The organism is Dehalobacter sp. (assembly GCF_030063005.1).
In the GTDB taxonomy this organism is placed as follows: Bacteria; Bacillota; Desulfitobacteriia; order Desulfitobacteriales; family Syntrophobotulaceae; genus Dehalobacter; species Dehalobacter restrictus.
The window spans coordinates 1-57671 of record NZ_JAPDHR010000028.1 but is presented as its reverse complement, the minus strand read 5'-3'; the positions used below and the strand labels follow the sequence as shown (position 1 = coordinate 57671).

Below are 57671 nucleotides of genomic sequence, written 5' to 3'. Positions count from 1 at the left end.
TCAGGAATTTGCATACCGACATCATTCTGTAAGGCATCTATAAAACCTTATCTGGGGTAGGTCTGGGGGCCACAGTTCCGCTGTGAGCGGAGCACGATGCGGAGCGCGGCTTTTTGCGCCATGGAGGGCGCAATAGCCGAAAAGTGGTATTGTGGCCCCCAGACCTACCTAAGAGTGGTATAGCCGTCCGCCATAATCTTGTCGCTCCTGGCTTCTATGGCTCATTCGCCATTAGCTCATCCTGGCCGTCGCTTTTCCGGCTTTGTAGCCGGTTGAGAAAGCTGCCTGAAGGTTGTAGCCGCCTGTTACGCCGTCGATATCGATCACTTCCCCAGAAAAATACAACCCTTTAACCAGACGGGATTCCATTGTGGTTGGATTAATTTGCTTGGCGTCAACGCCCCCGGAGGTAACAATTGCTGTCGCCATACCGAGCGTCGCCGTTATATGAAGTACCAGCTCCTGAAATAACCGGCAGAGTCTTTTCCTTTCTTCTTTAGTAACTTTATTAACAACCTTCTCTGGGTCAATCTCCGATAAAGCGACCATCACAGGAATCATACTCTGCGGGAGAAGATCGTCCAGGGTGTTCTTAAACTGCTTGTTGCCATACTTCAGAAAATCCCTCTGCAGCCTTAAATCTATCTGCTCAGAAGTAAGGGCGGGCTTTAGGTTTATTTTCAACTCAACCTTCTGTTTTTGGTCCAAAGCCTTGGAAGCAATCCTGCTTAAGGTTAGAATAATCGGACCGGATAAACCAAAATGCGTAAACAGCATCTCCCCAAATTCTTCTCCCTTCTTTTTCCCGTCGATCCAGATTGAGGCAGCCGTGTTCTTCAGCGTCAATCCTTGAAGCTCTTTCGGCCATTTTTCAAGGGTTTTGAGCGGAACAAGCGCAGGCAACGGCTTAATGATCCGATGTCCTGCTTTTTCAGCCAGCGTATATCCGTCCCCGGTAGATCCTGTTCCAGGGTAGGATGCTCCTCCCGTGGCAACGATCACAGCATCTGCCGGAAGCACTTCATCGGAGACAGCCAGCTGAACACCGGTTACTTTCCCATCTTCGATCATGACTTTTTTGACAGCCTGGTTAAGCCTGATTTTTACGCATGTTCGTTCCAGATACTTCTTTAATGCCTTAACGATTACCTCCGAATCGTCGGCTGTCGGAAACACTCTTCCACCTCTTTCTACTTTTGTTTCGACACCATAGTCTTGAAAAAAATGAATCAACGCCTCATTGCCGAACTCTTTTAAGGAAGCGTATAGAAATTTTCCGTTTCCGGGATAAAAACTTACAAAATTACTGATATCCCCCGCATTGGTAAGATTGCACCGACCTTTACCGGAGATCGCAATCTTACTGCCGAGTCTCGTCATTTTTTCAAGGAGTACCACCTCGGCTCCAACAAAAGCAGCCTGGCCCGCTGCCATCATGCCTGCAGCCCCACCGCCTATTACAACAACCTTTTTAACCATAATCCATCCTCCCTGCTTTCCAATATGTTGATCGAAAACCAACAAAACTTTCTAAAATAACTTTAGAGATTAGTCTCCGTAATATTTAGACAACTTCAAATGGAGTAGGATGCATAGCGTGGCTGTTTACCTACCTTCAATATTCGTGGAATGCGCTGCACAAGCAGCACATAAGCCTGAATCCGTATCAATGAAGATCTGTTTGCCGCACTCCCGGCAATAATAGGAATTCGCCTCTCCGACAATAACCTTACCGGCCAGAAACTTGAACGGAAACATCAGGTATGCAAAGCTCAGAGCCCGGGAACCGCAGATGTCCACACAGCGACCGCATTGAACGCACTGGAGCGGTTCATAAATCAAAAGCATTTTATTCTCTTTCTGTTTCAGTGTGAGCGCCTGCTGCGGACATATTTTGGTACAAACGCCGCAGCCGTTGCACTGGTCGGTATATCTGATTGCCTGAAAAGGCACCTTTTTATTTGGTTTCTGTTTCAGTGTCTCTGCCAGCCATTGACGGGTCCTCGGAATGGTATAGGATTCTTCTGCTTCGATAGCCGGAAACGCTGCCTTGATTCTATCTTTACCAAATTCACGCAACCTGTTTTTCAACCCTTTTTTCGATCGGCCACGAGCAAAACGTCCGGGACCGTAATCCGATTCTGCTGCGCCTTCTTCAGCAGGGAGAATCTCCAGCTTTAAGCCGGGATGATCCATCCATTGCTGGCTGACCTCCAGATAGAAGCGCTGGCTGACCGCTGCAGCCTGTTTATCCTGGCAATTGGAACAGTCCCCTGTAAGGATTCTGACCTGTTTAGATTCAGCCAAAAGCATTAAAACTGTCCAGGCATCCCTGTCCAGCATCCCGAGGCAGGCAATTTCATAACCGGCAGGCGCAGCCATTGGACAATTTAATACGCAATTTCCGTTTTCCAAAAGGTACTCTCCGAGGTTTTTCATGTCTCTGTCCACAAAACCGTCAGAGGGGCAAACGGCCATACAGACACCACATTCCGTACAGCTTTCTATCGAAATCTCTTTCTTATCACCGATGGACTTATGCGGACAGGCTTCAATACAAAGCCTGCATTCCCGGAGATAGGGCTTCTTCTTGTTCAGACAGTTGTCGGGATGATAAAGCATTTGATTGTATCTCTTCATGATTATTCGTATCCTTTGCGAAATTCATTTTCAATTCTTTCGAGATGACGAAGCATTCCGGCATGCGCTTCTTCAGGTAATTTTGCTTCGATTGCCTGATATATTTCCTCATGTTCCTGATAAAGAAGTTCCGACATGCCCTCTTTTTCAAAAGTATCTGCCCAATTCGTCTTCAATGTCTGGTGCATGATATCTGAAATCACATGGAGCATGCGGATCAGCATCTTATTCTTCGTTCCTTTAGCTATAGCATCGTGAAAATCCCGGTCACAGGGATAGCCCTGCCGGCCCGTATTCTGACCCTTTCTGATCTCAATAAGAGAACCCCTCATTGCGGAAAGATTCTGATATTCAGCCCTTTCCGCCGCCAGTGCGGCAGCCTGGGTCTCCAGGATTTTTCTTATCTCCATCAGTTCAAAAATGGTATCTTTCTCCAGAGAAAGTACCCATGGCAAAGGAGCAATAACAGACTCTATATTAACATGTTTGATATAGGTTCCTTCTCCACTTCGGATTTCCAGCAAACCTATAATTTCCAAAGCACTGAGCGCTTCCCGGACAGACGCCCTGCTGACCTGCAGCCTCTCCGCAAGATCCCGTTCGGAAGGAAGCTTATCACCTGCTTTGATTTGTCCTTCAGCAACCAGCGTACTGATTTGATCAACTATTTCTTCGTAGATTCTTTTCGTTTTTGCTGGTTTCAGATTCATGCTTTCTCCCCGCAATTATCAATATTTATTTCGCATTGATTACCTATTACTTACAAATGATATAAAATAATCACCGTATACTTACTGCTTCCTTCAAAGCATTGACTTCAGAAGTCGTTAACAGTCGGTATTCTCCTGCCGTCATTTTTGGATCCAGCTGGAGCGGGCCAAAACAGATTCTGCGCAAGCGAAAAACGGGGTATCCGACCTGCTCAAGCATTCTCCTGACCTGCCTGTTCTTTCCTTCGTGAATGGCAAGCTCAATTTCGGTCTGGTTGCCGCTTTTATCACGGGAAAGCTTCTTAATTTTCGCAGGAGAAGTCATACCATCCTCGAGGTGTACACCCGACTCAAGCGTCCTGATTGCCTGATCAGAAATATTACCGGCGACTGAGGCCCGGTATACTTTTTCCACGCCAAAACTTGGATGCGTCAGCCGAAATGTAAGTTCCCCGTCATTGGTCAGAAGCAGAAGTCCTGAAGTGTCATAATCCAGTCTGCCGACTGGATAGACTCTTTCTTTAATATTCTGGCCAAGTAAATCAATGACCGTTTTCCTTTGATGGGGATCCGTAACACTTGTAATAACACCCGCAGGTTTATAAAGCATGACGTAGACCAGGTCTTCGCTTGGTCCTGAAGAATACGTCTTAGCGTTGACTTCGATGACATCCTCAGGCGTTACCTTAAAACCCGGCTGCGTTACGGTCTGTCCATTCACTTTTACAAGTCCCTGACTGATTAGAATTTCGGCATGACGCCGAGAAGCGACGCCCAAACGAGCCATCGCTTTTTGCAAACGTTCAGATTGATCTCCGGAACAATCCATCAAAAAACCACCATTAACGAAACATCTCTCAATTGATTTTAGCAAAAAAACTGCAGAAAGCAAACCCTTAGCCAAAGACCCTGCTGACGATCCAGATTGAAGCAATCAGTCCGACTGCATCAGCGAGCAGTCCGACTTTTAAAGCATATCTGTGTTTTTTGATGCCGACTGAGCCAAAATAGACGGCAAGCACAAAAAAGGTGGTATCTGTGCTTCCTTGGAGCGTGGAAGCAAGCCGGCCGATAAACGAATCAGGTCCGTATTGATGGATCAGTTCAGTTGCAACCCCAAGGGCCCCTGAACCGCTCAGTGGCCGCATAACGGCCAAAGGAATAATGCCTAACAGGTCTGGATTCCAGTCCATAGCTAAAAAAAGAGGTCGAAGAAGGTTTATTAACAGATCCAGGGCGCCAGAATCCACAAACACTTTAATGGACACCAGCATTCCAATTAAAAACGGAATAATTTTTACGGCAGTTTTAAAGCCATTCTCCGCCCCCTCAACAAATGTCTCATATACAGGAACTTTATGGAGGTAACCATAAATCGGCACAAAAAATAAAATAAACGGAATAGCCCATCTGGCAAGCTCAGAGATGATGCTCATAATCCGTTCCTCTTTCTAAAAAGAACATCTGCAATGATGGCTGAGGCCATGGCACACCCTGTGGCAAAAACTGTCGTCCCAATAATCTCGACTGGATTGGCCGATCCGGCCTTCATTCTGACAGCAATGATTGTGGCCGGAATAATCGTAATACAGGACGTATTCAGCGCCAGAAACGTAATCATCGCGGGACTGGCTGTTTCCTGATCCGGGTTTTCTTTCTGTAACTCCTGCATGGCCTTCAGGCCAAACGGCGTAGCGGCATTACCCAGACCGAGGATATTCGCACAGAGATTCATGACAATTGGGCCGAAGGCAGGACTATCCGCCCTGAGCGACGGAAAAAGTTTTCTGACCACCGGGGCGCTTATTCTGGCCAGGTGCCGGATGAGTCCTGCTTTTTCAGCAATATGCATGATACCCAGCCACAGGCTCATGACACCCATTAACTGGATTGCCACTTCTACCCCGAGTTCAGAAGCCTGAAGGGCCGACGCAGTGACCTGATCGATATTTCCATTCAGGGCAGCGACAATAATGCCGCAGATCAGCATAACCAGCCAGATCAAATTGACCATAACAGAAACCCCCTGCTTAAAATGTATGTTTTCAGCAGGGGGAATAGAAGAATAGACAATTTCAAAAATATCTCGACGATATCAGGGACATGCTGTTTGCCGGCATATATACTTTATTAGCATCTTTCTTCATACCCGTCTTCACGGTGGAATCTCTTTCTATTGACCATATGGGACAATTTATCCATTAGATTAGGCATTTCGTCAATGATGCGTTCTGCAATCATATTTCCTTCGACCGGAAGCAGTCGGACCTGATTTTGGTTTACAACCAGAAAACCTACAGGTTTTACCGATACCCCACCGCCGCTTCCTCCACCAAAAGGCATCTTGGAAGCGTTTTCATTTTTTTTCTCCTCCTCTTTTTCTCCCTCAGCGGAAGAAAATTCGCTGCCGCCGGCTGCAAAACCGCAGGATACCCTGGAAACAGGTATAATCACAGAGCCACTTGGTGTTTCGACCGGGTCTCCAATCACTGTGTTTACATTTATCATTTTTTGGATACTATCCATCGCTGTCTGCATCAGATTTTCAATTGGATGTTCATCCATAATTCCTAGTCCTCCTGTTTTTTAAGATCATTAATAGGAATTTATAGCCTGTAAAAATAATATGGCTGCTTTTTAGATTTAATATGCAGCAAAGTCTAAATAAAAATATATTTTCGGTAAAATTCGGAATTACCCGGTATCTAAAGTCATCTTGCTTTAGCGAGATATACCTGTGCAGTCTTGCCGAGATAAACCCAAAGGCTGTCCAGCAGGCTCCCGTCAAGTAACCCGTCTCGGCAGCATCCCTGCCGCCAAGTTCAAGATCGGCCTGGAGGGAATGAACTGTCATTTTACGATAAAAAGAGCGGATTATTTTGGAAAAACTTTGTTGCAGCCGTCTGATACTTGCGGAGGAATAGCCATAATGACGAACAGCCTCCCGCAGAAAATGCTTTATCAACCGGTAACGTTTTCTGGTCGAGTCAGCATTATTTTTTGATTTTCTGTCCGGGCAGTCATTTTGCTGTATATTTTCTATGCTGTTCAACAGAAAATAAAGAAAGCCGGTCGAGACCATCTCTGCCGGAATGTTTATCTCCAGATTGGACCGGAACAATGCAGCTTGATAATGGATCTTCAACACACTGCTAAAATTTTTGAAAGTATAATCGATGAGCAGATTGATTTTTAACAGCGCTAAAACCAGCAGCCAAATCAAGCAGGCTGTGAGCAGCGCAAGAATCGTCATGACTTGCCTCCACTTAGAAATATTTCGTCCTCTCTATGGTATTCCCATTATTGTGCCGTTCTATGAAAATTTGCCATTTTACAAAATAATTGCCAGCTTGACATCTTTCTGATATAAAAGAATAAACAGATGTTTTTGAGAGGAACGATATAATGACACTATCCTTTACAGAACTCAGTTCCCACGTTGTTACCGTTTTATATATTATCAATATTTTACTGGCCTGTACCGTTATTTTTTTAGAAAGAAGAAATCCAACCTCCACCTTGGCCTGGATTCTTGTTTTATTTTTGTTCCCCGCCGGTGGAGCGATTCTATATTTTATGTTTTCTCAGAATCTGACGCGCAAAAAAATGTTCCAACTCGGAGCGGAGGAACATTTGAAATATGCTGCGCTTTTAAACAAAGAAATTGAAGATCTTCAGTCTGGAAGATTGACCTTTAATGACCCAGCAATGGAAAACTACAAAGATATGATTCTGCTACATCAGATTCAGAGCCAGGCACTCTTTTCCCAGGACAATAGCGTAGAAATATTTATAAACGGCAGAAAGAAATTCGAAGACCTTTTTCGCACGATCCTCGAAGCCAAAGACCATATTCACGTTCTGTATTTTATTATTAAAAGAGATTCGTTGGGGCTGCAATTAATCAAAATTCTGACCGAAAAAGCCAAAGAAGGCCTTGAAGTCAGGCTACTGGTTGATTCCTTCGGTAACAAACTGCGGAAGGATGATTTTCAGCCTCTGATTGATGCCGGCGGAAGTGTCGAAAAATTTTCCCCTTCATTTCTGAGTTATATTAACCTGAGGCTCAATTACAGAAACCACCGTAAACTAGTGATCATTGACGGTCAGATAGGTTATATCGGCGGCTTCAATGTCGGCAATGAATACATCAACCTGAAGAAAAAGATGGGTTATTGGCGTGATACTCACCTCAAAATAACAGGAACCGCTGTTCTCAGTATGCAGACAAGATTCCTGCTCGACTGGAAAGTTGCTTCAGGTGAAAAAATCAAGCATTCGGCAAAGTATTACCCTGAACCAGCAGTTGTCGGAACGAGCGGTATTCAGATCGTCTCCTCCGGCCCGGATTCTCCCCATGAAGAAATCAAGCAGGGTTATATCAAAATGATCAACTCTGCCAAGAAATCTATCTATATCCACACGCCTTATTTTGTGCCTGACTCCAGTATCCTCGAAGTTCTGAAAATTGCCGCGCTGTCCGGTGTCGATGTGAAAATAATGATCCCGAACAAACCGGATCATATTTTTGTCTACTGGGCAACGTATTCCTTTGTCGGGGAACTGATCAAAGCCGGGGCCAAGATCTATATCTACAATAACGGTTTTCTGCACTCGAAAACCATCGTGGTCGATAAAAAAATAGCTTCTGTCGGTACGGCGAATTTTGACATCAGAAGCTTCCGACTGAATTTTGAAGTCAATGCATTTATTTATGATGTCGGCATTTCGGAAAATCTCTGCAAAATTTATAATGAAGATCTGCTTTTATGTACCGAACTGACGCCCGAAAAATATGCGAAGCGTTCCAGTCTGATTAAGTTTAAAGAGTCCATTTCGCGACTTCTGGCACCGGTACTATAGCGAAGTATAAAGATTTGTTCTTACCAGGATGCTCTTACAGATAATTCTCAATTGAGAAGTTCTAACCGGTTCTAGAAAGTAGAAAGCCGACTGAACTATACAAGGTCAGCCAGTTTGGCATCCGTCAGTTTGACGAGTTCCGCCGTATCAAGTTTCACTTGCATCCCGATTTTTCCCGCACTGATAATGATGTAATCATATTCCGAGGCCATCTCCTCAAGATAGGTCGGAAAATCCTTCTTCATCCCGATAGGGGAACAGCCGCCGTGAATATAGCCCGTGAGCGGCAAAAGTTCTTTAGATTTAAGCATCTCAATATTTTTGTCCCCGGCTGCCTCGGCAGCTTTTTTTAAATTCAGCTCGCAATTTCCAGGGATAATGAAAACATTGGTCCCTGTTGTTTTTCCGGTTGTAACAAGCGTTTTAAATACCCGTTCCGGGTCAAATCCCATCTTCCGGGCTACGGATACAGCGTCTATCAGTCCGTCTTCCACTTCATATTCATAGACTTCATGCCGGATCTCTTTTGATTGAAGGATCCTTACGACGTTTGTTTTTTGATTTACTGCCATTATTCCTCATCCATGCCTTATGACATCATAATTTCTTTACGTTAATGATCATTGATCATGTTCGATCTTTGCCAGACATTTTTCGCAATAACCATAAAACTTAACACGGTGGTTAATCACTTTGAATTTATTCTTCTTCATAATGTTTTCTTCAATTGTTCCCAGCAAATCTTCCTCGACTTCTTTAATGGCTCCGCACTCCAGACAAATCAAATGGTGGTGCCGGTGTTCCTCGTCATCTTTCACGATATCGTACCTGCGGAATCCATCTTCAAAATCAACACCGTAAATCAGCCCCATCGCTTCCAACAGCGATAGCGTCCTGTAGACGGTAGCAACACCAATTTCGGGAAATCTATTACGGACAAGCTCGAAAATCTCCTGACTGTTCAGGTGCTTTCCCTGGTTTTCCGTTACTACCTCAAAAACATACTGTCTTTGGCTGGTAAATTTATAGCCTTTTTCCTTTAAGAGCTGATTTAACTCTTTGACTGTCATAAGAAAACACCCCGTTCTCTTTGTTCTATTCAGATTTTACCATATCTTTCATCAAAAACAACCGTACCGTCGGGCTTTTGTTCAGCAGGGCTTATTTCTGTCCCAAAAACAGAAAAACCGGTCAAACCGGTTAGTTAACATTCTGAATCTGGTGGGTTGATTTCATTCTTCGTCGATTATGGTGATTATTATTAGTGATTATTATTAGATTCTTATATATTTTATTAATTCGATTCTATTTAATTCGATTTTATTGAATACTTTATAGTTATAAGTATAAATTTTTTTAATGTATTCGCGTTAAGCAGATTTTTGAACCAGATGCAGATACAGCTTCAGATAGGCAAAGCAATATACTCTCGTGGTGTATTCGGTCAGCGCCAGGCTTTTATCTGCGATTGTGGTTACCCAGGCTTCATAACTTCTTGGTAGTCCGACTGGGAACATATGATTGGAAATGATATCCCGTTCTTTTTTGTTCAGTTCAAAGTATTTCTGCGCATTTTTCACCGCGATCTTCGGATGATTGCGTGAATGCCGGTAGCTTTCTGCGAGCAGGTTCTTGTCTTCTCTTTTTTTAAACTTGTATAAGTAGAAGTCGTGAAGAAGTGCCCCTCTGATCGTCGAAATGACATCGAGTCTGAACTTCATGGCAATCTTATAAGACAGGTAAGCAACGTCCAGAGAATGCTCAAAGACTGAGCCATGGTGATGCGGGATCACTTTCATTTTCTGGTATTCATTGTGCTCGATAATAGGTCTGGCTACTGCAAGAAAATAATCATCATACTTTAATAATAATTTTTCCATGATTGCTCCTAACTTTATTAACTAGAACTTATTATATTAGAAACAAACCATGATTTCAATGGTCTTTTGTTACAATTTAATAGTACTTTCGTTACATTTTCGTAAACGTTTTGTCAAAATTGTAATTTCTTTATTATTATTTGGCATAACGCAATACTATTTTTAAGTAATTACGATTAAACAGCTAAATAGCACCATAATTTTGGGTGTTCTATTTTCTGATATAAATCACACCGATTGTCTTCTGGCCGCAGTGACTGGAAATCACGCAGCCTGCATTGGTAATCAGAATTTCTTTATACGGATAAATATCCTGCAACGCGCACTTCAAGTAGACGGCTTCCTCTTCACTTCCCAGGGAGTGGGTGATGAAGATTTGTTTTGAATCTACAGAATCCCGCCTGGCATTCTCAATCAATTTATCCAAGGCCTTTTTCTTTTCTCCGCGCACTTTATCAACGACAAGCATTTTCCCATTTTCTACACCGATGGTCGGCCGGATTTTCAAGACGCTACCCATTAGGTTCTGCAGAATATTGCACCTGCCACCTTTATAAAGATATTCCAGCGTATCGATCACAAAGCTCACATGGACCTTGGCAACCGAATCCCGGATCTTTGCTGAAATTTCTTCCGCCTGGAGCCCCTGTCGGGCATATTCGGCAGATGTAATCACCAAAGCTCCTATGCCTGTAGACAGGTTTTGGGAATCGATTACCCAGATTCTTCCCTGTGGAAATTCCGAGGCAGCAAGGGCGGCATTTTGGTAAGATGAGGACATCTGAGAAGAAATGGTGATCACAATAATGTCCTGCCCTTGATCAAAATATTCCCGAAAGCATTCTGCATACGCATACGGTGAAGGAGCTGCCGTCTTCGGAAGCAACTTTTTTTCTTCCACAAGCTGAAAAAGCCTTGCCGGAATTAAGTCTATGCCATCCCGGTAGGTTTCTTCTCCAAAATCAACATGCAGCGGAACAACATCAATATCATATTTTTGAAGCAATTCTGCTGAAAGGTCATTGGTACTGTCGGTTATAATCTTAACCTTCCGCATTCACACCACTCCTAAACATTAATAACCCGGCTTTTTATACAACAGACTTTCTTTGGCCAGGATGTCGGTATTATAAACCTCTTCGGTCCACTTTTCCTTGGCTACTTCTTCAAAAGAAACCGAAATATTCTTATCGGGAATTCCCATTATTTCCGTCATCGCCTCGGCCATTTTATCGGCTAAGGCTATTTTTTGTTCTTCACTTCGTCCGGGCCATAATTTAACGATGATATGCGGCATGATAAACTCCCCCTTTGAAATAAATTGAATGATGATTATCTATCACACTCTAAGTTATAACACAAATCTTAAAACTCGCATAGAATATTTGTTATTCCTGGTCATCTTGCGTATTCATTGAATTCAGAAGGCCTTCCGCCTTTTCCTTCAGATTTCCCGGGATATAGATTTCCACACCGAAATTGGTCATCCCCATATAGATTCGAAGATAATCCCCAGCTTCATTGTACCTTTTATAGCAGGGAATCTCTTCAGAATCAAGGATCGATTCAATAATATCCGCCTCAATTTCATTCGCGGCTTCAGTGATTAATATCCATTCTTCAAGTTCAGCGTTACGATCTTGTTCAGTGGGTTCCTTCATTCGTATCCTCCTTTTCCGCGCCAAATTCATATCGGTATATTTTCCGTTATGATTTAATCTATAACATAATCGAATTGAATCATCGGGTTTTGTAATCAGATCATAGTATCCATCTTATCTTTTAATAATCTCAAACGGTAGCCATTCATAGCCGTATCGCCTAGTTCCCCAAGCAACCGGTAATTCGCTACTGCACCGACAAAAGCTCCGATGACAGGTACCAGCTGCAAAAGTTTGGCGAGATCAATATAATCTCTGTATTCCTGCTGAAAAGTGCGCCAATCAACTGTTTCCATTGAAATCGGATGCCTGTAAATGTATTCATCCCAGTCCAAAATTCTTTGAAAGACCTGCATCCGTTTCTCTCTGCTGGAAAAAGCCAGCTGAAACAGGTGAAGGATATATAGTCTTTCCCTTAAATCTTTGATATCAAATCCATAAATGCTTGCCATCTCAAATAAGAACTTAATCTTGATGCTTAAGAGCAGAGGAAAATCTGCAAATCCAAGCAAGATGCCGCCTGCTCCTGTACCCGCCCCTTCCAGACTGGCCGTTTTTTTGTAGACGCTGATTTTAGCCAAAGCAAGTCTGTCCCGTTCCTTCAGGTCAATATTTTTAAGCGGTTCCCTTGTCGTAAATTCGGATCCTGTCAAAACAGCCCCCACCATATTTTTGATCGCAGCTGTTATGATTTCATGAGCTTTATCCGGAATCAGCCTGTTCGTTCTGTTCTGAATATTTTTTGCTACCCTGTCGGTCAGCGATGCGTTCCTGGTCATTTTTCTCTGCCATTTTTTCAGTTCTGCGAGCGCCTTCACATCATATGCTTCCACCGATGTATCTCCTTCGTCGCTTATCATAAGACTATTTTACACGATTGCCGGGTCATTGGATATTTTTATTTCAACTGCTAAAGATAATACCGTAAGATTCAAAGATTATTCACTTTCAGGAGGATAAACCGATGGAAAATTATCCGACAGATTTCCGAAGAGTGCCTCAGTCTTACTGGATGGCTTCGACACCCCGGACCGAGTATCCGGCTCTAATTGAGGATGTTGAAGCAGATATTGCAGTCATTGGCGGCGGAATCGTAGGGATTACTTCTGCTTTTCTTTTAAAAAAGGAAGGCTATAAGGTGGTTGTCCTTGAGGCCGACCGCATTCTTCAGGGGACTACAGGTCATACGACCGCCAAGATTACTTCACAGCATTCCTTAATCTATGCTAAGCTGCAGAAAAAGTTTGGGGAAGAAAAAACCCGGCAGTATGCGCAAGCCAATGAAATTGCCCTACAGTTGATTGCCGAACTGATTCAGGATAACAACATAGACTGCGATTTTATGCGGCAAAGCGCCTATGTCTTTACGCAGCAGGATCGGTATGTTCCGGAAATTATGGAAGAAGCGAAAATTGCTGATCTTTTCGGCATCAAGGCTTCTTTCCTGTCAGAGATCCCTCTTCCGCTCCCGATTAAAGGCGCTGTATGTTTTGATGACCAGGCTCAGTTTAATCCGCGAAAATATTTGCTCGCACTCGCTAAGGAAATACCCGGAAACGGCAGTCATATTTTCGAACAAACCAAAGCTGTTGACATTCAGCAAGGCACACCTTGTTTGGTGCTTACCGATAACGGGGCAAGAATCGCTGCATCAAAGGTGATTATTGCGTCTCACTACCCTTTTTATGAAGCTATGGGTTTATTTTTCACGAGACTCTATCCCGAACGTTCTTATGCTTTAGGTGTCAGAATCAAAGGAGATTATCCCGGAGGCATGTATATTTCTGCTGAAGACCCGACCCGTTCCCTACGTTCTCAACACGACAAGGAAAACAATTTGGTAATTGTTGGCGGTGAACATCACAAGACGGGGCAGGGAGAAGATACCCGCAATCATTACCTAAAACTCAGAGATTTTGCCAGGCAGCTTTTTGAGGTTGAGCATATCCCTTACCGGTGGTCCACACAGGATTATACGACGATGGATGAAGTCCCTTATATCGGTAATCTCACGACCGATACGCCTGATGTCTACGTCGCTACAGGGTTTGGCAAATGGGGAATGACCACAGGTACGGCCGCCGCTCTTATTTTCCGGGACCTGATCCTGAACGGCTACAGCCCCTGGATGAATGTGTATTCCCCTTCCCGCTTTACGCCGGTCGCCTCAGCCAAAAACTTTGTCCAGGAAAACCTGAACGTCGCCAAACACCTGATTTCCGGCAAACTGTCATCCGTCCCGGGCATAGCGGAAATTCCCAGAGGCGGAGGCAAAATCATCGAACATGACGGCCAACGAGCAGGTGCTTATCGCGACCAGCAAGGGGCCCTGCATATTGTCGACACGACCTGCACCCATCTGGGATGTGAATTGCAGTGGAATTCAGCTGAAGCATCCTGGGACTGCCCCTGCCATGGATCCCGTTTTACCTACGAGGGTGAGATCATTGACAGTCCTGCGCAAAATAAATTAGAACACATTCAGGAGTGAGGGCAGCAATCCTCTACTCAAGGGTTTTGAATGGTTCAAAGTCATCAACTGATATCTTGCTGGTCAACCGAAGACATTCCTTGAAATATCTGGCCAACAATATTTTCATTCCCTGCAATCAGGGATATCCCTCTCTTTTTCTCAAGAAGCGCGACTTTCCCGCCTGCTTCCTCAACAAGCAGAATGCCCGCGGCAACATCCCAGGGACTTAGATTCAGTTCCCAATAGCCGTCAATGATTCCTGCGGCCACATTGGCAAGGTCATAGGCTGCGGAGCCGATTCTGCGCATCCCCCTCGATCTAGGCACAAAGTATGCAAAATAGTTCGTATTGTTGTCCGGATTTTCAGACTGGTCATATGGGAAACCAGTAGACAGCAGGCATTCCTTTAACCTGGATTTAGCGGCAACGCTTATTCTTTTGCCGTTCAGGCTGGCTCCCTGACCGACCACCGCTTCAAAAAGCAGATCCAGCATCGGCAAATAAACAACGCCCAGAACCGTTTTTTTCTTATATTGAAGTGCCACCGATACCGCAAAGACCGGCAGACCCTGCGCGTAATTCGTCGTTCCATCCAGCGGATCAATAATCCATAGATAATTCGAATCCTTGTTCTGATGCACCCCGGATTCCTCAGACAGAATACTGTGGCTGGGATATTTATCCTGAATCGCTTTCAGAAAATAATCTTCCGAAAGCTTGTCGACCTCCGTTACCAAATCTACTTCTGTCGACTTCGTTTCGATATAAAGATTCTCCTTGCGGAAGTTTTTTTTCTGAAGATTACCGACTTCTCTTACCCAGGTTTTAACATTACCCAAAATATTTTCAAAGTCTGACATATCTTTCCTCCTATGATGGTCGAATGACCGTGTTCATTCAGTGAGCAATGTTGGCTTGTTTAAATGGACATCGTCACTTTGTACATTGTTTTTACCCATCTCCTTGGCATTCAACAATAGCGTGTCAACACGCTGCACAAAACTGTCCCGTTCTTCTTCCTTGCGCCAAGAATCTACTCCGAAACTGCAGGTTAGATGGCCGGAAGTGAAATCATAGTCTGATATCCTCTTTCTTATTCTTTCTGTTATTTCCACAGCCTCACTCTTATGGGTATTCGGTAGCAGAATAACGAATTCCTCGCCTCCCCAGCGGGCGAAGATATCTGTTTCTCTTATCATTCCTCTGACCAGATCCGTGACCTCCGTCAGAACCTTATCCCCAGTTAAATGTCCAAAGCAATCGTTAATTTTCTTAAAATAGTCAATGTCGAAAATCATAAGTGAAACATCACAAGGATATCTTTTCGCATAGGAGATCCATTTATCAAGCTCATCATCAAATTTCAGCCTGTTATAGATCCCGGTTAACGGATCTCTAATGGACAGTTGGATCAGATCTCTGCCGTTTAGGAAATGGATTCTTTTAAAAAGGTGGGTCCTAAATGAAGCGCTACTGCTCAGGGCCGTCACTAATAAGATATAAAAAATTACCGCGGAAAAATCCGAAGCATCCATTTGCTCCAAGAAATAGATCGAAGCAGCAAAAAAAGTGACCGCAGTAAATACGGAGATCATGATCATATTGATCCAACGGTTCGGGACTAAACAAACCGCTAAAATAATCGCGATAATACCAAAGGCTTGAATAAAAAAACTCGGTGATTCATATTGGTAAAAGACAAAAATAAATACAACGGACGCCATTATTTCATAGAGCGTAACCCAAAAACACAACGTTGAATACTTTTTTATGGATTTCATCCTGAAAAAAAATATACCTATCAGGATCAAATAGACGGCTCTTACCAGAAATATCAATTGAAATGCTTTCGGGTTCCTTACAAAAAAGAAGTCCGGAATAACAAAGAGGAAATATAAGATTCCCAGAAGAAGCACGATTGGCCGGAGATATTTAAATAAAACAGTAAACTCGGACTGTTCGTACTCCTTCTCTAATTTTTTATCTTTAAATTCACCGAAACGGTTTATCATGTTCGTTTGGTTTACCTTCATTGTTTTCCCTCTTTTGTTCTCTACTGTCCGTAATTTTCCGAGATCCACTGCTGAAGCAAATTGGCCTGCCCGGGAGAAATCACTTTTTGTTTTCCAATACTGACTGCATAGCAGGCAATCTTGGCAGCCTCTTCGACAAGCTGCGCATTGGCCAGGGCTTTGTCGAGCGTCGGACCTACCGTCAACTGGCCGTGATTGCTCATCAGTACAGCATTTTGTATGCCAAGGGTCTGGATCGTAGCCTTAGCCAGCTCCTCGGAACCCATCGGGAAAAAAGGGGCCGTTTCAAGTTTTCCACCCAGCACAGCAGCCATTTCGGCCAAGACCAGCGGAAAAGGTTCCTCCACACAGGCCCAGGCTGTCGCAAAGCAGGAATGGGTATGACAAACACCGAGCACATCCGGTCTTTCCTGGTAGGCAAGACAATGCATCCCGCTTTCGATCGAAGGTTTTCGGCTGCCATCGATCACAATCTGCTGCGTATCCATCACAACTATATCTTCCGGTCTGACCACAGAGTAATCCATCCCGCTCGGGGTTATACATACATAGCCTGTTTTCGAGTCCCGCATGCTGAAATTTCCCATCGTCCGCATAATTAACCCGGACTGAAGGGTCTGTCTGGCAATATCAATGACCTGTTTCCTTTGTTCTTCCAAAAGCATGGTTCTTAATCCCCCAAGCTCAAACATTTTCAGCTATTTTATAAATTAATTCTTCCGTTTTCTCCCATCCCAGACAGGCGTCGGTAATGGATTTTCCATAGATATTCGTTCCGATCTCCTGCCTGCCTTCCACCAGATAGCTCTCAATCATCAGTCCTTTAATCATTTTATTCAACAGCGGGTCATACGTTCTGCTTGTCAGAACTTCCCGCGCGATCCGAGGCTGTTCATAGAAGCGTTTCATCGAATTGGCATGGTTGGTATCCACAATGATTGTTGGATTAGCCAGCTGGAGCCTTTCATATTCGTAGGCGGCATAGATTAAATCCTCATAGTGATAATTCGGGATATTTCTCCCGGAGGAATCCACAGCCCCTCTTAGGATAGCATGTGCAAGCGGATTACCGGATGTCTCTATTTCCCAGCCGTTATAGATAAAATGATGCCCTTGCTGAGCGGCATAAATCGAATTCAGCATAACCGTTATGTCCCCGCTCGTCGGGTTTTTCATGCCGACCGGTGTACATACGCCGCTGACGGTTAAGCGGTGCTGCTGATTCTCCACAGAGCGGGCACCAACTGCAATGTAACCCAGCACATCGAGAAGATACGTGTAGTTCTCCGGATAAAGCATTTCATCAGCTGCCGGCATATGGAATTCCGACAGGGCTCGGATATGGAGCTTACGGATGGCTATAATCCCCTCGCATAAATCGGGTTCTTTGCTCGGGTCGGGCTGATGGACCATCCCCTTATAGCCTTCCCCCGTAGTACGGGGCTTGTTGGTATAGATCCGCGGGATTATCAATATCTTATCCTTGACTTTTTCCTGCATGACAGCGAGCTTTCCAATATATTCACATACCGAGTCCTCATTATCCGCCGAACAGGGTCCGATGATCAGAATAAAGCGGTTATCTTTGTTTTCTAGAATATGGCTAATCTGCTCGTCCCTGTCCCGTTTTATTTTTTTTATATGTTCAGGTAAAGGTATCTGTTCAATAATCTCCTCGGCCGTTGGTATTTTTTTAATATATTTCATGTTCATAACTGCATTCTCCTTTTGTATCACTCTTCACTAATAAAGGCCGGTAAAATGGATATGCCAAAATCGTGTGCTTCCATGCCATGATAATATTGACTATATTAGGAATTATAGTACATTCTGATCCTTTTTAACATCCATTAATTTGCATGGAAATCTTCAAGGCCCTTTTGAATATGCTGGAATGTCCCTAGTCCTTGAGATTAAAGGATTGCTTTAATGCCCATTCCGCTACAATCTTTGCCTGAACTTCTACTTCAATCTCCGCTTCCCGGAAGGCCTTCCGCCAGTCAGTCTCGACTTCTTTCCAGGCTGACGGCTCATGACGGTGCAATTGCTGCATTAAACCCAAAAAATCCGAGTCATACAACCTGGCTTTTGAAATGCTCTTTAACGCCACCTCTTTGATGCTTTCTGCAGCGGCTGCTTCCATTTGCTTGACATTTTTCGTGGAGATTTGGATATTAGCGTTTTCAGGAATTGTCCCGGAAGTTTGGATTAATATATGAAAGACTGGTTTTCCATCAACCATTTTTGCTTTGACTTTATGCTTGGAGGCCCCCATTTGGTAACTGATCATCTGGGAGCCATATTCAAACTTAAACGTCATTAGGCTGTCTTTAGAATCATGCGTCAGAAGCAAGTATCCTGTAGACTCCTCCCTGTCCAACCAGCCAACAAGTTTGTCGCTTCGAAATACACCCAAGCCTTCAATCATAATACTATCGCTTTTTACATCATTCCATTTAATCTGCGGCAGCACCGGATCTCGGTCTGGGCTAAGAAGCCATTGACAAAATTCCAGAAAGGTAACCCCTCTTGAAACTCCCGTGCGAAGCGCAATCTCCTGCTGTTTTTTTATCTGCTTAAAAAGATTCGAAACAAGTGCCGGCTTGGCCTGAAGAAAAGGCCCAGCATTTCCTTTGGTCACAAATAAAAATTGATTGGGTCTACCTTCAGGAAAACGCAGAAAGTTTTCCACCACCTTGGCCGTCACTGTCTTAGCCAAATTTTCCCCAAAAATGGTAAATATTACATGGCTACTGGTCTGCAAACGCGGAAGCTGTTTATTTATAGCCGCTATGCTTTCCATAAGTGTTTCAGCTTCCCCTTTATACACCAGATCCGTAGATTTGCTGGAAGACGCACCACCGTCTGAATTACTGGAGCTTGGCGGACTAATGATTACCCATTGACCCTCATACTTTTCCTGACCTTTTTCAGACAAGTAATCGATCGCCCCGCCAGTCATCATAGCCAAATCCTCAACCTCATTTCTACTCCAACAGCCTGTAAGGAAAAGCAAACTCAGCATCAAAAGAATCATCCGGGCATATCTTTTTGCTTTTGATGTCACTGCATACAGCCCCCTTTTTTCTTTCTGATTAATGTAATAGCAAGCAACAGTAACGGCAGTACAACTTCAAATAACAAAGATATGGACGGCCAGCATTTTGTCAGGAATTCCAGTAGCGCCATGGTGTTTGGTACAAGAAACGTTGCCCCTGAGAATACGATGATCATCACTGAAGCGGCAATAATTTTCGGATGCTTTCTACCGACTGACTGTCTGGCTGCAAGAATCGTTACATAAAAAAGCAGAGAGGATTTGACCATGATCCCGGTCAGCCATAACGGCAATACCAATAATTCTATACGTTGAATGTAATTCCCGTATTCAATTGTTTTCACAGTAGACCATATCGGGAAAATCATTTGACCGGTCACATCTGCCCCTAAGACAGTAAGTACAACCAGCGATCCGAAAGTCAACAAAAGCATTGTGCTGATAACCGCGTAGGATGCCTTCTTCAGCACTTCCTGAGGTTTGTTTATCAGAGGGATTAACATCAGCAATACGGCAATTTCGCCATACCATTGAACCGGTATCCATATATTCTGCATCACCGGACTGATCCCGTCTTCCAAAATAGGAAGCAGACTGCTTGGATCTGCTTTCGGAATCGCCAAGATACAGGCCATTAGATAAGCAAATACAAATAGAGGCAGGATGAATTGGTTCATCCGCGCAATCACTTCAATCCCTTTTTGCGCAGAATACCAGCAAATAAGTACAAATACCAAATTGATAGGAATGCCCGGCGTTCCAAATAAAGCGGATACGGTTAAAAATTCCGAAGTTTCCCTAACGACGAGGATATTTAAGACAATAAAAAATAGGATATAGGAAACAGCCAGCGCCTTGCCTCCGATTTTTCCTACAATGAGCGGCAGATATTCTGCTATTGTGAGTCCCGGGAATCGCTGTGCCAGCTTGGCCGAAATGAACAATACGCCAAAAGCAAATATCCCTGCTCCCAGGCTCGCGAACCAGGCATCTTGTTTGGCTGTCAGTGCGGTTAATCCCGGAATAAATAGGATCGCGGTTGAGGTCATCATAATAAACAGCAACATTGCTATTTGCGTTCCGGACATCCGTTCCTTGCTTATTTGTTATCCCCCCTCTTTTTAGGTTTATGCTTTATGTGACCAACATTGCCCCGCAGAGATTTCTTGCCTCCGAAGAACCTGGGTCTCGTAGACATCGCCCACCAAGGGGCCCGGATTAAGGTATCTTTCAGATCACGCAGTGTCAGCGGAGCGATGGGTGACAGATAAGGTACCCCGAAAGAACGCAGACTGCAAAGATGGGTAAGCAAAATCATCAGCCCAAAGATAATTCCCACAATTCCAAAAACACTGGCCATGATAATTAAGCCAAAACGAATGATCCGGATGCTTGTCCCGACATTGTAATCCGGGAATGTAAACGAAGCAACCGCTGTCAAACCGACAACCACCACTGAAGTCGGACTGACAATCCCGGCATCGACTGCGGCCTGCCCGATCACCAAACCGCCTACTGTACTGATCGCCTGCCCAACTGTCCTAGGCAAACGTACCCCGGCTTCCCGTAGAAGCTCAAAAACAAGTTCCATCAAAAATATTTCCAAAGAAATTGGCAGAGGCAGATTTTCTCTTGCTCCGGCTACCGTATTCAAAAGAGATATTGGAATAAGCGACTGATTGACTGAAAATACCGCAACTGTAACTGCCGGAACCAGTAGTGTAATATTGATGGCCATAAAACGGCCTAATCGCGCAAAAGAGGCAAACAAAGCGCTATAATAGTAATCTTCTGAGGCCTGTATCAAGGTCACAAAAGTGCATGGAATAATTAAAGCAGAAGGTGAATTGTCAACCATAATGGCAATTCTGCCTTCAAACAGCGAAGCGGCGGTCCTGTCCGGCCGTTCCGTATACTGTACAAGTGGGAACAGACTGATTGGTTCATCAGAGATAAATTCTTCAAGATAACTGCTGTCTAAAATATTATCGATCGTGATCCTCTCAATACGCGATTTGACTTCAGCTACAATCTTTTCGTTTGCTACCCCCTGAATATAGCAAATATTAACCTTCGTTTTGGATAACGTTCCGACCGTTATACTCTCAGCCTTCAGTAGGCTGGTCCGGATGCGGCGTCGGAGAAGGCTTATGTTTGTTCCCAGATTTTCCACGAAACCGTCCCTCGGTCCGTGAATGTTCGGTTCAGTCGTCGGCTCATTAATCTGTCTGATGTTATAGCCCTGGACAGAAGCTTTAATGCCAATCGGATACCCGTCTATAATCAGAACGAGATTGTCCTCCAGTACTGCGTCAGCTGCTTCGGAGATCAGAGACAACGTATCGGCTTTGTAATTGGTTAGCAGATGTTGAAGTATGATACCGGGCATATCACCGACATTTGTTTTGAGATTCGTGTCCGTATAAACGGCTGTGTTCGTATTAAGATCTGCTTTTGTGTGAAGATTTTCTGTCCTTGCAGAAACCTCCAGCATGATCGGCTTTAAAATTGCATCATTAATAATTTCGGGCTTACACAGGCTGTCTGAGTAGACAATAAACGCTTTGATTTTTTTGGTAGAGTGCAGCTGAAATTCTCTGAAAGAAATATCCGAACATTTTTCAAAAATCTGCTGCATGGCTTGCAGGTTATGCTCAATTACGCTTGACAGAGGCTTCCCGGCTTGGGACCGTTCATCAAGCAAAGGTTTTTCTTTTCCTATGTTCTTACTGCGTATTTTAGTGATAAGCTGGTCAAGCATCTCGGCATTACCATCCAAATTTATTCTATCATGCTTATTTTGTGTATTAATTCAGTTTTTACTCTAATCTGAAGAAAGATACCAGCAGACAATCACCGGAACAGATAAATCAATAAAGCATAAGGAACAAGGGCGTAACAGAACTTAAGTCCCGTTACGCCCTTGCCAAAAATGCGTTATTTTACTCTTCTTCCCTGAAATATTCCATGCTTGTCTTTTTCAATTCAGCATGACTGAATAGCATCTCATACTGTCGTATGTCTGTAACCTTAGAAATTCTCTCCATTGTTTTCCTGCACTCCGACGGCGAATGCCCATGAATCATGGTAAATAGATTATACGGCCAATCCGGAAGTTCAGGGCGTTGGTAGCAATGGCTTACTTCCTTAAAGGCGGCCATGATGTGACCGGTTTCTTCAACCTGCGCTTCTGGAACAACCCATACCCCCATCGCATTTGAAGTAAATCCAGCTTTCCGGTGATACAGGATGGCACCAAAACGTCGCAGCACCCCGTCATGCTTATAGTCCTGGATTCTTGCTCGGACACTTTCTTCTGACCATCCCAGTCTGGAAGCTGCCTCAGAGAAAGGACAAAGCGACAAAGTCAAATCACCCTGCAAAATGCGGATTAAGGCCTTATCCCCCTCCCCTGCCTGAAAAGCAGGCTGCCCTTCCGGAGACGAATAGCCGGCATTCGCAATGGGCAGCTTATTATTTGTACGCTTTTCCAGGTCAAACAGCACGCCAATCTTGAACAACCTGATAGCGGGAAGGCTGTAAACTTCAGGACTTCCCAAAATATTCTTTGCCTGTTCTAAAATCTGCATCAGCCCGGCCTGCGACCGGGAGATGACCGTAAACCACATATTGTAACGATGATCCCGCAAATAATTATGCGTAACTCCGGGGATTTCCATTAAAAAATCCGCAAGAACGGATATTTTTTCTTCCGGAACCTTAGCCGCGCAAAGCGTGCTGAAATACCCAAGACGACGAGAATCAAAGACTCCGCCTATCCGCCGGATCATTCCTTTCTGCCGGAACTGGTTAACCCGCTGCCATGTTTCTTCTTCATTTAGCCCCAGCATTTCTCCCAAAACCTGATAAGGACGTTCCTCAACCGGGAAGGCCGCCTGGATTCTGGTCAGCAAAATCCGGTCCTTTGTCTCCATTTAGCAACTGACCCCCTTGCGTCCGTGGTATAAACACCAGGGCTCTTCAGCCATGTAGTCACCGTTTTCATAAAAAGCAGCACGAGCCCGGCAGCCTCCGCAAACTTTTTTATACCCGCAGCTGCCACACCCACCTTTATACGCCAGCGTGCGCAGTTCTTGCAAAACCGGATTGCTGCGCCATATTTCATCAAAAGGTGTGTCCCGGACATCACCGAGAGGCAGATTCAAATATGCACAGGGCTGTACCTGACCCTTCGGACTGATAATGCAATATGCTGTTCCAGCCAAACAGCCGCGGCTGAACCGGGTGTTTACCCCCATCTGTTTGGCAATTCGCATAAACTGCGGTGCACAGGTTGGTTTCAGTTCAATATCAACGGTTTGCTGCTTCTTCATGATCCTGGTCAGCACTTCTTCGTAAGCTTCCGCCCTTAAAGACTCTTCTTCTATAGACACTGCCCGGCCTGTCGGCACCAGAAAGAAAAAATGGTGCGCCACTGCTCCCTCCCGGACCGCAAAATCCGTAAGTGTTTCCAGTTCATGTGCATTCCAGTCCATCACTGTTGTATGCACCTGGAAAGGAAGCCCCACTGCCTTGCAATTGCGCATACCTTGCACAGCCTGGTTCCAGGCTCCGTCATAGCGACGGAAATCATCCTGCTTTTTTCGATCCATTGAATCAAGGGAAATTCCCATCCCCATGGCGCCGGCTTTTTTAAGCTTTGCGGCAAGATCTTCCGTCAACAAAGAACCATTGGTTCCGAAGACAGGCCGTAAACCAAGGTCTTTGGCATAGGCGACTAGTTCAACAATATCTGGGCGCATGAGTGGTTCACCGCCGCTAAAAATCATTATCTTAAACCCTGCTTTGGCGATTTGTTCCAGCAGCGTCCTGGCCTCAGCCGTGTTGAGTTCCTCCTCGGCCCTGCATCCGGCATCGCGGTAACAGTGATCACAATACATGTTGCAGGCATTTGTCGTATTCCAAGAGACAATCATATCTTTCTTCCTTTCCTAGTACAGAGATTAACAAAGCTAAACCTCAACCATTAATCGTTTTTATTCCGATCTCTTCATCCGTTAAGTAACAGGCCGGATCAGATTCCCAAAAATCGCCTGTCACAGCCTCTGCCCTGGTGCGGAAATTGCCGTTGCAGAAATCTAAATACCGGCACTCGGCACATCGCCCTTTGAGAAGTGGTTTACGGTCTTTCAAACCTGCCAGCACTGGTTGGCTCAAGTCAGTCCAGATATCTCCGAACTTTCTCTCTCGGACATTGCCAAACGAGATATGCTGCGTAAACTGATCCGGATGTACATTCCCTGAAGGATCAACCTCTCCAAACGCAATCCCAGAACGATTTCCGCCATTGCAGCCGATGAGTGTCTTTATTTTCTCCGCTCTGGCCGGATCTTCACATAAAGCCCGCAAATAGAGATAAACACCGTCGGCGTGATTATCAACTGTCAGGATTTCCTTGTGCAATCCGCGTTTTTCAAAGTCTCTTGTTCTGCGGATAATGGTATCGAGCGCCTGTCTCGACTCTTCGGGTGTAATATCATCAGCGACCATTTGCTTGCCCCGTCCGGAGTATACCAAATGATAAAAACAAACACGGTCAATTTTTTCTGCTTCAATAAAATCAAAGATACGATCCAGTTCCTCATAATTATGACGGTTAATCGTAAAGCGCAGACCAACGCGCTGACCCGCCTCCACACAGTTCCGGATTCCTCCCATAGCAGCCGCAAAAGCTCCTTCTCTGCCCCTAAACTTGTCATTCACCGCTCTCAGACCGTCAAGCGATACCCCAACATAACCTACACCGATTTCTTTGATGCGCCGGGCAGCTTCCGGTGTTATCAACGTACCGTTCGTAGATAAAGTTGGTCTGATTCCTTTCTGAGCAGTATAGGCGGCAAGTTCAAAAAAGTCGGGCCGCATCAAAGGCTCCCCGCCTGAAAAAAGCAGGACAGGAACGTGAAACTCCGCTAAATCATCAATGAAACTCCTCGCTTCTTCCGTCGTCAGTTCTCCGTTATATTTCTGCGAATCTGAGTCCATATAACAATGGACGCACTGCAAATTGCAGGTTCGCGTCGAATTCCAAACAACCACCGGTCCTGAACTACCTGTTGCTCCGTTTTTAGCCCCATGAGCATGCCTGCTATAACGCAGGGAATCCCCGAAATATTCCGTATCAAATAGCAGCCTCGTAACACTAATCATCATTATGCCCCCAATTATCTTCAATTAAATTTACCTTTACGTATAAATGCTGCCTGAATCTCCCCAATTGGAAATCCCCTCATAGTCAATGTTTTGGAACAATGAGGATGCTTGGCTCTTCGTACAATTATACAGTATAAAATCAAAAATGAATAGTGTAAGCTCTACATTAATATAATTCTAAGAATTAATGTCTATATTACCAGTAGGAACCTTTTTAAAATAAATAAAGGTCTGCAAAACAATTAACGCCGTGGTAGGCAAAAGGAGAAATATCTTTTATGAAACAACAAAAGAAATCCCAGTCAAGAAAAAAACTCCCCGGAAGTTCGATTTTCATGTATATCGCATCTGCTTTTATTGCTCTTATCGCTGTTGCACTTTTAGTCAATAATATTTTGTATTTCAACAACACCATTTCGCAGTATACCACGCAAGGCTATCCATATGAAATGGTCGCCAAGGAATTGATTCCCGGTCAACTGCTCCCTGGAATCTTCCAGCCGCTTAGCATCCTTGGCATTGCCGTAGTCCTGTACGCTGCAGCTCTCATCAATCAAAAAATCACCGGATACTTCTGTTCATGTTCCAACAGTGAAACCGTGGTCCATGCTGAACCCGCAGTGGTAAATACAAACACCGTTAATACCGCAGCTGAAGATACCGTATCTGAGGACCAGGCTGAATCCCCTGCTGCAGTGCCCGAGCAAATTGAATCTCAAACTGTAGAAGTACAAGACGCCCAAGACAGCACTAACAACAAGGACAGCACGGATAAATAGAATCTCATACAAATAAAGAATCGTAATAGAACAAGTCTTAAGCCTATGGCGTTGTGCCATAGGCTTTATGCGTATATTTTTCAGTAAAATACGTACCCTTCTGATCATCAGTATAACTAAGATCATCAAGACAAAGGTCAGCACTGCAAACAGAAAAAATTTCTGGGACGTGGTTAAAATAAAAAACTCCAGACTCCAGTTAGATAATAATGCAGATTTTTTTGACCAAATTTCAACGGTAAAAAATACCATTCTAAAATTTCAAAAATAAGTGCACTCTATATAAAAAAGGAGTACTTTAATGCTGAAAATTGGCAGGAGCGAAGATACAATCATCATTGGCCTTCTAGGAGGTTTAATTGGGACGATTGCTATGGATGTATCTAATTTATTAATTTTTAAGGCAGGGAAAACTGAAACACTATATGGTCATATAGCAGGTGGATTATTTGTAGCTCCATATAGAACAAAACGACGCGAGAATTTCATATTAGGTCAATTGGCTCATTTAGGTATAGGCTCATTGTGGGGAATTCCCTTAGTTTATACGCTTAAGAAAACGGGTAATGATCATTACTTGATAAAAGGAGCAGCCATTTCTATGCTTTCTCTAGGCACGCTTATAGGTGGACAGAAAGTTGGTTTCTTAAAAAAATTTCGCTTAACGAAAACGTATTATTCAGCAATCTGGAATCATCTTCTTCATGGTTTAGTTTCTTCTCAGGCCATTGTAATGTTAGCCAACCCAACTATGATTAAAAAAACTAATGCCCGTGAGAGGGATACATCCTTCTCACGGGTCAAAGATTCCAATATACATCATTCCTTGGATACCTAAGAAAACCGCATTGGATACCTTAGAAAATCCTTAGTTCCGGATCCAACTTTTCCGCCCATATCTCTTCAAGAAGCTGAAGGTCTTCTTCAAATTCCTTCATGGTCTGGGTATCTTTCATTTCGATTTCTTCCAGAATTTCAAACTTAAAAGCCTTGGCCCCATATTCATCCCATTCCTGTTGAAGTTTTGTCAGCACACAGGAGCCGGTATCTTTAGAAAAATCAAAACGGTTCTGGAACCGCCTGACATTAACAGCGCCCTGCAGAACATACCTGCCGTTTTCTTTATTGGTAATCATAAAAACTCCACCGGAAGTTTTCCGTTCCTTATATTCATTGCGAAGCTCCCTTTTCCGGTCGGATGTACCCGTCATCGTCTAATACCCCATTTCCTTCAGCAGTTTGGAAAGCGTACTCAAACGTTCTCCGATTAATTCATCGTCATTGCTGAGTACTTGCCTGAATAGTTTGATGTCTCCTTCAATCATTGGATTATCAGTACATACGGCTACGGTCATTGCATCTCCCTGCAGCCCGATCCTGTCAATGACGGGTTTCTCAGGATCATACATTTTTTCATATCGGTAGGCCTCACGAAAATGAAGTGTCGATCTGCAAATCAGGATCGCAAGATCGATCACCCGGTGAAGCGGAAGCTCCTCGGACTGTCTCGACCATTTTTCTCCGGTGAACCGCCAGACCTTCGCAGATATCTCCAGCTTCCCCCTGTCATTCCACTGGGCCAGCCCCAGGGATAATCCTTTGGCGTCGGAATCATAGGCATTTCTGCCGTCAATCCTTTCATAGTCTTCCGATACAATCACAGGTTTATGTTTCAGCGTCGTTGGAATCTTCATAAGTTACCTCTCCTAATTTAGCAAAATTTTATTTTGTCATTTCTTTTATATCAACTAATTTATTATTCACTAAATTACTAAATTACTAAATTACTAAATTACTAAATTAGTAGATTGTAGTAAGAAGATTATCACATTACACCATCTTTGTCAAAAAATACGCCATTACAGGCACAGTGGTACAAATATTTTGACGTCCACAGCTGGACCAGTGTGGTATTATGGCACACAGACCTACCTCCATAATATTTTAAAAAAAAAGGCTTTAACAGCCTTTTTTACACTCTATTGTAATTTATAACCGCATTTGTCACAGTAACCACGGAAATCAGCTCATCCTTTTCATCAAGCATTTCAATCAACCAGACATGGGATGTTTTTCCCTGATGCAGCAGTCTGCCTTTCGCGAGGATATAGCCTTCTATGTTTTTTGTTTTCATATGATTTGCCGTAATATTCTGGCCCACAGCAACCTGGCTATTATCCAGCAGTTGGTTGGAGGCATATCCTGCAGCCGATTCCCCCAAAGCAATGGTTGCCCCGCCATGCAATATACCATAAGGCTGGCTATGAAAAGTCGTTAAATTCATCTTGGCTTCAAACGTATTGTCCTTATACTGTATATATTCAATATTCAGGTAATCTATCAGGTATTTCTGGTTTTCCATCAAGTGGCCCTCCTTTCCCGCGCACGCTGCTAAGCGAATATGTGATGCTCAACGGTATAATCAGCCAGGACATTTTCATCGACAGCAATTCCCAATCCCGGACCCCGGGGTACTTCAATCCTGCCGTTTTGAACCGTGACCTCAGGCCGGATGATATCCTGTGAAAAATAACGCTGGGATGGCGACAAATCTCCGGGAATATAGGTATCCTTCAGACTTGCCAAATGAACGTGCAGTATTTTCGAAATTCCGCTTTCCACCATACTCCCGATCCAATAGTAGATATGATGTTTCCGGCAAAGCTCAATCATCTGCCTGACATAAAACAAGCCGCCAACCCGGCCGGTCTTGATGTTCAAGGCGCGACAGGCTTTTAATTCGATCGCCTTCTCCAGGTCAGCTACACTTAAAATGCTTTCATCCAGACAGACAGGCGTCTGCATTTCTGCCTGAAGTTTCTGATAGTCCGTCAGTTCCGCTTCAGCCAAAGGTTCCTCCAAACACAGCAAACCAAGACCGTCTATTTTCATCAATTCGGGAATGTGCTCGGAGCGAAAGCTTCTGTTGGCATCCGCGAGCAGCTTGAGATAGGGATAGGCAGTTCTGATCATGTTGAGTTTGGCAAAACCGTCCTGCGGTTTGATCTTTATTTTAAAACGGACGTAACCTTCCTGCAGGTACTGTTCAATCTGTTTTAACAGGCCGGCGTTATCCAGATCTCCCAGAACCATACCCGCCTCAATCTGCGTATTGGTCTCCTCCAGAAACACAGCCGCCATGACAGGGATATGCTGACGCCTTGCGTACACGTCCAGCAACGCATTTTCAACCCCTGCGCCTGTCATCGGATAAGCTCTGTCCAGCCAGGCATGAATGTCGAAAGGATGCACAGTCTCTTCCTGCAGCAGCCGCGGAAGATAAGTTTCCAGCAGAAGATGTTTGGCATCAGCAAGCGTTTCCGAAGTATAAAAAGGATCAGAGAAAGCGACAACTTCCCCATAGCCGGTATTCCCAAATTCGTCTGTGATTTTAAGAATGATCGTTTCCCGACAGTTCAGCCTGGTCTGAGATGTTTTAAAGGTAAATTTCAAAGGCATGTCTAAAAGGAATAGCTCTGCTTTTTTTATGATCATGGGTCTCCTCCTCCAGCCAGCATATCTTCCAGCGCCTTGTGACGGATCTTTCCTGTGGTATTCCGGGGAAGTTCAGCCAAAAAAATGATCTCGCTGGGAAGTTTATAGCGGGCAAGTCTCGGAGACAGATAGTCCCTGATCTCTTCTTCGTTTAACGAAGATACTGCAAATAAGACAGGTACCTGTCCCCACTTAGGATCTTTTCTTCCGATGACAGTGCATTCTTTGATCCCAGGGTGTGCGTAGAGTATATTTTCGATTTCCCGCGGATAAATATTTTCCCCGCCTGAAATGATCATATTTTTGCGACGATCGAGAATATACAGGAAACCGTCCGGATCCAAATAACCGATATCTTCCGTAGGGAAAAATCCGAAGATCGTTTCCCGGCCAAGATATCCGTCCATAACCATGGGACTCTGAATCAGGACTTCGCCGCTGCCGTCAGACCCTGGATTTTTGATCAGAATTTCCACTGAATCCAGTGGAAGTCCAACTGAATCAAGCTTATCCGGGTATTGGAGAACGGAAAAGGTTGCCGATTGGCTGGTGGTTTCCGTCATACCGTACGTTTTATAGATAGGGATCTGCCTAACCATACATTTTTCAACCAAGGGTCGGGGTATGAACTCCCCCCCTATAAGCACCACTCTCAAGCAATGCCTGTCAATCCGGTCAATGATTCTGTTCAGCATGGTCGGAACAACCGACAGCATATTGACTTTTCCTTCCTGAACCAGGCTTAACGTTTCCTCTTCCCGAAAGCTTTCCAGCAAGGTTACCGCAGTCCCGTTGTATAAACTGCGCAGTAGAATCGTTAAGGCGCTGATATGATACAACGGCAGAATCATCAGCCAGTTATCTTCTTCTGTAACTCCGAGGCTTTTTTGAGAAGCCTTAACATGGGCAGCAAACTGTTTCCAGCGCAGCGGAACAGATTTGAATTCCCCAGTCGTGGCGCTCGTATTCATAATGACTGCAATTTGTTCCGGGTTAAAATCCGCCGCCGGATCAAATTCTCTGCATGCTTCCGAATCATCTTGTTCTGCAGCATCAGCCTTTACATCATCCGTAACATCATCCCCAACTACATCCGAAAATGACTTCACTTCGGCCGGAAATGACTGGCTGAAATTCACGGCGGCCAGACCATTCTGGGCCAAAACCAGCTGAATATCCAGGGTTTTTACTTGTTTGCCGATTTCTTCCGCAGTTAAACGTGTATTCAGCATCAATACTTCTTTTTGAAGCAACTGTAAGGCCAGAAAAAACAAGACCGTTTGTTCAGAATTATTCGAAAGGAGCGCTACCCTTTTTTGTTTTTTGACATGCGGCAAAAGCCTTACCGAAAGTAAGCTTACGCGTTCGGACACGTCCCGAAACGTCAGGTCGTTGATAAATTTCTTATCCGGTTTTTCAAGGGCTTGTCTTTTTAACCAGTTCATCTTAATTCATACTCTCTATTAAATCCTTAATTCCATCCATACAGATCGTGTATTACATTATTTGGGGTAGGTCTTCGTAATATCCTGCCGGATCAGGGGAATTTCGGGAACTTTTTGAAATCGGGCTCGCGTTTTTCTTTAAAAGCGTCTCTGCCCTCTTTAGCTTCGTCTGTGGTATAGAACAACAGTGTTGCATCCCCAGCCAGCTGCTGCAGTCCGGCGAGACCGTCTGTATCTGCATTGAAAGCTGCTTTCAGGAAGCGAAGGGCAGTCGGCGAATGCTGCAGGATTTCCTGCGCCCATTTCACGGTCTCCTTTTCAAGCTGCTCAAACGGGACGACTGTATTAACGAGTCCCATCTCCAGGGCTTCCTTAGCCGTATATTGACGGCAGAGATACCAGATCTCACGGGCTTTCTTCTGGCCGATGATGCGAGCCAGATAGCCTGCACCGTAGCCGGCGTCAAAAGAGCCGACCTTTGGTCCGGTCTGGCCGAATTTGGCGTTCTCTGATGCGATCGTCAAATCGCAGACAATATGCAGAACATGGCCGCCGCCAATCGCAAACCCGTTGACCATCGCGATCACCGGTTTAGGAATGATGCGGATTAAACGCTGCAGATCCAGCACATTTAGACGCGGGATCTGATCGTCACCGACATAACCGCCATGGCCACGCACCTTTTGGTCACCGCCGGAGCAGAATGCTTCTTTTTCCTGGCCCTGACCGTGATTAGCACCGGTCAAAATAATCACTCCTATATTTTCATCCTCCCGGGCAATCGAAAAAGCATCAATCAGTTCCATAATCGTTTTGGGGCGGAAAGCATTGCGGACTTCCGGGCGGTTGATGGTAATCTTGGCGATTCCGCTGTATTCCTCATAAATAATATCCTCATAGCTGCGGCTGAGTTTTTCCCACGGAAATGTGCTCATTGAATAACCTCCCTATAATACGTATTCTTTTTCTCCGGGCTCATATTCTTTTTCCCGAATTCTTATTACGTCTTTCCGTATTTTCATCTAAAGCATCAACGCTTAGGAACTCGCTAACGACCGCCCGAAAAGTCTGCGGGTCTTCCAGATGCGTATTATGCCCTACTCCGGAAATGGTCTGCCGGATGATCCTGGCATTTAAATGACTGAACTCTCGGCTGATTTTCTGGTATTTTGGATCAAGTTCACCGCTGACAAAGAGGACGGGCATCGTCAATTCGGCCACCCGATCTTTCAAGCAAGGAAACGTTCCCTGACCGCTCGCCAGTAGTGTATTGGCAAGCGCATATGGTTCATTTTGCAGGCGGCGCTGCCTGATTTTCGCTCGGACTTTCTCGGGAAGACGGGCTTGTGTTTTGAAAAGTTCCAAACCTGACCAATAGCTTTCAAACCATTCAATCCCGTTCTGCCGAATATCTTCGGCCAGTACGGCATCATCTCTGCGCCGTTTCTCCCTGCTTAGCTCACCGTATTCCCCATAGGAAGCGCTTTCCATGATAAGTTTAGCAATTTCCCGGGGATATTGTAAAGCATAGGCCAGCGCAATCCGGCCGCCCATGGAATACCCTATCACGCTGTACTGCACCAGCTCTAACTGCTGTATCAGATCATGCAGCGTTTCCAGCAGCGTGGGAAGTCCGTACGGCTGAAGGGCAGACGGTTTTTCAGTACTGCCGTGCCCGGTCAGATCCACCAGGATCAACCGGAAGCCGGAAAGATCAATTTCGTCCCAGGTACCGAGGTTCTCTGAAAATCCGTGCAAACAGACAACCGGCTTCCCGGTTCCCCGTACTTCAAAGTGAATGTTTAGACCATTTGCGGTGATCATCATTTCCTATCATCCATCTTAGTCATTTTCTGACGGCAGCCGGGTATATTTGTCATGCAGTTCCTTGCTTAACTCCAGATCTATTTTTACTTCAATAAGCTTGATGCCTTGTGTGTTCTGAGCTGTTTGGAAACTGAGCTCAAATTCTTCATAATTTTTCGGTTCAAAGTAGGCGATGCCATACAAAGAAGTTAATGCAGAAAAATCCAAGCCCGGGGGGGTTAAGAACAGCGTTTCAAAATATTTTCCCCGGCTCTGGGGCAAGTACCTGAAGATCCCCCCGCCATTGTTATTGAACAATAGGATGGTCAGATCCAACGGGTGATTCTTGGCGATCTGAAGCCCGTTTAAATCATGGAAAAGCGCAATGTCTCCGGTCAGCAGCACCGTCGGTTTACCGGCAGCCGCTATACCAAGGGCTGTAGAAACCATGCCGTCGATTCCATTAGCGCCTCTGTTTCCAAGTACCTTCAGATTTTGCGCGCGGGCCTCCAGAAAATCATCAACATCGCGGACGGCCATACTGTTGGCTGCAAGAATCCTGGATTCTTGAGGCAGAAGATCTTGAAGCCTTTGAATCAAGGCCCCTTCAAACAGTCCTTTTTCCTGTCTGGCTTGTCTTAGCTGCACCCGCATTCTTTGTTGGTAAATGAGCCACCTATCCAAATATTCCCGGCTGCTGTTTTCGGTTTTGACCGACGCTGCAAAAAGTTTAGGTGAAGCCAGTACATAATGATTCGTGGAAAGTGCCGGGTTACGATAGTCAAATACTGCATCGGCCTGGACAAATAATGCGTCCTGATGCCGGGCCAAATACTGCTGAAGGCTTTTCGACACAGGTGTCTGTCCAAACTGGATGACATATTCCGGTTTTAATTCGTCTTTGACAGCATCATCTTTTAGAAATGCCTGGTAGCTGTCCAGAATGACTCCACTTGAGAAGCCGCGGAAATTGGACAGCGGATCGGCAAGTACAGGCGCTTTCAAACGTGCCGCTAGGGCCAGTACCTCTGTATGATAGTCGGCATACGCGTCACCGCCGCAAACAATGATTCCGTTTTTATTGCTGAATGCTGCATCAAATTTCGGATGAACTTCCAAAGGCTCGGCAGGATGCGGATACGAAGACGGGTCGTTGAGGCTGAAAGGTTCTCGGTGAAGTCTAAAAGCATCTCTGTGGCGGCCTGCTGTAAAATCAAGTTTGCTTAAATCCGGCACCAATGGTTCACGCAGCGGGATATTCACGTGGGACACGCCAAAGCTTCCCGTTATGGCGCTGCCGTAAGCTTTTTGCATAACTGTCCTGGCATAGCGGTACATCCGCTCATCTTCTTCGGGTAATGCCAGTTCCTCAAAAAAACTTGCATACTCTCCGTAAATCCTGGTCTGATCAATGGTTTGAGGCGCTCCGACCTGACGCAGTTCGGGCGGCCGGTCGGCCGTCAGGACAATCAGCGGAACCCTGGAATATTTGGCTTCTACCAGAGCTGGCAAATAGTGCGCTGCAGCAGATCCTGATGTACAAACCAGCACGACGGGTCTCTGCATCTCTTTGGCTGCCCCGAGTGCAAAGAAGGCTGCGCAACGTTCGTCAATACTGACATAGATCTCAAATTGATGTTCACTGAATAAAATTGCCAGCGGGGTAGAACGCGATCCCGGGCTGATCACAACTTCCCTTACGCCCAGTTGGTACAATTCATCCACCAGGGCCGCTATGTAATTCGTTGCTGCAAAAGAATCGGTCATCGTCGTACTATCCTCACCTTCATGTCCAACATATTTCAGATCCCAAGCTTAAAGATTTCCAAAGTTGGAATCATAAGATTCCAGGATTGGATTTAAGGACATGGGGGTCAGGGTACCAGGCCCTCCAGAATCGTCCTTAATTTATCGTTCGTCTCGATGTATTCCTCCAGACAATCGGATCCTTCCACGATCCCGCATCCCGTATACGCATAGACCATATTGTCCTGAATAAGGGCCGACCGGATACCGGCCACAAAAATGCCATTACCGTTCTGATCCATGATTCCCAGGGGGGCCGCATACATCCCCCGCTCGTGTTTTTCCTCTCTGGCAATAATGTCAAGGGCAGGTCCGACCGGATTGCCGCCAAGGGCTGGCGTCGGATGCAGACGGGTGACCCAGTCGGTTAAAAGACTGCGGTCTTTTGCCCCAAGACGGGTTTTTAGATGATAAAGGTTTTTCAGGGTCAGAATCCTTGTCTCGTCGATCCATACCTCAGCGCAGTATTTTTTCATCACATCGGCTATGGTATCCCGCACAATTCGATGCTCATGCAGGTTTTTAGGGTCGTTTAGCAGGATCTCCATTTGAGTCCCCTCATCAATGGCGTTACGGGGAATTGTGCCCGCCAGGGCATAACTGATAATTTCATCGTCCGCTTTCTGGACCAGGATTTCCGGCGTAGCACCCAGAAAAGTCCGTCCTTCCTTCGCATACGCAAAAACAAAGCTGTCCGGGTTTTTTTCCCGGAGGCTCTTGAGTACGCTCTCAACATGAACCGTCGTGGCACAACTGATTTTCACTTCTCTGGAAATAACCACTTTATCTACGTTTTTTAAGGATATTTCCTGTTTGACATTGGTGAATAATTCCTGCCACTGCGGGTAATCATCATCAGCGATCGTATAGGTATGGCGGACAGACTTTGTCTCCCTGTCCTCTAACCCACAAATTTCTTCCTTCGGCGCCTGCTCGGGATAGTATAAAAGCTGCTTGCCGTCCTTTTCAACATAATAGTACTTGAAAGCAATGGTTTCATTGCCAAGTCCGGCCCATTTGGGATCACGGACCGACTGAAAAAAGGTTCTGGCAGAAAACACTAGGTCGTAATTCTGATAACTTTCTCCTTCAGCAAAGGTTCTCCAGCGTATTGCCCCGATGATCAGTTCACCGGTCAAGGGATTGTAAAAGAAAAGACGATCCTGTTTGTCAAAATGAGTCCAAAAAGCCAAAGGATTTTCCAATTTCATTTCTTTTTTTAGATACTTCAATTTTTTCCGTCTCCGCTTGTACAAAATTAATTTCCTATAGTATTATCCTACATTTTCGGCGATATATATACTATTTTATCAAAAGGAGGAAAATTTTTCACGTAATCCGCAGTTTTTTTATAAAAAACCATGTTTACCCCATAAATTAAAAAATTTTTTGATATAATAAACAGCCCTAATCCGATGGAAGCTCGGACCAAGGCTGTTTAATCATCCAGTCATTTCATTCAGTTAATCGCTCAACATTATGTGCACGATTTACCCACGGATTCTGTCCAGGGTCTTTTTGGTTTCAAGTAGGAATCCGTCCGTGCTGACAACCGTCTTTTCAGGAAGATCGGAAATCAGGGCCAGGTCTTTGGTCATAATTCCTGCTTCGATTGTCTGCAGGGAAGCGGCTTCCAACTGATCTGCAAACTCGATCAGATCTTTCAGTCCGTCGATTTCGCCGCGTTTTCTTAATGCTCCGGTCCAGGCAAACAGGGTAGCCATCGCATTCGTCGAGGTTTCTTCGCCTTTAAGATGCTTGTAATAGTGACGGGTTACTGTCCCGTGTGCTGCCTCATATTCATAGCAGCCATCGGGAGATACCAGAACCGATGTCATCATGGCCAGACTTCCGAAAGCTGTCGCGATCATATCGGACATCACGTCCCCGTCATAGTTTTTACATGCCCAGATATATCCGCCCTCGGAACGGATAACACGGGCCACTGCATCGTCAATCAGCGTGTAGAAGTACTCAATATCCGCATCGGCAAATTTCTGCTTGTATTCCGCATCAAAGATTTCCTGGAAAATATCCTTGAAGGTATGATCGTACAGTTTGGAAATCGTGTCTTTGGTCGCAAACCATAGATCCTGCTTGACATCGAGCGCATAGTTAAAGCAGGAACGCGCAAAACTCTCAATGGATTTGTCGACATTATGCATTCCCATAATGACGCCTTTGCCAGCAAAGTCAAAAATCGTCTGGCGGTTCACTTCACCGGTTTCACTGGTGAAAACGAGTTCCGCCTTTCCAGCTCCCGGAACTTTGTATTCGACATTGCGGTAAACATCACCATAAGCATGACGGGCAATCGTGATCGGTTTCTTCCAGGCAGAGACCATTGGAGTGATGCCTTTCACAACAATCGGCGCCCGTAAAACCGTTCCATCCAGAATCGCTCGGATGGTGCCATTCGGACTCTTCCACATTTCTTTCAGATTGTACTCTTCAACCCTTTGGGCATTCGGCGTAATGGTAGCGCACTTTACGGCAACGCCATATTTCTTGTTGGCCATAGCGGCATCGATCGTAACCTGGTCATTCGTCTGATCCCGGTATTCCAGGCCAAGATCGTAATACTCAGTTTTTAAATCGATATAGGGCAGAAGCAAGATTTCTTTAATAGATTTCCAGATGATTCTGGTCATCTCATCGCCATCCATCTCTACCAGTGGGACGTTCATTTGGATTTTCTGCATTTTGTCCTCCTTAATATATCTAAAAATGTCTAAAATCGAAAGCTTTTGTCAATGACATAATTTCGACTGCTATTATACTATAAAATATCGAATTGATATACAAGCAAACACAAAGAATAATACAGAATTCATTTCTGCCATCTTCTATTACTCTTGTCTTTCCGGCTCAATCCGGGTTTTATTTCCAAGCAGGAAAAACCCCTGAATAAACAGCAACACACCAGTTACGATCAGCATCCACTCTATTTTAATTACATCAGCTAAAGGACCGAACACCAGCATCCCAAGTGGCATCATGGAACTTGATATCATAGTCAGAACACCGAATACCCTGCCTAGAAAATCCCCTTCCACTTTTTCTTGCAGCAGAACCATTGCCGGGACATTGAAGATGGGCATGGCGACCCCGATCAGGAACATAAAAAGAAGGTAAATCCAAAAGACCGGAACAACCCCAAGCGCGAGGGTACATACTCCAATCATTAACGCTGCCAGGGTCATCGTGTTTACCCGGTTTTTGAGGCCTCCCCAGGATGCCATCCCGAGTCCGCCGATAACCATGCCAAGCGAAAATGCAACTTCAATTGCAGTCAGCCGCCAGACATCATTACCAAAACTGCGTGTAACCTGAAGCGGGGTTAAAAACGCAGAAGGCGCTGCCAGGAAAAAGAAAACAGCTGTAAATAGAAAGAAAATTTTCAAAAACGGATGGTTAAGAACATACCGGATCCCTTCTCTCAAATCACCGAAGTAACTGACGGTTTGCTTCTGCATGGCTTTGGCATGGGCAGCCACCCTCAGGAATACAAACAATACCGTCACAGCAATGGCAGCTGTGACCACATCAATAAAAAAGATTGTTTCAATTTCAGCTATGGCTAACAATGCTCCGCTGATCATCGGTGATACCAGCATGACCAGCGACTGAATACTGCCATTGATGCCGTTGACTTTGGTCAGCTTATCCTGCGGAACGAGCTGAGGTAAAAATGCACCTACAGCTGGCGTCTGAACAGCCGTTCCAAACGCACGCAGGGCAGCCATCACAAACAGAAGCCAGACGGTCTTGTAGCCCAGCAAAAAAAGAATGGCCAGAATAAGGGTAACTGCCGCAATGAGCGTGTCCGACAGCATGATCAGGTTTTTACGGTTATAACGGTCAGCCCAGACTCCGGCAAACGGAGAAAGCAAAAATGTCGGCAAAAATCCGCAGATGATATAAACCGTCATCATCACGCCGGATTGCGTGCTTAAGGTGATGTACCACATCATCGCGTACTGAACCAGCGATGTCCCAAAAAGCGAGAGCGTCTGGCTTGCTATAAATAGAACAGTGTCGTTCTTCCAGTTCGATCCGTTTGGCAATCCCGTTATGCTTGGCGTATTTTTCAGGTCAGGCATAGCAGTAATTTCTCCCATCTATAAATACTTTTTTCTAAACATTTCTCAAAATAAACCTATTTTTTTGACATCAAGGATAACACCATACGATTATCCTTGATACATCTTCCTCTGTTGATTTGCATTTATGGTATAATTATACTGTATTTCAACATTTACTTTAAACCAAAGGAGTATTATTTATGATGAAGTTCTATTGCACTCACGAGCCCCTTGTCCTCTGTCGGGAGGGCAAACAGGTTTACTAAACTTGTACCCTCCAAAAGATTTTCTAACATGACTTGAGATGAATAATTTTGGAGGATGAAATGAATAACAACTTTTTAGCTGCCTACGGTCTGAACGATCGTTTTACACAAGAAGCAACTATATATCAGGGTTTATATTTAGCAAGGGTCATTGAACAGCACCGGGATTTCTATCAAGTGATCGCTGAAAATGGCGAGCTGCAGGCTGAGGTCTCCGGCAAGTTTATTTTTAACGCCAGAAACAACGCAGATTTTCCGGCCGTCGGGGATTGGGTCATGATTGACCGCTTAGACGAGCGTTCCGGCAATGCGATCATTTACCAGGTGCTTCGCCGCCAAAGTGTCTTTGAGCGGAAAGCTGCAGGAACAACCCATGCTGTCCAGATTGTCGCGGCGAATATTGATGTCGTATTTATCTGCATGTCCCTAAACGATGATTTTAACGTGCGCAGGCTGGAACGCTACCTTACCATTGCTTTCAACAGCATGGCAACTCCAGTCATTGTTCTGACCAAGGCTGACCTATGCACGGATTTAGACAGAAAGATTCAAAAAATTTCGGATGTCTGTGCCGGCACAGACGTCATTGTCTGTTCAAGTATGACAGAAAACGGTTACCGGGATATTTTAACCTATATTGCCAATGGTAAAACAGTTGCCCTTATCGGTTCTTCCGGCGTCGGGAAATCGACCCTGATTAACCGCCTGCTGGGCCAGGAAGTGTTAGCTACCCGGGAGATCCGTGATGACGACAGAGGCCGGCATACAACGACCAGCCGCCAGCTGCTGCTGCTTCCTAACGGAGGCCTTGTCATTGACACGCCAGGGATGCGAGAGCTGCAGATTGAATCCGGTGATCTGGCCCAAACCTTCGATGATATTGCGGAATTTGCCCAAAAGTGCAGATTCAAAGATTGTTCCCACACCTCGGAACCAGGGTGTGCGGTACGCAAAGCGATTGAAAATGGTGAACTGCTGCAAGACCGGGTAAACAGCTATCAGAAACTGCAAAAAGAGCTTGCTTACGAAGGTTTAAATTCGCGGCAGCTTGAGCAGGAAAAAATCAAAAACATGTTCGGCAGCAAAGGCGAAATGAAGCAGGCCATGCGCCAGATCAAAAATAAGAAACAAAGATAGCACAAACTCAAGTAAATCGATTCCTAAATTCCGTTAACAAAGATCCAGAACTTTACTCGGATAAGCCGAGATACAAGTTGACTTTAGCTGATTGGTTTTTCCCCATTCAGCTAAAGTCTTTTTTTTTTATAGCAATTTTTTTACGTTTTTATAGCGCTTTAAATTCGTAGGTAACTTGATCACCCAGAACGGTAACGATCAGCTTATTGGCCTGTTTGCCTGCTGCGGAAGTGTTGAAGCCCGCACAGGAGATGTAACGTACTCCCCTGTCCAACTGAACTTGATCCGTGGAGCCCGGATAAAAGACATAGACATTTTTGCCGGTCTCCTTGTGGTAATCCGCTAAAGTATCCTTAAGCAAAGCAGCTTCTTTGGCATTAACAAACGAACCAGGGGCACAGTCCATGGATACAAAGATTTGATCGCCTTTGCTGCTGTCTAATTCTTTGAACAGCGAGGTCCATTGCGCCGGGTTAGTTCTCCGGAGCCCGCCTTTGCTGCAATCAAGCTGAATGAAAGTACTGTTCTTGTAATGAAAAATTTTATACCCGCTGCCAGTTTTCATAGCAGGCTTGGTCACTCCTCCAGCTAATTTGGCAGCGCTTGCTCCGGTGTAAATGGCAAGATCCATATTTTTATTGATAAACGTATTCAGTTGCATCAAGCTTTGTTGTTTGGATTTGCTGCTGGGCTGCACGCTACTGCCGAACACCGCAAACCTGAAATTGCTTGATCCCGCAAAGAACGTTGCCGCCCGGTTGGCCCTATCCGTAAGTACAGTATTTTTGGGTATCTTGGAAGTATCGATGGCTGGATGATTGCTCACGCTTGCCGTAAGCTCATCCCAATAAATCATTCCGCCGCTATTGGAAGGATCCGTGTTCCGGACATAGAGTCTTGTCAAATAGCGCGGGGAATTGATACTTCCGAGAGAAGCGCTGACCTGCCTCCATCCATTCCAGCTCATATCCGCTGAAAATTGGACTTGATGCTTTTTACCGTTGGCATCTATAACTTCTCCCATGAGTTTGTTGGTATTCTCCAGAGAATTATAAACCCAAACGGCAAGGCCTGACGTATTGGCGTTAAGCGGGATCCCTTTGTTTCCAAAAAGAATGGATGCCTCACCAGGGTCCTCCGTATAAAGAAAATCATACATCAGTTCTCCGGATGTTTGACCTGCATAAACCTGCCCGCTGCTGATCTGGTAAGAACCCCTGACATTTTCCGAGCTTGCTGAAAATGTCCCAAGGCTGTCTTCAAAAGCATATTTATTTTCCGTACTTTCCGAAGATACGGCAACCGCACAGTAGGCATGAACATTGCCGACGGAAGCCTTGATATAGCCTGCACCTGCGTTCTGAGCCTGAAAGACACCATTAAGACATTCTCCGATGCCGATGCTGCCGTATACCTTCCACTGAATATCTTCCGGCTGAATCTGAGCTGTAAATCCCTCCAGACTGCAGCCTGTAACCTGTATCGTCTGGCTTTGCCCTAATGGCGCCTTGATTTCATTGGTACTCAGAATAAGCCTTGCGGGGGCGCTTAAAGAGCAAATATCCAACTCAGCCGTCACATCCCCTACCTTTACGGTGACTTTTCCATCCCCCACGGAAGTCGGACGAAGCGTACTTCCTGAAAACGTGCCTTTGATACCGCTGACTCCCCACTTCACATCCTCAGGGTCAATGTCCACCGGGTTCGCGTATTGGTCTACTCCTTTAAGTGTAAAACTTCTCGAAGTATTGACAAAAACATTTGGACTTTCGGTTTCAATGATTAATCTTGAAAGTGTTCCGGCAGGAGCCAAAGAAAAAATCCCGATGGCGTTCGCAACCGGCCTTAATGTTCCCTCTGAAGGGACATTGGCAACCTGGAGCTGCTTTGTCCCAGGGGTTCGGGCCACCATGGCCGTTGACCCGCCTCCGTCAAGTATCATGGCATTGTAAGCGCCCAGCTGCAGCATCAGTTCTGCTGACTCTTTTTGGGTAAGACCAATACTGTTGTCCTGTCTTCCGTCCACAGTAACCAGAATCAGTTGTTTGCCGTCCTGCGTACTTCCTGCGAGCGTGCGGGGATTATTCTGATTAAAGCTGCTAACATTATATGAGAATTTATCGGGTATCTGACCGTCCTTAACCAGAACAGAAGCTCCGGTGACTGACATTTGAAGGCCGGACCAGTCCGGGGTTGAGTTTAGGCTTAGAGAAGCTTGTCCGCAAATTTGCAAACTTTGCACCAGTTTTGCTGCTTGTTCTCCCCTGGAGATGATTACAAAGCCATTAGTAGGAATCGCTGCGGCTGACTGAGCCTGACGCACCTCCACAACCCGGCCGTCAGATACAAGAACTTCAACCAGGTCAGGATAGGCAGCCGAAGCCCCTAGTGTGGAAGCCCCCCATTTCTTATCAAGAACGGTAATATCGGTATAATTCCGACGGCTGGGCTGGTTGTACTGAGAAACAACAAACGGCGCAGAATCAGGGCCAATCAATTGAATCTCATTTTTCCAATAGCCAATACTCAATTCGCCGTAATTGCTTAAGCTTAAAGAAGCCATTTCATTTTTATTTTGATTATACCAGCTGGCTGTCGACAACAAGCTACCATCTTGAACGATTGGCCCGTCGGCATAGCCGGTTCCCGCATTTATTGCATTGAAAAAGCTGGCATTCACCGCTGCCACAGCGTTATCTTGTTGAGCTAGAGCGGGAACAGTGACGAGTTTTTCTGTGATCTGATCGTTTGTCAATGTATCAATTTTTATATTTTGATTCGTCGTATCGATTCGTAAAACATTAATATTTAACCAGCCGTTCAAAGTGAATCTCGATATATTCTCCAAAGTTGCCCCAGCAGTAATCGTTTGCAGGGTGCTTGATTGGTAAAGCGCAGCCGGCAAGGCTGCTGCTTCACTTGAAAGCGTTGCGACGAATAATATCATGGCGATAACAACGGATAATGCTTTTTTAAATTGAATCATGATAATTTGTTTGTCTCCTCTTTCCGTCTGATATTTCTGTCTATACACAACAAAAATTTGGAATTTCTTCCAACTTATTTTAAGTATACACCTTTGCCTGCTGTTTTATCTACCTTTTTTACATAATTTTTTAGACACGACCTATAAAAATAATGAAACTGCAATACAGAACAGTTCATGCCCCTGGTGCTGAGACTGCAGCCGTGCTATCATTCCCATCATCTGATCGAGGGATCCGCTATCAGGCCTGTTCGATATTTTTGATAAAGCGTTCAGGTCCGATTCCATTTTTTGATACGTTTCCCTCGAAAAAAGCGAAACCGGTTTGAGTCCTGCCTTTTCCAGAAGCAGGGTCAGATTCGCAGCATTATAATGAAACAGATGATCCCTTTCCATAAAAAGCGGGGAATAAGGTCCGTAAGCCGCGTTGGTGAATGAATCCCTGTTCGGAATGCTGAGAAATATTTTCCCATCCGGTTTTAACAAGCCGGATATTCCTTTGAGGAATCCCACCGGATCAGCCATATGCTCCAGAACATGCCAAAATACGATTGCCTCAAATTTTTTATTTTGTTCCAATACGCCGGTCTGCCATACATGATTGATCATTTGAATTCCGAATCGTTCATCAGCAAATATACATGCCTTTTCAGACGGTTCTACACCCGTGGCATTCCATCCCGCATTTTTTGCCATGAAAATAAATTCGCCTGTACCGGAACCGATTTCCAGAAGGTCACCTTTATGGGGGCAAAACACTTCCAGCAGCAAAATATTAAAACTTGCATGCTGCAGAAAAGTATCCTGGATGTACTGCTGGCGCATCATGATCCAGCTGTCGTCATACGTTTCGTCAATCAGACCGTCCGGGCTGCTGCCCTGCATGATCAAAGCAACGTGCTCATTCATAATTAAGTCGCATTTCAGGCAATGAATCAGTCTGAATCCGCTGTATTCAAAAAAAACTTCCAATTTACATCCTTCACATATAGGGCATTTTTCTATTTTGATACCTTCCATCACGATATTCGGGTCTCCCAACAAGCGTATTTGATATGACTAACGCAATGGACTCTCTTCCCATTCGACCAGTCTGGGGTTCGGGTCAAGGATAGACTCATACTGTTCTTTCCAGCCATAACGCGATTCAGGATCAAGCTGCAAATACCGCAGGTACTTCGCCAAACGGTCTTTCGGGTCCGCCCAGCCCAGATGTTTGATCCTCAGATCGCCTAAAGCATAGGAAAGCATTGTAATATTTTTCGGAAACCTCCCGCAGTGCAGGGGGGTTTCATTCCACTCGGCTTGAAAATCCGGCCTGTACCTGATCAAGAAAGGCCGATAAATGGAATGGGCTTGCCAGTACTTATCTTCCCTGTAATGATTGTCATCCCAGAAATCATATAAACGGAAAAAATAAAGGTCCACATCAGGATTACAGATTAAATCCTGGACTTTCTCCTTAAATTTACGTTCGAACATTTCGTCTGCATCCAGGTTTAGGATCCATTCCGGATTTGTCCGGACCGTTTCTTCCCACTGCTGTTTTCTAAGTTCCACTTCATTTTGAAATTTTGATACCGGGTTCTGAATGATCTGATGCGGAATCCCCCGAAGTATCTTCCGGCAAAGATCGACACTGTTGTCCGTGCTGCCGTCATCAATAATGACAGCTTCATCTATATAGTGCCTGTGTTCTTCCAGCACTTTTTCCAGATAGCGATTTGCTTCATTTTTCATAATCATTGACAGCGTTAATTTTGGTCTATGAACACTTAAATATTTTTCATTGGTTCTCTCTTTTACTTCTAGTCTACCTTTATCGGCGTCGCACTTTTTCTTAAAATCACTTACCCCCGCCAGCGCTGATTCCCGGTAAATATGATAAGCTGGATAATACGTATCCACAAACAAGTCCAACCCCAGCGCCTTGACCCGGATGCAGAAATGACGGTCTTCTCCCCATAAAGTCAAATTTTCTATTTCCCTGAAACAGATTCCTTGAAGCAGGGCTTTTCTGCTAATCAGTGTGCATGCTCCAAGACCTCCTACTTCGTAAACGCCGGGGACTTTCAATTGATTGAGAAAAGCCTGCTGCCTCTTCATTTGTTCCTCCGGGGTCAGGCTCTCCCCTCTGAGCCTGCGAACCAGATCATAGCTGTCATACAGCCACACATTGGGCAGCTCCGGAGTTTCCGGATACCACGTCGTCCAGAAAATTTCAGAAATAATATCTTTGCCGGTTCCAATCAGGTGGGTGATGGTTCGAGGATAAAGAAGCAAATCCGAATCAACTAAAAACAAATAATCATAAGAACCTTCAATCGCTTTTTGAATCATAAAATCTTTAAACTTAGCAACTTTCCATATCAGGTGCTCTTTCCAATAATGGGTTGCGTCATCACATACGTAGGTTTCAGGATTCTTTTCTTTGTCCACGGATTGATACAGTCTGACTGGTTTGTTTTGGGCGAAAAGCAGCAGCTGCCGGCTGGACTCTTCCTCATGATTGTCATCAACAAAAATATACTCGATGCGTACATTTTCCTGTTCCAGTCTGGTCAGCGAATCAAGAAATTCTCTTAAGATATTGGATTTTTGGCAGACAGGGCTTCCCAGCAGAACCTTTTTCTTCTCCATTATTTTGACTCCTGATTATAGATTGCCGATGCCTAAAGTGCATTGGTTTATTTTGTATATCATCATCTTTGTATAACATCATCTTTAATTTTTACTGACGACACTGCCCAGTAAAGTTTCAAAATATTTTTGATTATGCAGAACCAGCTTGTCATCCGGCTTATACTCACCGGCCTTCTTGTTATAGCGGATGGCCTCCGCCAGGTTACCGGATTTGAAGTAACAGGCGCAAAGCTCCATACACGGAATATAACCGTAACAATCATGGACGACAGACCCCCAGCTTTCTTCCGGCTTTTTTATCGTGGTTGCCAGCTCATACCAGAATATTGCCTTGGGATAATCCTCCGCAGTTTTATACAAATGACCGATCTGGCAGCAGACTTCTGCCCTGGGAAGATCGTGCTCCATACTTCGCAGCAATGCTTTAAGCGCATTTCCCCGGTCATTTTTGCTCAAATAGCAGTTGCTCATATCGATGCTGGCATCAATATAATTAGATAGAAGCCCTCCTTCGGTATCGAGGAATTTGTCGTAGTATTGAATGGCTTCGTCAATTCTGCTGTTAATATAAAGCTCCCGTGCGTAATAGAAACAATTTCTGTCGCTTAAGATCCGGCCTTCGGAAATAATCTTTTCAAAGATCTCTAGATTTCTTGCGGTCTTCCGTTCAACTTTTTTATGGGTCACACAAATGTCCGAGTTGATAATGTTTCCTTCAATTTTTATATATTCGTGAATCGGGTCTTGCCAGGTATAGTTCATCGACCTTTTCAGGAGTCTTTCCCGGAAAAAAGTACAGACAGCATTCCCTTTATCATCAACGCCAAGGTTATATCTCATCATCACAATATCCACTTGCGGATTCAGGGTCTCTTTCAGCTGCCGGAGCTTATTCCTGTCATCCTCCAGCAGCACATCATCCGCATCCAGCCAGAGAATATAGTCCTGGGTAGCTTGGGCAAAAGAAAAATTCCTGGCTGCTGCAAAATCATCTATCCAGGCAAAATCATAGACCTTAGCTTGATAACGGGCAGCAATCATTTTGGTTTGGTCCGTAGAACCAGTATCCACAATAATTATTTCATCGGGTATATCTCTGACACTTTCGAGACATCTTCCGAGCGTCTTTTCCTCATTTTTTACAATCATGCACAGGCTAATTGTGACCATTGCTTTCTCCTTGAACTGTATCAAATTTACAATTCATACTATGTGAATCAAGCAAGTCTGGTGAATCTTGATGCGCAATCCGCGGACAAGCGGAATACTATATAACGTAGAAAAGCTCGTTCAAAAAGGAAAGGTGATAGGATTGATTCACACGTTTTACGCGGCAGCCGATGCCTATATAACCAATCTTACCCCAACTGCGAATAACGGAAAGACAGGTGCGATGTATACAGGCCTGGATCCGTATTCCAGTTCAATCTATAGAAACTTGCTAAGGTTTGACCTCTCCATGCTTGAACTAAATATTACCATCCAGAAGGCGGTACTCCGGCTTTATCTGACTACGCGTTATCAAGCAGGCGCGCCGCAGCAGCTGGATATTTACCGTTTAACCGCTGCCTTTGAAGAAACTGCTGTAACCTGGGATAATGCTCCCGGATCCGTTTTAACTCCTGATTATACGCTGGTTGATGATAACAACCCTAATGGCTATATCGATATCGCCATGACCGATCTGGTGAGAGACTGGTATACTACACCTGCCGACAATTATGGCATTATGCTTCAGACTACAGAGCTTACAAATTCCCTTTTGGCCTTCAGGACAAGAGAATATGCCGAAAGTGCCATGTGGCCTATGCTGATTGTCGAGTATTCCCTGACCCATACCGTCATTTACACCAGTCCTGTCATCGGTGACTTCTCCTATTTATCCACAAGCTTTGTTTTAGAAGGGCATGCCTTAGAAACAGCTTATACAATCACCTATGATTCAGCGGCCCCTACAGCAGGTCTTGCTATCGTGGAGCAAAGCCAGGATGATGATACTTGGGCCCAGTCAACCTCCATTAGTTTGGACCCTGGAGAAACCAGAACAATGAATGTTTCTACACCTATGGTCTATGAAAGGCTGTCATTTGTAAATGCTGCAAGCGCCGCTATGACGGATACCGTCGGCAGTACAATCGATGTCAATACCAATATTGATAATTCCAACGAAACTGCTTTACGTTACGAATCATCGAATACGCTTCTTCCTATTGACCCTGATACCGGGGTTATGACGTTAGCAGTTGCGGATACGACGACAATTATTATAACCGCCAAATACCTGGATAACTTCAACTACTTTAGCTTTGAAGTAATTGCAGCCCCTTGATAGCCAAGGCTACTAAATAACATGCGGTTGAATACGACTCCCGGATTATCCGGTTTGTATTGAGCCGCTTTTTCATTGTATTTTTGTGCTTCTTCCATATCCCCGATCCTGTAATAACAGTAACATAGCTGAATATTCGGGATAAAACCCCAGAAATCATGCAGGACGGTATTCCAGCTGATGTCAGGCTTTTTGAGGGTAAGCGCCAACTCGTACCAGCCAATTGCCTTCGGGTATTCTGCTTTTTCCAAATATAAGCTCCCAATGTAACACAGTGTCTCAGCGCGCATACTGCCGTATTCAAAACTCCGGATCAATGTCCGGAGCGCTTTTTTCCATTCCTGAGCCCGATGATAGCAATCGGCAAGGTCCAGACAAGCCAGTATCGCATAGTTTTCAAACATATTTTCACTGTCCAAATAGCGATTGTATTGCTCAGCGGCCTCCTCACAGCGGCTGTTGATATACAGTTCCCTCGCATAATAGTACAGGTCCCTGGCGCTGATTTTGCTGCTTTGTCTTATGAGTTTTTCCAAGATCTTTAAGTTTCGGTCGCTTGTACCGCGTTCTTTACAATGCGTAATGCAGATTTCAGTATGAAGAATATTGCCGCTGAACTCAATACACTCATGAATTGGATTGCACCATTTGAAACCGGCACTTCTGTTAATCAGCCGTTCCCTGTAGAATGTGTCGGTCTCATACCCTTTTTCATCCCTGCTAACATTGTATTTCATCATCACAACATCAAAGGACAGCGGTATTTCCTGCTTTAATTTCATAAGAAGTTGACGATCCTCTTCCAAAATTACATCATCAGCATCCAGCCACAGGATATAGTCCATCTGAGCCATGGAAAAAGAATAGTTCCTGGCCGCAGCAAAATCATCAATCCACGTAAAATCATAAATCTTCTCGGTGAATTTTGCTGCAATTTCCTTAGTTCGATCAACAGAACCGGTATCCACAATGATAATCTCATCGACAATGCCTTTAATCCCCGTCAGACATCTTTCCAGTGTCAGTTCCTCATCCCGGACAATCATACATAAACTGATTGTAATCATCGCGCTCTCTCCGGTGCTTTATCATTTTTCTTTGCTATATTTTTATGTTGCGGAAATTGTTATGTGCAGTCTCAACCCGGAATATGGTTACATAGGATAGTCATATGAATATAGTGGTATGAATATAAACCACGATGAGGTGCATTTCATGACCGAAGCAAAAAGAAAGGTTTTGTCCCCTTCCTATCTCAAAGCCTTCAGCTGTATTGCCTCAGCCTGTGAAAACTCCTGCTGCATAGGTTTTAACATCCGAATCGATCCTGAAACCTTCAGCAAATATAAGATGGAAAATGATCCCGTCATCCGTAAGTTATTTGAAGAAAATATTTATATCATCCGCAGTTCAACAGCAAAACAGGATTATATCACCATCAATCCGACCAATGATTATCGTTGTCCTTTCCTCACGGAAGAAAGACTGTGCTTCCTGCAATGCCGGAAAGGAGAACAGTACTTATCCGAGATCTGCGCTTCCTTTCCGTGTATAGGCAATATTTTTAACGGTGTCCTGGAAAAATCAGCAACTCTAGCTTGTCCGGAAGCGGCGCGACTGGCTCTGTTACAGACTGAGGCGATGGACTTAATCGAAGTTGAAGAGCCTAATGATACCCGGAATTTTGTTTACAATTTGCTGAACACCGAAGACGAAATATTTCAGAATAAACCTGCGAAGCACCTGTCTGAACTCAGAGAATTCACTTGGAGTATCCTGAAAGACAGAAAATACCATTTAGATGACAGGGTTGTTTTTCTTGGGGCCTTTATGGAAGAGGTTGACCGGCTGGAAAAAGTGTCTGCTGTTGATAGAATCCCTGATCTCATTTTGAGCTACACAGCTCTTTTTACAGATGCTTCAGCAATGCAGGATATAACAGCCATTCCTGTTTCTCCGGTCCCACGTATTTCCCTGTTTCTACCTCCTGCAATCCGTGTGATTCTTCCCTCGATTGAATCAGACCGGTATCTGCGTTGTTTCAGTAAATTCTTAGAAGGAATTCGTTTTTATGCTTCAACAAGTTATACCCAAGTTGCTAAATGCTATGAAGAAGCCTATCAAAGGTATTACTCCCCTTTTATGCGTGAACATGACTATATCCTGGAAAACTACCTCTTAAATTATGTTTTTATGAAGCTGTTCCCTTATGACTTGAATGGGAATTCAGTTTATTACAGTTACTTGCTGCTGGCAGTTAATTATGCCTTGCTCAAAATGCAGCTCGTTGGAATATCGGCTTATCAGCAGGAACTGACCGTTGATACTGCCATCATGGTGATTCAATCCTATACAAAGGCTATCGAACATAAATACCCGATTCTCCATAACCTAATTCAAGTGCTGAAACAAAACCATTTGGATTCTCTCGCCCATATTGCAGTTTTTATCAAGGATTAAACCAAAGACACTTTCGAATAGCGAGAAGCTCACCCGTAATAATACAGGCAGGCTTCTCTAACGCTCATCTTATACCTATTTGACAATCAAGGATCAAGAGGCTGTTGCAGCGGTAGATAATTACTGCTGAAAAGTGGGTCTACAATTTGGTCACTGACCACAGTAGGTGTTGTTCTTGACCAAATAAATACCTTTCCTGGAGTCGCGCCGGATACTTCGATTTCTATCTGGGTGTTGGGCAATTTTTGATTGAAGAAGATGCTTGTCGTGCAGTAAGGTGGCAAGGTAACCGTTGATTTGAAAGTTGGACTGAGAAGTGTCTTGGGACAGACATCTACATTAAAGACCGAAACATTAATGGGCCCGATAGTGGATGCACTGTTGTTCATGACTTTAACATCCAGGATATTCCCTACACTGGCGTTACTGAGTTTGAACGGTCCTGAAGTCTGGGCGTTGGCAGCACCTAGACTTGCTTCTATCGCTGCTACTTCAGATTTTATTTCCAGTAAGCCAAAGGTGGGACTCAATACAGCGTTTTGGATCTGGAAGATTTCCGTTTTAATTTCTGCTAAGCCAAATGTCGGACTGAACACTGCCCCTTCGATTGCGGCTACTTCGGATTTTATCTCCTGCAGACCAAACGTTGCTCCCATCATGCTCGTGAAAATACCTTCAACCAGCGTGCCTATACTGAAGACTTCCGTCTTGATCTCTGCCAACCCAAACGTTGGACTGTCTAGCTTATTTTCGATATTCTCAACCGTGAATTCAATAACCTGAACTTCGGACTTAATCTCCTGCAATCCGAAAAATGGATGATTCACTGCTTTTTCTATCGAAAATATCTCAGTTTTGATTTCTGCAAGCCCAAATGTCGGGCTTTCCAACAGTTTTAGGATTTTCTTGCAATCAGGCCAATGCTTGGGACAGCAGCCTTTTTTCTTGCAGAAAAATTTAAACGAACTGCCAAAGAAAAACAGGGCACCTACCGCAGTTACGCTTATTTTCAGATTTCTTACGATCACAATCTTTTTTCTACCTACCTGATCTTTGGGACTGGTTTGATTATCAACCTTGCTCTTGTGAAGAATTTTTATTGTCGCCCCACCTAAGAAGAGTCCCGACAATACACCAATACATATGATTGTTGTATTCACAGCTTGTTTAATTGTAGCAAAACGTGCGTATAGTCCGGACTCAGCTGCATATCCAGTTTCTGTTTGATTATTACGCAATTCATCTTGGATTATCTGCAAGTGACATAAGAAATTTGCCAAAGATATTTTATCCAATATTTTTTTACCATTTTGGTAGTCATCAGACACCACAATACCTCCTTTGTATTTCTAATATTATCCAATTTTAGTACGTGCTTATTAATATGATTTTGAGAAATTTATTGTGAAGAAAAACAAGCATTTTCTCAAAATAATGGAGATATCTCAAACAAGCTCAACCTAGTTTTCATACAATATGCTGTAATAGCTTCTAAAACATGCTCCAGAAGTATTTGAAACAAGATATGGAAAGAGGAAGGGAAGACAATGATTCCACCTTTCATCAGTTATATTACATTTAACCGCTTGGGCCTGACCGCGAGAAATCTTGATTCGATCCTTGATACTTCAGAAGAATTTGAAATGCACATCATCGACAGCAATTCCAGGGATGATACCTGGGAATATTTAAGATCCCTTCAGGACCCGCGCATCCAATCCGTAACCAGGCTTCCTCTAAACTGCGGACCCATTTATCCCCTGAACTTAAATCTTTCCAGAAGAAAACCGGAACAATATTTTTTAACCATTGACAGTGATGTTTTTATGATCAGCAAGAAATGGATTTCACGTTTTATGGAGGTTTTTGAGACGTTTCCTGAAGCAGGACTTCTGGGCGTTAAAAGAGGAAAACCTTACCCTCGGTATTACCCTCCGGTTATTCCTAGAGTTAAAGACAACATTCATTATTTACAATTAGAAAACGGTCATATTGACGCTCCGCTCGACTTTGTTCCAGGCTGCTGCCAAGCCTTAAGGCCGGAATTAATCAATCAGATCGGTTATTGGAACGAAGAATGCTGTTATGGTGATTCCGAACTATCTGCGCGGATCTGTTGTTATACTGATTTCAAGGCAGGTTTTATCGATACCGTTGAAATTGAGATGACGCAGTCCATTAACTGCGCCGAATGTCAGGCTGAAAGATGGTGCAGCTTGAATCATCCGATAGACACCTGTTTCGATATCTGGCGCAGATATTATATTAATAGAGCTGCCGCCGCAAAATTCCGGCCGAACTTTCTCAAGGTATTCCAGGAACTTAAGCAAGGAAAAAGGTCAGCCTATTCAGCCTCAATGTCCGATCCCGAGTCAACCCGAAAAAACCTGTATCACCAAAACTGGGCAATGGAAAATATCAGATATTATATTCAAAATTCCAATTAAGAAATGAAGCAAGAAACGAAAAGAATTGATGCAACAAAAAAGCACCTTTCCACCATAGGAAAGATGCTCTTAACCATTCAATTCGTTGTTCACAGCTTCATTTTATGTTAATCGATCTATGCAAAATTACCTGGATTTCAGGATATCCCTTATCTCCGTAAGCAGGATTTCCTCATTAGAAGGTTCCGGAGGTGATTCGGGAGCGGGCGGCTCTTCTTCTTTCTTTTTCCTTAATTTCATCAACACTTTCAGCATAAAGAAGATGGCCAGTGAAATAATCAGAAAATCAACAATCGATTGAATGAATGCGCCATACCTGATCGCTGCTTCCGGTACACTGTCTGTAGCTTCCGTAATGACAATTTTCAGATTGGCGAAATTAATCCTTCCGAGCAAGAATCCGATAACCGGCATCAGTATATCATTAACCAGAGACGTGACAATCTTCCCGAAGGCACCGCCAATTATTACAGCTACCGCCAAATCGACAATGTTACCTTTCATGATGAACTGTTTGAATTCATTAACCATCGGATCACTCTCCTCTGTTACCATTATAATCAAACAAACTGTCTTGCACAACGGCGTCTCGCCGCTCCTTGCCATCCAAAGAATATTATTCCCAATGTTCCAATAAACGCTGCACTGTACTGATCAATCCGGTCAGATCAGTAGAATATTGTATATAGCTTACTTGCTGGTTCCCACTGTACTGTATTGCATCATCCGTTTCTTTAACCATCGATGGCGGCTGTATTGATGTCACAAGCAGCAGGATCCTGGAATCAGGCCAATGTGTGCGGCATTCAGCAATTAATGCTGACGTCTTCGGGCCGTCCTCCCCATCCGGTGATTCGGCAATAACGACTTTGGGATAAATTTCAAAGGAACCCATTTCATCGGAACCTTGTAGCACCCTTTTCAGACCCGAAATCGTTGTTACTTTTACCCCAGTGCTCAAAAGGGCCTGCTCCAACGGATAATTAAACAAATTATCTTCCAGTGCGATCAGTACGTCGGTCTCACTGTTTTTTTCGTTTGCCGCCGGGGGGAAACTCATTGAAAAGACAGCGCCACCCTCTTCCCTGTTAAAAGCCGTAATTTCACCGCCATGATTATGTACGATGGCCCGAACAATTGGAAGTCCAAGACCGGTTCCCCTTTCTTTCGTGGTAAAAAACGGACGGAATAAATTTTTCATGGCTTCCGGCGTTAATCCCGGCCCGTTGTCTATGACATTGATACAAACCTGATTGCCGCGTTCTTCCAGCCGAATGATTACTCTTCCCCCGGCGTCTGCAGCCTGGACTGCATTTCGTACCAGATTCAGCATGACCTGCGTTAATTGTCCCGGATCAGCTGCCACTGGTGAGACCTTTCCTGTTTCCAGAATAATATCCGACTTTGTACCCATAGCTTCTCCTTGAAACAGCGGCATCAGTTCCTGGAGAAAAGCAACCGGGTCAATCGGTTCGGCTTCAATGTTGGATGGTTTTCCAAGCAGCAAAAATTCATTCAATAAACGGGTGACCCTGTCAAGTTCCCGCAAAACCAGGTCTTTATAATTGCGTGTCAGTTCAGGATCTTTCTTGCGGCCCATGAGCTGTAGAAGCCCGCTTGCCGCACTGATTGGATTACGCAGTTCATGCGCCAGGACGCCCACCATTTTTGCAGTCGCCTCAAAACGTTCAGCCTGACGGGCACTCTCCTGCCAGCGGTAATAATCCGTCCGATCCTCCAACAGCAGCAGCCAGCCTCTGACTGTCGTTTCTTCCAGCAGCGGAGACACCTGCCAGTCAACGCGGCAAATGTCGGAATCACTGTACTTATCCGGGAAAGAATCCATTTGCCCGCCAACCGGGATAATGGTATTGGAACGGATATAACCCAGCCACGGTCCCGGCCAATCAGCGATCGGGCTTCCGAGCAGGTCAACATTTGCACCATTCATCAATTGCTCTGCCTGTCTGTTGGCATAGATAATTCGATAATGACGGTCAATCATAACAACTGCACTGCCAACCGCACCCAAAAGTACATCCAGCTGTTTCTTGAGCAGCCGGCATAAACAAACCCCATCAAAAGCAATGATACACTCTTCAGCCATTAGAGGGAGCAGAAATTCCGCCCGGCTGAAATCACGAGGCTGTAAAACGCCTAACTCTCCGTGTAAATTACCTTGGTTGATTTCAAAGATCGTTGTTTCAAAAGAATATCTGTTTAAACGGGCAGCCTCTACCGCACGCTCATCTCCTTTGATCAGTAAGGCAGAGAATCCTGAGTCTGCATACTCTAGCCAGCTCCCCTCTGCATCAAGCAGGATAATCAGGGCATTTAAAATAAGCTCAAGCAATTGATCCTGAACATTTTCTTCTCCGTGACAAAGAGATATAACAGTATGGTTCAATTTACGCAGCGCAGATAATTCAACAGTCCGTATCTCTCCGCTAAGTCCGGCCAGCGCATTCTGGAAGCTACTGAGCATATCCGCAGCTAAACGGGCCCGGTCAGCCACGGAAAAATTTGATTTTCCCTGCCGGCAGGAAGAGCACTCCACTGCATCCAGAAAGAAACCATAATTCAATGGCCAGCGAACAGGTTGCCGGCTGAAAGGTTCATACGTCTGATGACAAATGGGGCAGGACTCAGGCCTTTTCGTTAATAACGTGCCATCTTCAGATACAATCATCAATTTCAAATGTAAGCCTGTTCCGATACATTCCAAAAAAATGTTCCAGCGTTCCGACTTGATCATTTCGGCTGCCTCAATCCACTCGGACACGGTCATGGTCCTCCTTTGCCTATCCTATCTGTACATAAGCAAATTCGACCAGAATTGATGATTTCCTTCCAGATATTACACTATTTTTTCCATGTAAGTCTGATTAAGGAAACACGACTCGACACTATTCGCTCAATCCCGGTGTTATACTGAAATTAGTCCTAATCCATATTAATTTGGAGGATTGACACATGAATAAAATATTGGTCGTTGAAGATAACCCCGTTATTGGAATGGTTATTCAAACCGTGTTAACCGATGAAGGACATCAGGTTGAAGTGCGGAAAAGCGCCATGGAAGGTCTGTACCTGATGTACACCGGTTTTATTCCTGATTTAGTCCTTACTGATTTGATCATGAGAGAAATGGATGGCAGAGATCTTATCCAAAAAATGCGTAATGACAAAAAGCTTTGCAGTATTCCTGCAGTCATTATTACGGCTTCAATCCCTAATGCAGAAAATTTGCCTGATAAAGATCAATTCCAGGGTTTGCTAAGTAAGCCCTTTGACCTGGAAGATTTGGTCAAAACCGTTGACAGGCTGGTCAATCATCAAACACTTGCAGCCAATAACACTGCACTTCAGGCTTCGACATCTGTCGCACCGGCGCCTGTCGCAGTATAAGCTTCTTAGGAAGCAGCGGAATCGCTTCTCTTTTTGGTTTGTTTTGCTTTATTTCTTTCAAGATACAGTTCATCCAGATATTTTTCAAACTTGTCCCCAAGATTCGGGGATTCCAGTGCAAATTCAACCGTCGCCTTTAAGTAGCCAAGCTTATCGCCTGCATCGTACCGTTTTCCTTCTAAGAGGCAAGCGTATACTTGTTCATGTTTGCTTTGCGCCCGCAGCGCATCTGTAAGCTGGATTTCCCCTCCTGCCCCAGCCGGGATTTTTTCAAGATATTCAAATATTGAAGCGTTGATCAAATACCTGCCCATAATAGCGAGCCTGGAAGGAGCGATCAACGCAGATGGTTTTTCAACCAAGTCTTTAACTTCCCAGACATTTCCCCAGTTATCCTGCGGATCGACAATCCCGTATTTATGTACCTCACTATGCGGTACTTCCTGAATGCCGATCACGGTCGAAGATGTCTCTAAGGCAACATCTATCAACTGTTTGATTGCCGGCACCTTGGACTTGATAATATCATCTCCTAGCAGGACTGCAAACGGATCCTTGCCCACAAAAGACCTGGCGCAAGAAATCGCATGTCCCAGCCCCAATGCTTCATTCTGCCTGATATAGTGAATGTTGGCTAAAGAGGAGAGATTCTTTATTTTTTCCAGGATTTCCAATTGACCATTCTTCTCCAGATGAGCTTCCAATTCAGGTGAGCGGTCATAGTAATCGACAATGGACCCTTTTCCTCTGCCGATAATAATCAAGATATCTTCGATTCCGGAAGCAATCGCCTCATCTACAATATATTGAATGGTCGGCTTGTCAACAATCGGCAGCATCTCTTTCGGCAAAGATTTCGTCGCTGGCAGAAATCTGGTCCCCAGTCCTGCTGCAGGAATTACGGCTTTTGTAACTTTCATGGATGAAACCTCCAAATATAAAAATAAAAATATCATTTATATACGTGAATTGGAAAATTAAATTCCAGTCCAGCCAAACCCTAACTGGAACTTACCATTGCAAAGATAGTGCTGGAAATTACTCTTCCAAATACCTCGTCAACCGGTTGAAACCAACCAATGGTTATCTT

General features: G+C 44.5%; 54 protein-coding genes. 9 read left to right on the top strand and 45 right to left on the bottom strand.

Translation table 11 applies throughout. The annotated features are described in order from the left end of the window. Nucleotides 1-231: 231 nt before the first annotated feature. From OKX56_RS09155 to OKX56_RS09120, 8 genes are all read right to left on the bottom strand, one after another. Nucleotides 232-1479 (bottom strand): BaiN/RdsA family NAD(P)/FAD-dependent oxidoreductase, encoded by a 1248-nt coding sequence (locus OKX56_RS09155; RefSeq protein ID WP_287896228.1) that lies wholly within the window; start codon nucleotides 1477-1479, stop codon nucleotides 232-234. Between the two features lie 126 nt (nucleotides 1480-1605). Next, the gene (locus tag OKX56_RS09150) at nucleotides 1606-2640 is read right to left on the bottom strand and encodes an NADH-quinone oxidoreductase subunit I (RefSeq protein ID WP_015043065.1); all 1035 of its coding nucleotides are present in this window, start codon (nucleotides 2638-2640) and stop codon (nucleotides 1606-1608) included. A 2-nt stretch (nucleotides 2641-2642) separates the two neighbouring features. Then, nucleotides 2643-3350 (bottom strand): FadR/GntR family transcriptional regulator, encoded by a 708-nt coding sequence (locus OKX56_RS09145; protein ID WP_015043066.1) that lies wholly within the window; start codon nucleotides 3348-3350, stop codon nucleotides 2643-2645. A 70-nt stretch (nucleotides 3351-3420) separates the two neighbouring features. Continuing rightward, complete coding sequence (locus tag OKX56_RS09140; protein ID WP_015043067.1) at nucleotides 3421-4179, bottom strand: pseudouridine synthase; 759 nt, start codon at nucleotides 4177-4179, stop codon at nucleotides 3421-3423. Between the two features lie 67 nt (nucleotides 4180-4246). Continuing rightward, the gene (locus OKX56_RS09135) at nucleotides 4247-4786 is read right to left on the bottom strand and encodes a spore maturation protein (protein WP_015043068.1); all 540 of its coding nucleotides are present in this window, start codon (nucleotides 4784-4786) and stop codon (nucleotides 4247-4249) included. Further along, the gene (locus OKX56_RS09130) at nucleotides 4783-5364 is read right to left on the bottom strand and encodes a nucleoside recognition domain-containing protein (RefSeq protein WP_015043069.1); all 582 of its coding nucleotides are present in this window, start codon (nucleotides 5362-5364) and stop codon (nucleotides 4783-4785) included. The genes OKX56_RS09135 and OKX56_RS09130 overlap by 4 nt, the downstream gene beginning before the upstream one ends. Before the next feature lie 116 nt (nucleotides 5365-5480). Next, a complete protein-coding gene (gene ytfJ, locus OKX56_RS09125; protein ID WP_015043070.1) occupies nucleotides 5481-5915 on the bottom strand; it encodes a GerW family sporulation protein in 435 nt (144 codons plus the stop codon). After that, entirely contained in the window at nucleotides 5908-6603 is a 696-nt protein-coding gene (locus OKX56_RS09120) for a DUF2953 domain-containing protein (protein ID WP_015043071.1), read from the bottom strand. The genes ytfJ and OKX56_RS09120 overlap by 8 nt, the downstream gene beginning before the upstream one ends. A gap of 152 nt (nucleotides 6604-6755) precedes the next feature. Here OKX56_RS09120 and cls point away from each other — a divergent pair, with 152 nt between their 5' ends. Beyond that, the gene (gene cls / locus OKX56_RS09115; protein ID WP_015043072.1) at nucleotides 6756-8213 is read left to right on the top strand and encodes a cardiolipin synthase; all 1458 of its coding nucleotides are present in this window, start codon (nucleotides 6756-6758) and stop codon (nucleotides 8211-8213) included. Nucleotides 8214-8308: 95 nt separating this feature from the next. Here cls and ybaK read toward each other — a convergent pair whose 3' ends face one another. The 7 genes from ybaK to OKX56_RS09080 form a co-directional block, all read right to left on the bottom strand. Continuing rightward, nucleotides 8309-8785, bottom strand: coding sequence for a Cys-tRNA(Pro) deacylase (ybaK, locus tag OKX56_RS09110; RefSeq protein ID WP_015043073.1), 477 nt, complete (start codon nucleotides 8783-8785; stop codon nucleotides 8309-8311). Between the two features lie 48 nt (nucleotides 8786-8833). Beyond that, complete coding sequence (locus OKX56_RS09105) at nucleotides 8834-9283, bottom strand: Fur family transcriptional regulator (RefSeq protein WP_015043074.1); 450 nt, start codon at nucleotides 9281-9283, stop codon at nucleotides 8834-8836. Nucleotides 9284-9583: 300 nt separating this feature from the next. Next, nucleotides 9584-10093, bottom strand: a complete 510-nt coding sequence (locus tag OKX56_RS09100; protein ID WP_015045139.1) for an HD domain-containing protein — start codon at nucleotides 10091-10093, stop codon at nucleotides 9584-9586. A 211-nt stretch (nucleotides 10094-10304) separates the two neighbouring features. After that, nucleotides 10305-11150, bottom strand: a complete 846-nt coding sequence (locus OKX56_RS09095) for a DegV family protein (RefSeq protein WP_015043077.1) — start codon at nucleotides 11148-11150, stop codon at nucleotides 10305-10307. Nucleotides 11151-11168: 18 nt separating this feature from the next. Continuing rightward, nucleotides 11169-11390 (bottom strand): tautomerase family protein, encoded by a 222-nt coding sequence (locus OKX56_RS09090; protein ID WP_015043078.1) that lies wholly within the window; start codon nucleotides 11388-11390, stop codon nucleotides 11169-11171. Between the two features lie 91 nt (nucleotides 11391-11481). Continuing rightward, entirely contained in the window at nucleotides 11482-11754 is a 273-nt protein-coding gene (locus OKX56_RS09085) for a putative signal transducing protein (RefSeq protein ID WP_015043079.1), read from the bottom strand. Between the two features lie 95 nt (nucleotides 11755-11849). Continuing rightward, nucleotides 11850-12587 (bottom strand): EcsC family protein, encoded by a 738-nt coding sequence (locus OKX56_RS09080; protein WP_015043080.1) that lies wholly within the window; start codon nucleotides 12585-12587, stop codon nucleotides 11850-11852. Between the two features lie 131 nt (nucleotides 12588-12718). Here OKX56_RS09080 and OKX56_RS09075 point away from each other — a divergent pair, with 131 nt between their 5' ends. Next, a complete protein-coding gene (locus tag OKX56_RS09075) occupies nucleotides 12719-14245 on the top strand; it encodes an FAD-dependent oxidoreductase (protein ID WP_015043081.1) in 1527 nt (508 codons plus the stop codon). A 44-nt stretch (nucleotides 14246-14289) separates the two neighbouring features. On the opposite strand, the gene OKX56_RS09070 is transcribed toward OKX56_RS09075, so the two are convergent. The 10 genes from OKX56_RS09070 to nirJ1 all read right to left on the bottom strand — a co-directional run bounded on the left by OKX56_RS09070 (nucleotide 14290) and on the right by nirJ1 (nucleotide 25486). Beyond that, nucleotides 14290-15087, bottom strand: a complete 798-nt coding sequence (locus OKX56_RS09070; RefSeq protein WP_015043082.1) for an inositol monophosphatase family protein — start codon at nucleotides 15085-15087, stop codon at nucleotides 14290-14292. Nucleotides 15088-15120: 33 nt separating this feature from the next. Then, nucleotides 15121-16260 (bottom strand): GGDEF domain-containing protein, encoded by a 1140-nt coding sequence (locus OKX56_RS09065; protein WP_015043083.1) that lies wholly within the window; start codon nucleotides 16258-16260, stop codon nucleotides 15121-15123. Nucleotides 16261-16280: 20 nt separating this feature from the next. Then, nucleotides 16281-16925, bottom strand: coding sequence for a class II aldolase/adducin family protein (locus tag OKX56_RS09060; RefSeq protein ID WP_015043084.1), 645 nt, complete (start codon nucleotides 16923-16925; stop codon nucleotides 16281-16283). A 19-nt stretch (nucleotides 16926-16944) separates the two neighbouring features. Next, nucleotides 16945-17973, bottom strand: a complete 1029-nt coding sequence (locus OKX56_RS09055) for a 3-deoxy-7-phosphoheptulonate synthase (protein WP_015043085.1) — start codon at nucleotides 17971-17973, stop codon at nucleotides 16945-16947. Between the two features lie 187 nt (nucleotides 17974-18160). Next, on the bottom strand, nucleotides 18161-19327 hold the full coding sequence (locus OKX56_RS09050; protein WP_015043086.1) for a Ger(x)C family spore germination protein: 1167 nt from the start codon (nucleotides 19325-19327) through the stop codon (nucleotides 18161-18163). Next, the gene (locus OKX56_RS09045) at nucleotides 19324-20406 is read right to left on the bottom strand and encodes a GerAB/ArcD/ProY family transporter (RefSeq protein ID WP_015043087.1); all 1083 of its coding nucleotides are present in this window, start codon (nucleotides 20404-20406) and stop codon (nucleotides 19324-19326) included. Before OKX56_RS09045 ends, OKX56_RS09050 begins: the two co-directional genes overlap by 4 nt. Nucleotides 20407-20417: 11 nt before the next feature. Then, a complete protein-coding gene (locus OKX56_RS09040) occupies nucleotides 20418-22079 on the bottom strand; it encodes a spore germination protein (RefSeq protein WP_015043088.1) in 1662 nt (553 codons plus the stop codon). Nucleotides 22080-22260: 181 nt separating this feature from the next. After that, nucleotides 22261-23253, bottom strand: coding sequence for a siroheme decarboxylase subunit beta (gene ahbB, locus OKX56_RS09035; protein WP_015043089.1), 993 nt, complete (start codon nucleotides 23251-23253; stop codon nucleotides 22261-22263). After that, nucleotides 23254-24255: a putative heme d1 biosynthesis radical SAM protein NirJ2 gene (gene nirJ2 / locus OKX56_RS09030; protein ID WP_015043090.1), complete on the bottom strand. Its 1002-nt coding sequence runs from the start codon at nucleotides 24253-24255 to the stop codon at nucleotides 23254-23256. A 43-nt stretch (nucleotides 24256-24298) separates the two neighbouring features. After that, entirely contained in the window at nucleotides 24299-25486 is a 1188-nt protein-coding gene (nirJ1, locus tag OKX56_RS09025; protein ID WP_287896235.1) for a putative heme d1 biosynthesis radical SAM protein NirJ1, read from the bottom strand. A gap of 281 nt (nucleotides 25487-25767) precedes the next feature. Between nirJ1 and OKX56_RS09020 the strand changes: the two genes are divergently transcribed. Together OKX56_RS09020 and OKX56_RS09015 are read left to right on the top strand one after the other, a co-directional pair. Further along, on the top strand, nucleotides 25768-26268 hold the full coding sequence (locus OKX56_RS09020) for a hypothetical protein (protein ID WP_025205834.1): 501 nt from the start codon (nucleotides 25768-25770) through the stop codon (nucleotides 26266-26268). A gap of 301 nt (nucleotides 26269-26569) precedes the next feature. After that, complete coding sequence (locus OKX56_RS09015) at nucleotides 26570-27106, top strand: hypothetical protein (RefSeq protein WP_287896208.1); 537 nt, start codon at nucleotides 26570-26572, stop codon at nucleotides 27104-27106. Between the two features lie 19 nt (nucleotides 27107-27125). Here the strand turns inward: OKX56_RS09015 and OKX56_RS09010 are convergent, their stop codons facing one another. The 11 genes from OKX56_RS09010 to OKX56_RS08960 all read right to left on the bottom strand — a co-directional run bounded on the left by OKX56_RS09010 (nucleotide 27126) and on the right by OKX56_RS08960 (nucleotide 38923). Beyond that, nucleotides 27126-27479 carry a GIY-YIG nuclease family protein gene (locus OKX56_RS09010; protein WP_025205837.1) on the bottom strand — a complete coding sequence of 118 codons (354 nt, stop codon included), beginning with the start codon at nucleotides 27477-27479 and terminating at the stop codon, nucleotides 27126-27128. 3 nt (nucleotides 27480-27482) lie between these two features. Beyond that, nucleotides 27483-27962: a DUF6530 family protein gene (locus OKX56_RS09005; RefSeq protein ID WP_015043096.1), complete on the bottom strand. Its 480-nt coding sequence runs from the start codon at nucleotides 27960-27962 to the stop codon at nucleotides 27483-27485. 278 nt (nucleotides 27963-28240) lie between these two features. Continuing rightward, nucleotides 28241-28630: a PaaI family thioesterase gene (locus tag OKX56_RS09000; RefSeq protein ID WP_025205838.1), complete on the bottom strand. Its 390-nt coding sequence runs from the start codon at nucleotides 28628-28630 to the stop codon at nucleotides 28241-28243. Between the two features lie 29 nt (nucleotides 28631-28659). Beyond that, complete coding sequence (menC, locus tag OKX56_RS08995; RefSeq protein ID WP_025205839.1) at nucleotides 28660-29763, bottom strand: o-succinylbenzoate synthase; 1104 nt, start codon at nucleotides 29761-29763, stop codon at nucleotides 28660-28662. Next, nucleotides 29760-31208: an o-succinylbenzoate--CoA ligase gene (gene menE, locus OKX56_RS08990; RefSeq protein ID WP_015045141.1), complete on the bottom strand. Its 1449-nt coding sequence runs from the start codon at nucleotides 31206-31208 to the stop codon at nucleotides 29760-29762. Before menE ends, menC begins: the two co-directional genes overlap by 4 nt. Before the next feature lie 92 nt (nucleotides 31209-31300). Beyond that, nucleotides 31301-32143: a 1,4-dihydroxy-2-naphthoyl-CoA synthase gene (menB, locus tag OKX56_RS08985; protein WP_015045142.1), complete on the bottom strand. Its 843-nt coding sequence runs from the start codon at nucleotides 32141-32143 to the stop codon at nucleotides 31301-31303. Between the two features lie 40 nt (nucleotides 32144-32183). Further along, nucleotides 32184-33035 (bottom strand): 2-succinyl-6-hydroxy-2,4-cyclohexadiene-1-carboxylate synthase, encoded by an 852-nt coding sequence (gene menH, locus OKX56_RS08980; protein ID WP_015045143.1) that lies wholly within the window; start codon nucleotides 33033-33035, stop codon nucleotides 32184-32186. A 15-nt stretch (nucleotides 33036-33050) separates the two neighbouring features. Beyond that, the gene (gene menD / locus OKX56_RS08975; RefSeq protein WP_015045144.1) at nucleotides 33051-34781 is read right to left on the bottom strand and encodes a 2-succinyl-5-enolpyruvyl-6-hydroxy-3-cyclohexene-1-carboxylic-acid synthase; all 1731 of its coding nucleotides are present in this window, start codon (nucleotides 34779-34781) and stop codon (nucleotides 33051-33053) included. A gap of 107 nt (nucleotides 34782-34888) precedes the next feature. Further along, the gene (locus tag OKX56_RS08970; RefSeq protein WP_015045145.1) at nucleotides 34889-36052 is read right to left on the bottom strand and encodes an isochorismate synthase; all 1164 of its coding nucleotides are present in this window, start codon (nucleotides 36050-36052) and stop codon (nucleotides 34889-34891) included. A gap of 258 nt (nucleotides 36053-36310) precedes the next feature. Continuing rightward, entirely contained in the window at nucleotides 36311-37522 is a 1212-nt protein-coding gene (locus tag OKX56_RS08965; protein ID WP_015045147.1) for an NADP-dependent isocitrate dehydrogenase, read from the bottom strand. A 147-nt stretch (nucleotides 37523-37669) separates the two neighbouring features. After that, complete coding sequence (locus OKX56_RS08960) at nucleotides 37670-38923, bottom strand: MFS transporter (RefSeq protein WP_015045148.1); 1254 nt, start codon at nucleotides 38921-38923, stop codon at nucleotides 37670-37672. Between the two features lie 308 nt (nucleotides 38924-39231). Between OKX56_RS08960 and rsgA the strand changes: the two genes are divergently transcribed. Beyond that, nucleotides 39232-40308, top strand: coding sequence for a ribosome small subunit-dependent GTPase A (rsgA, locus tag OKX56_RS08955; RefSeq protein ID WP_015045149.1), 1077 nt, complete (start codon nucleotides 39232-39234; stop codon nucleotides 40306-40308). Between the two features lie 148 nt (nucleotides 40309-40456). Here rsgA and OKX56_RS08950 read toward each other — a convergent pair whose 3' ends face one another. From OKX56_RS08950 to OKX56_RS08935, 4 genes are all read right to left on the bottom strand, one after another. Beyond that, nucleotides 40457-43294, bottom strand: coding sequence for a phosphodiester glycosidase family protein (locus tag OKX56_RS08950; RefSeq protein ID WP_015045150.1), 2838 nt, complete (start codon nucleotides 43292-43294; stop codon nucleotides 40457-40459). A gap of 141 nt (nucleotides 43295-43435) precedes the next feature. Next, a complete protein-coding gene (locus OKX56_RS08945) occupies nucleotides 43436-44266 on the bottom strand; it encodes a class I SAM-dependent methyltransferase (protein WP_015045151.1) in 831 nt (276 codons plus the stop codon). 87 nt (nucleotides 44267-44353) lie between these two features. Then, entirely contained in the window at nucleotides 44354-45934 is a 1581-nt protein-coding gene (locus tag OKX56_RS08940; RefSeq protein ID WP_019226427.1) for a glycosyltransferase family 2 protein, read from the bottom strand. A gap of 84 nt (nucleotides 45935-46018) precedes the next feature. Then, entirely contained in the window at nucleotides 46019-47107 is a 1089-nt protein-coding gene (locus OKX56_RS08935; protein ID WP_019226428.1) for a glycosyltransferase family 2 protein, read from the bottom strand. A gap of 70 nt (nucleotides 47108-47177) precedes the next feature. On the opposite strand from OKX56_RS08935, the gene OKX56_RS08930 reads away from it, so the two are divergent. After that, a complete protein-coding gene (locus tag OKX56_RS08930) occupies nucleotides 47178-48266 on the top strand; it encodes a DNRLRE domain-containing protein (RefSeq protein ID WP_019226429.1) in 1089 nt (362 codons plus the stop codon). Here OKX56_RS08930 and OKX56_RS08925 read toward each other — a convergent pair. Beyond that, nucleotides 48233-49333, bottom strand: a complete 1101-nt coding sequence (locus tag OKX56_RS08925; RefSeq protein ID WP_019226430.1) for a tetratricopeptide repeat-containing glycosyltransferase family 2 protein — start codon at nucleotides 49331-49333, stop codon at nucleotides 48233-48235. The two genes, OKX56_RS08930 and OKX56_RS08925, sit on opposite strands and share 34 nt — an antisense overlap. Before the next feature lie 148 nt (nucleotides 49334-49481). On the opposite strand from OKX56_RS08925, the gene fliB reads away from it, so the two are divergent. Continuing rightward, a complete protein-coding gene (gene fliB, locus OKX56_RS08920) occupies nucleotides 49482-50726 on the top strand; it encodes a flagellin lysine-N-methylase (RefSeq protein ID WP_019226431.1) in 1245 nt (414 codons plus the stop codon). An 86-nt stretch (nucleotides 50727-50812) separates the two neighbouring features. Here the strand turns inward: fliB and OKX56_RS08915 are convergent, their stop codons facing one another. Further along, on the bottom strand, nucleotides 50813-52054 hold the full coding sequence (locus tag OKX56_RS08915; protein WP_019226432.1) for a hypothetical protein: 1242 nt from the start codon (nucleotides 52052-52054) through the stop codon (nucleotides 50813-50815). A gap of 219 nt (nucleotides 52055-52273) precedes the next feature. Here OKX56_RS08915 and OKX56_RS08910 point away from each other — a divergent pair, with 219 nt between their 5' ends. Next, nucleotides 52274-53173 carry a glycosyltransferase gene (locus OKX56_RS08910; RefSeq protein WP_019226433.1) on the top strand — a complete coding sequence of 300 codons (900 nt, stop codon included), beginning with the start codon at nucleotides 52274-52276 and terminating at the stop codon, nucleotides 53171-53173. A gap of 126 nt (nucleotides 53174-53299) precedes the next feature. On the opposite strand, the gene mscL is transcribed toward OKX56_RS08910, so the two are convergent. Both mscL and OKX56_RS08900 read right to left on the bottom strand, forming a co-directional pair. Beyond that, nucleotides 53300-53704, bottom strand: coding sequence for a large-conductance mechanosensitive channel protein MscL (gene mscL, locus OKX56_RS08905; protein ID WP_019226434.1), 405 nt, complete (start codon nucleotides 53702-53704; stop codon nucleotides 53300-53302). An 85-nt stretch (nucleotides 53705-53789) separates the two neighbouring features. Continuing rightward, nucleotides 53790-55961 (bottom strand): two-component system sensor histidine kinase NtrB, encoded by a 2172-nt coding sequence (locus tag OKX56_RS08900; RefSeq protein WP_287896189.1) that lies wholly within the window; start codon nucleotides 55959-55961, stop codon nucleotides 53790-53792. A 185-nt stretch (nucleotides 55962-56146) separates the two neighbouring features. Between OKX56_RS08900 and OKX56_RS08895 the strand changes: the two genes are divergently transcribed. Further along, the gene (locus OKX56_RS08895; protein ID WP_025205849.1) at nucleotides 56147-56581 is read left to right on the top strand and encodes a response regulator; all 435 of its coding nucleotides are present in this window, start codon (nucleotides 56147-56149) and stop codon (nucleotides 56579-56581) included. A 5-nt stretch (nucleotides 56582-56586) separates the two neighbouring features. Here OKX56_RS08895 and galU read toward each other — a convergent pair whose 3' ends face one another. Next, nucleotides 56587-57501, bottom strand: a complete 915-nt coding sequence (galU, locus tag OKX56_RS08890; RefSeq protein ID WP_025205850.1) for a UTP--glucose-1-phosphate uridylyltransferase GalU — start codon at nucleotides 57499-57501, stop codon at nucleotides 56587-56589. Nucleotides 57502-57671 lie beyond the last annotated feature (170 nt).

Excerpts from the sequence above, each read along its gene's own strand:
- OKX56_RS09155 (WP_287896228.1), bottom strand. The coding sequence starts at position 1,479 with ATGGTTAAAAAGGTTGTTGTAATAGGCGGTGGGGCTGCAGGCATGATG.
- OKX56_RS09150 (WP_015043065.1), bottom strand. The coding sequence starts at position 2,640 with ATGAAGAGATACAATCAAATGCTTTATCATCCCGACAACTGTCTGAAC.
- OKX56_RS09145 (WP_015043066.1), bottom strand. The coding sequence starts at position 3,350 with ATGAATCTGAAACCAGCAAAAACGAAAAGAATCTACGAAGAAATAGTT.
- OKX56_RS09140 (WP_015043067.1), bottom strand. The coding sequence starts at position 4,179 with ATGGATTGTTCCGGAGATCAATCTGAACGTTTGCAAAAAGCGATGGCT.
- OKX56_RS09135 (WP_015043068.1), bottom strand. The coding sequence starts at position 4,786 with ATGAGCATCATCTCTGAGCTTGCCAGATGGGCTATTCCGTTTATTTTA.
- OKX56_RS09130 (WP_015043069.1), bottom strand. The coding sequence starts at position 5,364 with ATGGTCAATTTGATCTGGCTGGTTATGCTGATCTGCGGCATTATTGTC.
- ytfJ (WP_015043070.1), bottom strand. The coding sequence starts at position 5,915 with ATGGATGAACATCCAATTGAAAATCTGATGCAGACAGCGATGGATAGT.
- OKX56_RS09120 (WP_015043071.1), bottom strand. The coding sequence starts at position 6,603 with ATGACGATTCTTGCGCTGCTCACAGCCTGCTTGATTTGGCTGCTGGTT.
- cls (WP_015043072.1), top strand. The coding sequence starts at position 6,756 with ATGACACTATCCTTTACAGAACTCAGTTCCCACGTTGTTACCGTTTTA.
- ybaK (WP_015043073.1), bottom strand. The coding sequence starts at position 8,785 with ATGGCAGTAAATCAAAAAACAAACGTCGTAAGGATCCTTCAATCAAAA.
- OKX56_RS09105 (WP_015043074.1), bottom strand. The coding sequence starts at position 9,283 with ATGACAGTCAAAGAGTTAAATCAGCTCTTAAAGGAAAAAGGCTATAAA.
- OKX56_RS09100 (WP_015045139.1), bottom strand. The coding sequence starts at position 10,093 with ATGGAAAAATTATTATTAAAGTATGATGATTATTTTCTTGCAGTAGCC.
- OKX56_RS09095 (WP_015043077.1), bottom strand. The coding sequence starts at position 11,150 with ATGCGGAAGGTTAAGATTATAACCGACAGTACCAATGACCTTTCAGCA.
- OKX56_RS09090 (WP_015043078.1), bottom strand. The coding sequence starts at position 11,390 with ATGCCGCATATCATCGTTAAATTATGGCCCGGACGAAGTGAAGAACAA.
- OKX56_RS09085 (WP_015043079.1), bottom strand. The coding sequence starts at position 11,754 with ATGAAGGAACCCACTGAACAAGATCGTAACGCTGAACTTGAAGAATGG.
- OKX56_RS09075 (WP_015043081.1), top strand. The coding sequence starts at position 12,719 with ATGGAAAATTATCCGACAGATTTCCGAAGAGTGCCTCAGTCTTACTGG.
- OKX56_RS09070 (WP_015043082.1), bottom strand. The coding sequence starts at position 15,087 with ATGTCAGACTTTGAAAATATTTTGGGTAATGTTAAAACCTGGGTAAGA.
- OKX56_RS09065 (WP_015043083.1), bottom strand. The coding sequence starts at position 16,260 with ATGAAGGTAAACCAAACGAACATGATAAACCGTTTCGGTGAATTTAAA.
- OKX56_RS09060 (WP_015043084.1), bottom strand. The coding sequence starts at position 16,925 with ATGCTTTTGGAAGAACAAAGGAAACAGGTCATTGATATTGCCAGACAG.
- OKX56_RS09055 (WP_015043085.1), bottom strand. The coding sequence starts at position 17,973 with ATGAACATGAAATATATTAAAAAAATACCAACGGCCGAGGAGATTATT.
- OKX56_RS09045 (WP_015043087.1), bottom strand. The coding sequence starts at position 20,406 with ATGTCCGGAACGCAAATAGCAATGTTGCTGTTTATTATGATGACCTCA.
- OKX56_RS09040 (WP_015043088.1), bottom strand. The coding sequence starts at position 22,079 with ATGCTTGACCAGCTTATCACTAAAATACGCAGTAAGAACATAGGAAAA.
- ahbB (WP_015043089.1), bottom strand. The coding sequence starts at position 23,253 with ATGGAGACAAAGGACCGGATTTTGCTGACCAGAATCCAGGCGGCCTTC.
- nirJ2 (WP_015043090.1), bottom strand. The coding sequence starts at position 24,255 with ATGATTGTCTCTTGGAATACGACAAATGCCTGCAACATGTATTGTGAT.
- nirJ1 (WP_287896235.1), bottom strand. The coding sequence starts at position 25,486 with ATGATTAGTGTTACGAGGCTGCTATTTGATACGGAATATTTCGGGGAT.
- OKX56_RS09020 (WP_025205834.1), top strand. The coding sequence starts at position 25,768 with ATGAAACAACAAAAGAAATCCCAGTCAAGAAAAAAACTCCCCGGAAGT.
- OKX56_RS09015 (WP_287896208.1), top strand. The coding sequence starts at position 26,570 with ATGCTGAAAATTGGCAGGAGCGAAGATACAATCATCATTGGCCTTCTA.
- OKX56_RS09010 (WP_025205837.1), bottom strand. The coding sequence starts at position 27,479 with ATGACGGGTACATCCGACCGGAAAAGGGAGCTTCGCAATGAATATAAG.
- OKX56_RS09005 (WP_015043096.1), bottom strand. The coding sequence starts at position 27,962 with ATGAAGATTCCAACGACGCTGAAACATAAACCTGTGATTGTATCGGAA.
- OKX56_RS09000 (WP_025205838.1), bottom strand. The coding sequence starts at position 28,630 with ATGGAAAACCAGAAATACCTGATAGATTACCTGAATATTGAATATATA.
- menC (WP_025205839.1), bottom strand. The coding sequence starts at position 29,763 with ATGATCATAAAAAAAGCAGAGCTATTCCTTTTAGACATGCCTTTGAAA.
- menE (WP_015045141.1), bottom strand. The coding sequence starts at position 31,208 with ATGAACTGGTTAAAAAGACAAGCCCTTGAAAAACCGGATAAGAAATTT.
- menB (WP_015045142.1), bottom strand. The coding sequence starts at position 32,143 with ATGAGCACATTTCCGTGGGAAAAACTCAGCCGCAGCTATGAGGATATT.
- menH (WP_015045143.1), bottom strand. The coding sequence starts at position 33,035 with ATGATGATCACCGCAAATGGTCTAAACATTCACTTTGAAGTACGGGGA.
- menD (WP_015045144.1), bottom strand. The coding sequence starts at position 34,781 with ATGACCGATTCTTTTGCAGCAACGAATTACATAGCGGCCCTGGTGGAT.
- OKX56_RS08965 (WP_015045147.1), bottom strand. The coding sequence starts at position 37,522 with ATGCAGAAAATCCAAATGAACGTCCCACTGGTAGAGATGGATGGCGAT.
- OKX56_RS08960 (WP_015045148.1), bottom strand. The coding sequence starts at position 38,923 with ATGCCTGACCTGAAAAATACGCCAAGCATAACGGGATTGCCAAACGGA.
- rsgA (WP_015045149.1), top strand. The coding sequence starts at position 39,232 with ATGAATAACAACTTTTTAGCTGCCTACGGTCTGAACGATCGTTTTACA.
- OKX56_RS08950 (WP_015045150.1), bottom strand. The coding sequence starts at position 43,294 with ATGATTCAATTTAAAAAAGCATTATCCGTTGTTATCGCCATGATATTA.
- OKX56_RS08940 (WP_019226427.1), bottom strand. The coding sequence starts at position 45,934 with ATGGAGAAGAAAAAGGTTCTGCTGGGAAGCCCTGTCTGCCAAAAATCC.
- OKX56_RS08935 (WP_019226428.1), bottom strand. The coding sequence starts at position 47,107 with ATGGTCACAATTAGCCTGTGCATGATTGTAAAAAATGAGGAAAAGACG.
- OKX56_RS08930 (WP_019226429.1), top strand. The coding sequence starts at position 47,178 with ATGCGCAATCCGCGGACAAGCGGAATACTATATAACGTAGAAAAGCTC.
- OKX56_RS08925 (WP_019226430.1), bottom strand. The coding sequence starts at position 49,333 with ATGATTACAATCAGTTTATGTATGATTGTCCGGGATGAGGAACTGACA.
- fliB (WP_019226431.1), top strand. The coding sequence starts at position 49,482 with ATGACCGAAGCAAAAAGAAAGGTTTTGTCCCCTTCCTATCTCAAAGCC.
- OKX56_RS08910 (WP_019226433.1), top strand. The coding sequence starts at position 52,274 with ATGATTCCACCTTTCATCAGTTATATTACATTTAACCGCTTGGGCCTG.
- mscL (WP_019226434.1), bottom strand. The coding sequence starts at position 53,704 with ATGGTTAATGAATTCAAACAGTTCATCATGAAAGGTAACATTGTCGAT.
- OKX56_RS08900 (WP_287896189.1), bottom strand. The coding sequence starts at position 55,961 with ATGACCGTGTCCGAGTGGATTGAGGCAGCCGAAATGATCAAGTCGGAA.
- OKX56_RS08895 (WP_025205849.1), top strand. The coding sequence starts at position 56,147 with ATGAATAAAATATTGGTCGTTGAAGATAACCCCGTTATTGGAATGGTT.
- galU (WP_025205850.1), bottom strand. The coding sequence starts at position 57,501 with ATGAAAGTTACAAAAGCCGTAATTCCTGCAGCAGGACTGGGGACCAGA.